The organism is Streptomyces antnestii (genome assembly GCF_004005495.1).
GTDB lineage: Bacteria > Actinomycetota > Actinomycetes > Streptomycetales > Streptomycetaceae > Streptomyces > Streptomyces antnestii.
The window spans coordinates 1-56770 of record NZ_RZYA01000005.1 but is presented as its reverse complement, the minus strand read 5'-3'; the positions used below and the strand labels follow the sequence as shown (position 1 = coordinate 56770).

Below are 56770 nucleotides of genomic sequence, written 5' to 3'. Positions count from 1 at the left end.
CGTCATCACAAACCGAGTGATTCGGCCGGGTTCGGGACTCACTCGCTGTAGCGTCGATTGAGTGCGTACCGAACCAAACCTCACCCGTGTCGAGCGGGTCTTCGCCCGCCTCGACCGGGAGCCGGAACGGCCGGCCAACCTGAATGTCCCCAGGATGAGCAGGCACAGGGTCGTGCTCTTCGGCGCCACCCTGGCCTTCTACCTGGCGATCGTGGTGGCCGTGGTGACCACGTCCCGGCTGGTGGCCTTCGACTGGGAGGTCATGTTCTTCCGGCCGTACCAGCAGTGGCCCCAGATCCACGCGTTCCTCGACTACTGGGTCGTGCTCGGCCAGCGCGGACCGACCGCCGTCATGGTCATGGCGTGGCTCGGCTGGCGCTCCTGGCGTCAGCACACGCTGCGGCCGCTGCTCACGTTCGGCGCCGCGCTGCTGCTCCTGAACATCACCGTCGGCGCCGCCAAGCTCGGCATGGGCCGCCTCGGCCCCCACTACGCGACCACCATCGGCTCCAACGAGATGTGGGGAGGCGGCGATATATTTCCTTCGGGCCACACCGCCAACGCCGTGGTGACCTGGGGAATCCTCGCCTATCTGGCCTCGACGCCGCGCGCCAGGCGCTGGCTGTCGGCCGCCTCCGCCGTGATCTCGCTGAGCGTCGGTCTGACCACCGTCTACCTCGGTACGCACTGGCTCAGCGACGTCTTCCTCGGCTGGACCGCGGGGCTGCTCATCCTGCTCGCGCTGCCCTGGGTCGAGCCGCTGATCACCCTCGTCGAGGCGCGGATCTTCGCCGTGCGCGACCTGTGGCGCTCCCGCCGCACCGGCGCCGCCCCCGAGCCCGCCCCGGCCGGTGCCCCGGCGATGGTCAAGGGCCCGTCCGCGGCGGAGGAGCCCGCGACACGGGAACCCGTCGGCGCCGCACGCGTCGTACGGGCCCCCGGACTGCTCGCCCCCGGCCCGCACACCACGCGCTCGGAGCGCACCCCGGTCACCCCGGCCGGCAGCCGCAGGCCCCCGCACGCGGACCGGGTGCCGCGCGGCGCCACGTCGGCCCGCCCGGTCGCGGGCGGCTGACCGCCCGCATCGGCGCGGGGCCGGTACGCACAGCCTGACCCCGCGACACCGAAGGCCCCCGGCTCCGTCATGGAGCCGGGGGCCTTCGCGCCGCTCGTCGGCCTGTCGGCCCTGTCAGCCCTTCCAGCAGCGGGTCACGGTGCCGTCGGACACCTCGAAGTTCAGCCGGCCCACGCGGTACTCCATGGTGATGATCGCGCCCGGGGGCAGCGACCTGACCGTGGACCAGCCGCGCTCACGGGCCCGCCGCTCGGCGCCCGCCGCGTCGAGGCCGACGTAGGCGTCGAGGGTGTCCTGGGGTTCTGCGGGAGGGGTCGGAATGGGTGCCATGACCGCCACGTTAGGCGGCCGGGCCGCCGGACACCAGGGCCGGCCCGGCCGCGGCCCCACTGGTCACCGGTCCCTCTCCGGTCACGCTTCTGTCACAGGATCACGACACGCGTTTCACTCGAACTCCGTCACACGTACGAGCGATTCGATGCTCCTTCTGCGCATCCCCCGAGCGCGCCACGGCATAATTCCGCGGCTTCCCCGAAAGCCTCCCGATAACCTGCCCGGAAATACGGCCACGACCGCGTCCGGGCACCGCCCAATTCCGATTCCCGGACGCTCTTCACCAGTTGACGCCCCATCGGAATTGCGGATACGCGGCACAGAGCTCCCGTACGCCCCTGTCGGAGTCGGCGGGGACGCGAGCATCATGGCCTGTGCTCGAGGCAGGCCCGGGGCGCGAGAAGCGAGGGGGCAAGCGATGGGTACGACAGGTGTCGCGCCGGAGACGCCGGGGGTACGGCCGAAGCGGGCGAGGAAGCCGGGCGCGGTCGTCGTGGACTGGCTGACGACGACCGACCACAAACGGATCGGCCACCTCTACCTCATCACCTCGTTCCTGTTCTTCCTCGCCGGCGGCGTCATGGCGCTGCTGATGCGCGCCGAGCTCGCCCGGCCGGGCCTCCAGCTGCTGACCAACGAGGAGTACAACCAGCTCTTCACGCTGCACGGCACGATCATGCTGCTGCTCTTCGCGACGCCGACGTTCGCGGGCTTCGCCAACGAGATCATGCCGCTGCAGATCGGCGCCCCCGACGTGGCGTTCCCGCGGCTCAACATGTTCTCGTACTGGCTGTTCCTGTTCGGCGGCCTGATCGTGCTCGGCTCGCTGATGGTGCCGGGCGGGGCGGCGGACTTCGGCTGGTTCGCGTACGCGCCGCTCAACAGCCTGACGCGGTCGCCCGGTGTCGGCGCCGACATGTGGATCATGGGTCTCGCGCTCGCGGGCTTCGGCACGATCCTGGGCGCGGTGAACTTCCTGACGACGATCATCGGGATGCGCGCGCCCGGCATGACGATGTTCCGGATGCCGATCTTCACGTGGAACACGCTGTTCACGTCGATCCTCGTGCTGATGGCCTTCCCGGTGCTCGCCGCGGCGCTGCTCGTCCTGGAGGCGGACCGGCGCTTCGGGGCGGTGGTCTTCGAGGCCCAGTTCGGGGGCGCGCTGCTGTGGCAGCACCTCTTCTGGTTCTTCGGCCACCCGGAGGTCTACATCATCGCGCTGCCGTTCTTCGGTATCGTCTCCGAGATCCTCCCGGTCTTCAGCCGCAAGCCGATCTGGGGCTACACGATGCTGGTGGGCGCCACGATGGCGATCACCGGGCTCTCCGTCGTCGTGTGGGCGCACCACATGTTCGTGACGGGCGGGGTGCTGCTGCCGTTCTTCTCGTTCCTGACGTTCCTGATCGCGGTGCCCACGGGCGTGAAGTTCTTCAACTGGATCGGGACGATGATCAACGGGTCCCTGTCCTTCGAGACGCCGATGCTGTGGTCCATCGGCTTCCTGGTCACGTTCCTGTTCGGCGGTCTGACGGGCGTCATCCTCGCGGCGCCACCGCTGGACTTCCATGTGACGGACTCGTACTTCGTCGTCGCGCACTTCCACTACGTGGTGTTCGGCACGGTCGCCTTCGCGACGTTCGGCGGCTTCTACTTCTGGTGGCCCAAGTTCACCGGGAAGATGCTCGACGAACGCCTGGGCAAGATGCACTTCTGGACGCTGTTCGTCGGCTTCCACACCACGTTCCTGGTGCAGCACTGGCTCGGCGCCGAGGGCATGCCGAGGCGGTACGCGGACTATCTGGCGGCCGACGGCTTCACGGCGCTCAACACCGTGTCGTCCATCGGCTCGTTCCTGGTCGGCATCTCCACGCTGCCGTTCCTCTACAACGTCTGGAAGACGGCCAGGTACGGCGAGAAGGTCGGCATGGACGACCCGTGGGGCTACGGGCGTTCGCTCGAGTGGGCGACGGCGTGCCCGGCGCCGCGGCACAACTTCGTGACGCTGCCCCGGATCCGCTCCGAGTCCCCGGCCTTCGACCTGCACCATCCGGCGTTCGCGTCGTCCCAGCCGCTGAGCCGTCCCCTTCCGGTGCGCGGGACGGACGGTCCCGTGCTGCCCGGATCGCAGGAGTGAGCCCGGCGGCCCCGCGCGCGGGCTACCCGGCCGCCGCCGGCGTCACGAGGACCGCCAGGTCGTTGTCGCTCGTGTAGTACGGCTCCACCGCGATCCGGCCCCGCCCGGTGTCCAGGCGCGCGGTCGGATAGGTGAAGATCGGCTTCTTGTCGGCGATGTCGTCCAGGAGCCGGGCGACCCGCACCGCGAGCCCGTCCTCCCCCTCCGGCCGCACCCACAGGTCCCAGCGTCCCGCGTCCAGCTCCTCGTAGGCGACCCGGAACGTGAACTCGTCGCCGTGCGCGGTCAGTTCGGTGCGCAGGGCGGGGCCCGCGTCCGAGCGGGAACGTATCTCCGCGTGGGCCTTGGGTGTGATCGCGGTGCCGTAGACCCGGCCGCTGACGGTCATCTCACGGTCGGAGACGAGCAGTTCGCCCGCCTCGGCGTGCGGGGCGCGCAGCCAGCTGCGCACGCTGAGGTTGCCGTGCTTGGTGGCGTACGGGATGCGGACGGCGACGAAGCCGCGGGAGCCGCTGGGCACGCGGTCGAGGAGGGACCGCAGGTCGTTGAGGCCGGGGGTCAGGCGCCGCGGCTCCTCGCCGGCCACCTGCGCGAAGGCGTCCCAGCGGCCCTCGGGCAGCAGGACGCTGCTGGGCAGCGCCGCCCGCAGACTGCCGTCGCCCGCCGGGGTCAGCGGCAGCCGCACGTCCTCACCGGTGTCGCGGTGGGTGAGGACCAGGTGGGCGGGGTCGGGACCGCCGTGGTCGGTGACGTCGAAGGTGAGGCCGCCCGCGGAGTCCGCGATGCAGTCGGCGCGGGGCGCCGAGAGCCCGTCCTCCCCCATGGACGGCTCTGCCCCCATGGACGGCTCGGACGGCTCTGACGAGGCCGAGAAGTCTGCCGAAGCTGCCAGCGGCGTCATGCGGTGCGCCCCTTTCTCTGTCCCGTGAAGGCGGAACGTCCCGCGTCCCGCACGGCGTACGCGCCCCCGAGCAGCGCGCCGCGCGCCCGGTGCAGGAGGCCCCCGCCGTGGCGGGCCGTCAGCGAGCCGAACAGTGATTCGTAGCGCTCGGCGATGCGTGCCGGGTCGAAGCGCTCGGAGTCCTTGAGCGCTGCGCTCGCCATCCGGGCCCGCAGCGCGTCGTTGTTGATCAGTTCGAGGAGGCCGCCGGAGATCGCCTCGACGTTGCCCACCTCCACCAGGCGCCCGTCGACACCGTTGTCGATGATTTCGCCGGGGCCGTGCGGACAGTCCGTGGCGACCACCGGAAGGCCGCAGCGCATCGCCTCGACGATCGTCATGCCGAACGACTCCAGGCTGGAGGTGACGGCGGCGATGGAGCCCTTCGCCCACTCGGGCTCGATGGGATGGGCGGGGCCCATGAGGAACACGTGGTTGTAGAGGCCGAGTTCGTCGATCAGGGCGCGGAGCTTGTCCTTCTGCTTGCCGCTGCCGTAGATCCGCAGCCGCCAGTCGGGCCGCTCGGCACGGACCTGGTCGAAGGCTCTGACCAGCAGGTCGTAGCGCTTGACCGGGGCGAGCCTGCCCGCCGCGACGACCCACTTGCCCGAGCCGTCCGCCGGTTCGAGCCCAGGGGCGGGCACGGGGTTCGGCACGGCCTCGATCCGCACGCCGGGCAGCCGCATCTTCGCGCGGTACGCCCGGGCGTCGGCCTCCGTGGTCGTGGTGAGCGCGTCGAGCCGCGGGTAGACCGCGCGCAGCTGACGGCGCAGCGCGGGCGTATGGCTGTCGAGCGTGAGGTGTTCCTGACCGACGCGGATCGGGCCGCGCCGCGTCTGGCGTGCCAGGTGCACATTGAGGCCGGGGCGGGTTCCGACGACGACGTCGGCGTCGACGCTGCCCAGGTGCTCGGCGATCCGCCGGTCGGTGAGCGCGTTGTACTGGTCGTAGCGGCCCTCGGAGCGCGGGAACGCGGTGGCCGGCGTCCGGTACTCGGGGCTGTCGCCCTCGTACCCCGGGGCGCCCTTGCGGATGTCGACGAGGTGCCGGACCCGGACCCTCGGGTCGGGCCGGAAGACCGGCTGGTCACGGTGGCGCAGGACGGAGACCACCTCGACGTCGTGCTGCTCGGCCAGCGTGTTCGCGAGGTTGTACGTCGTCCGGATCGTCCCCCCGATTCCGTACGCGTTGTGAATCAGGAAAGAAATCTGCATGCGTCCCCGTATTCGACTGTTCCTCGCGGACAGTCCGGCTCGTCCGCCTACCGCAGGGTTAGACAGGGGTGCGGGGGCAGAGGTTGGGCGTCATCATCATCTTGTTCCAGAACAGATACGTGATTGAGAGGCGATTCCTGGAACCTTTTGACGTTTCCTGACATCAAGGCAGGTAGGAGAGCTGAGGGAGCACAAAACAGTTCGTGGTCATGTCACCCGCTTGAGTGACCCACCCCGTGCCGTCCCTCCAGCGCGCCACCGACAGACAGGTCCTGCGCGTCTTCGGGGGCTGCGGCAGCCGCTCGAAGGAGACGGGCAGCAGCAGCCCGCCGGCGGTGTACGGCCTGCCGCTGTTCATGAAGCCGTCCACGCACGCGCGCGTGATGCCGTCGCCCCGCGCCACGCAGGACTTCGCCGCGTCGGTGAACCACCTCGCGGCCGCCCAGCCCTCCAACTGCCACTGGGAATGCGTCTTCAGCCCCTTCGTCGCCTCGCGGAACGCGCGCACGGCGGGGTGGTTCACGTCCTCGTAGTTGCGGCTCGACCCGGTGGCCCACAGGGCGTTGCGGCAGTGGGGCGCGTCCTTGTAGTCGGCGGCCACCGTCGATGTCCAGTTCTGCACGTTGGTGACCTTCGCGACGACGTGCGCGCCGACCTCGTCCATCGCCTTGCACAGCTGCGCGTTGCCGTGGCTGTCGATCGCGTCGAAGACCAGGTCGACGTGCTGGTCCTTCAGATCGGCGGCCACGGCGCGGAAGTTGGGCAGCGCGAAGTCGACCTGCTCCGTGATCACCTTGTAGCCCTCGGTCTGCAGGCCGCGGGTCACGAGGCTCGCGTACGCGGCCGACGCCGACTGGTTGTACGAGACCACGGCGGCCGTCCGGGCGCCCTTCTCCCGCTTGAAGAAGCGGTAGACCTCGGTCCCGCCGTACAGCTTTCCGCCCCAGCCCGGTGTCCCGTCGCGCGGCGCGAGGCTGCCGTAGATCCCGTACAGGTGCGGGTACGTGTCGTAGGCGGCGCCGACCGGCTGGCCGCCGATGTCGGGCACGCGCGCGTGGGACACGTGCGACGCACCCGCGTACTCCAGGGACGTCGTCGCGACGAGGGCGACCACCTTCTGTTCGTCGACGAGCTTGCGGACGCACTCGTTGTTGCCCACACCGCTGCCGCCGTCGTCGCAGGTGTGCACCTCGACGGGGCGGCCGCCGATGCCGCCGTGCGCGTCCAGGTCGCGGAACCAGGCCTGGGCGCCGTCGCGGGGGCCGGTGAAGGCGGCGCCGCCGACCGGGCTCGTGGCGCTCGTGATGACGCCGACCCGGACCGGCTCGCGCGGTGCGCCCGTGCTGTGCCCGCCCTGCTCGAAGTCGCGCTCCGGGAGCCGGCTGCCGCAGGCCGCGCTCAGCACGAGCAGCAGCCCGGCGGCGACGGCCTCAGCAGCCCGGGACCTGCGACGCATTCGAGTTCAGCTGCACCAGGGCGCAGAGGGTCTTCATGGACACCTTCCATGTACCGCCCTGCTCGACCGAGGTCCCGGCGGCACCGGGCAGCACGGCCGAACCGTTCAGGCTGAGCGTGTAGGTGACGTCCGCGCCGGTCGGCGAGGTGAACACGATCTTGTCGACCTTCGCCGACACCCCCTGGCCCCGCTTGTCGCCGTTGAAGCCCTCCAGGAGCGGCCGCAGCCGCGAGCCGTTCTCCAGCAGGGCCAGTTTGTCCTTGACCGGGGTGGACGGGTCGAAGAAGGCGACCCAGTGCTCCGTGATCTCCTTCTTGGCCGCCGCGGGGTCGGCGGGGGCCGTGGCGTTGGACTGCGTGGGCGTGGGCGTGGGTGTCGCCTTCCCAACGCCCCCGCCGCCCCCGCCACAGGCCGCGGCGGCGGGTACGAGGAAGAGGACCGCGACGGCCGCGAGAGCCGCGCCCTTCCTGCGGGTGCCGTCCCGCCTTCGGGTGCCGTCCCGCCTTCGAATGCTCCCGAGAACCATCTGGCTCACCACCGGGTGTCGGACCGGGCAAGGTGCGCCCGGTGCTTTCAGGGTCAGCTTCCGGGCGGCACAGTGCAAGCGGTCCGATGCCGTGGAAAGGTGTCGGAACAGGGGGTGTCCGGCCGTGATCCGCCGGACACCGGCCAAGGACCGCACGACGTGGAGGCCCCCGATGCGGACCGCTCGCCCGCGTACCGTGCACCCCGTGCTGTGGGCGGGGCTCGCCGCCCTGGCGGCCGGGGCGGTGCTCTGCGTCATCGGCTGGTACGGGGTGTCGGGCGAGCGCTTCGCCGCGCGCCAGCTGCCCTATCTCGCGTCGTGCACGGTGCCCGGGGCCGCGCTGATCGTCGCGGGCGCGGTGCTGCTCACGTACGGCAGGGGCGCGTCGGCCGCCGCCCGGATGGAGGAGCTGTACGCGCTCCTGGTGTCCGTCGCCCCCGACGACGCCGCGGAACGCGGCGACGAGAGCGCCCACGAGCGGCTCGCGACCAGCGGCACGCTCCTCATGGTCCCGGGCGGAACGCTGTGGCACCGCGCGGACTGTCCGCTCGTCGCGGGGAAGCCGGAGGCCGTGCCCGCCGACCTGGAGGCCGCGGCCCGCGGTGACCTGAGCCCCTGTCCCGTCTGCGCGCCGCCCGCCGTCGGCGCCGAGCGGGCCGAGTGAGCCCGTGGCGTCGCTGACCTACGACCTCACCCTGGCCGGCCTGTCGGTCGGCGCCGCCGCCGCTCTCACGGCATCGGCCTGATCGTCACCTACCGGGCGACCGGGGTCCTGAACTTCGCGCACGGCGCCGTCGCCATGGTGTGCGCGTATCTGCTGCGCCAGTGCGTGACCGTGTGGGGGTGGCCGCTGTGGCTGGGGGCGCTGGTGACGCTCGGCCTTGTCGCGCCGGGGATCGGACTCGCCCTGGAGCGGTTCGTCTTCCGCCCGCCGGCGGTCGTCGGCGGTGATCCGGCGCGCACCCTTGTGGCGTCGATCGGCGTGTTCGTGCTGCTGGTGGGCGGCGCGGCCCTGGTGTGGGGTACAGGTGCCCGGGCGGATGCCCCGACGCTCGTGCCGGGCGACCCGTGGGGCCAGCTCGCCTCGGTCGCGGCGCTGGCCGTCGCCGTGTGGGCGGTGACGCGCTGGACCCGCCTCGGCGACGAGCTGCGGGCTGTCGTCGACGACCGCCGCCTGGCCGTCCTCACCGGCATCGACGCGGACCGGGTCGCCGCCGCGGGCTGGGCGTTCGGCACGTTCACCGCGGGCCTGACGGGTGTACTCCTCGCCCCGTACGTGCGCCTCGACCCGTACGGTCTGCCCCTCCTCGTGATGGAGGTGGTGGCCGTGGCCGTCGCCGCGCGGATGCGGAGTCTGCCGGTGGCCGTCGCCGTGGCGCTCGCCGTCGGGGTCGCCCAGAGCCAGCTGACCCGCCTGCACCCTTCGGGATGGACCGCGCCCCTCCTCCAGGCCGTGGGCGCCAACCTGTTCGTGGTGGCGCTCCTCGTCGCGGCCCTCGTCATGCCGGGCATCGGGGGCAGGACCGGGCTGCCGCGCACCGTCACCGCGCCGGTGCCCGCGCCGCCGGGCGCCTGGCTGGTGGCCGTCGTCCTCTTCCTGCTCCCGCTCGGTCTCGCGGGCTCCGACCTCCATACGGCGGTGCAGGTGCCCGCGCTCGGGGTCATCCTGCTGTCGCTCGTCGTGGTCACCGGCAGGGGCGGCCAGATCTCCCTGGGACAGGCCGCGTACGCGGGACTCGGCGCCCTCTTCACGGCGCTGCTCGCCGCCGGGCGCTTCCCCGTGCTGCCGCGGCTTCCCCTGCTCGCCGCGCTCGTCGTGGCCGTCCTGCTGGTCGCGCCCCTCGGCGTCCTGACGGGCCGGCCCGCGATCAGCCGGCACGGGCTCGCTCTCGCGCTCGCCACGTTCGCGGTGGGCGTCGGCGTCAGCCGCTTCGTGTTCGACCAGCCGTACGCGACGTCCGGCCTCACCATCGGCCGCCCGGCGGGCTTCGAGGGCGACCATGCGTTCTACGCCCTCGAACTCGTGCTGCTCACCGGCGCCCTGCTGGCCGTCGCCGCGCTGCGCCGGGGGCGTACGGGACGTGCGCTGGCCGCGCTGCGGGACGACGAGGCGGGCGCGGCCGCCGCCGGGGTGCCGGTACCCGCGATGAAACTCGGCGCGTTCGTCACCGGTGCGGCACTCGCCGCGCTCGGCGGCGGATTGCTCGCCACGGGGGTACGGGCCTTCGACGCGTCCGCGTTCGACCCCGTGCGGAGCCTGTTGTGGTTCGCCGCGGTCGTCGTGCTCGGCGCGGACAGTCCCCTCGGCGCGCTCGCCGGGGCGGCGCTCCTGGTGGGCCTGGACGCGGGCACCAAGGGCGGTGTCGCCGCGGCCCTCATCGGCGTACTCGCGGTCCTCGTCGGCCGTTTCCCGGCGGGCCCTTACGAGGCCCTGCGGGCGGCCGTCGCCCGGATGCGGCGCCCGAGAAGAGTGACGCTGACGCCTCGGGGGGCGGCGCTTCGGGCGGTGTTGGGGGGTGGGGCGGGGGCGAGTGAGCTCCGTACGGAGACGACGCGTACGAAGACGACGCCTACGAAGACGCCGCGTACGGACACTGCTGTCGGCACGCGAGCACCCGGGGCCGCGGCCGGCCCCGTACCCGCACTCGGCCCCGTACCCGCACCCGGCCCCGCACCCGCACCCGCAGAAGGCTCCGGTGTCCTGGAAGCCCGGCATCTCACCGTCACCTACGGCGGGTACGCCGCGCTGAGTGATGTCAGTCTCCGTGCGGAGCCCGGGAGCGTGACCGCCGTCGTGGGGCCCAACGGGGCGGGCAAGAGCACCCTGTTCCACTGTCTGGCCGGGACGCTGCGGCCCGGTGCGGGGCGCGTCGTGTTCGGGGGGCGGGACATCACGCGGCTGCCGGCGCACGCCCGCGCCCGGCTCGGTGTGGCCATGACCTTCCAGCAGCTGGCCGTCTTCCCCTCGCTGACGGTCGGCGACAACGTCCGCGTCGGGGCCGAACAGGGCCGGGTCCGCGACGCGAGCGCCACCGCGCGCGTCCTCGCCCTGCTCGGGCTCGGCGGCTCAGGGCCCACCACGGACCTGCCCACCGGAACACTGCGCCGGGTCGAACTGGGCCGCGCCCTCGCCGGCGCCCCCCGCGTCCTCCTGCTCGACGAACCCGCGGCGGGGCTCGACGCCGCCGAAGTGGCCGCGCTCGCCCGGGTCCTGCGGGCCCTCGCGGCGGACGGCACGGCGCTGCTCGTCGTCGAGCACGACCTGGACCTGGTCGCGGGGCTCGCCGACACGGTGCACGTGATGGCGGCGGGGCGGATCGTCTCCTCGGGTCCGGCGGGCGAGGTCCTCGGCGGCGCGGCGGCACGGACGTGACCGGCACGGGCGGGTCTGGCACGGGCGGGGGCGGCACGGGCAGGGGCGGCACGGGCGGGGACGGCACGGGCAGGGGCGGCACGGGCAGGGGCGGCACGGGCGGGGGCGGCACGGGCGGGGGCGTACAGGGCGGGGACGGCACGGGCGGGGGTGGCCTCGCCCTGTGGCACGCGCGCGTGCGGTACGGCCCGTTGGAGGCGCTGCACGGGGTGACCCTCGTGGCGCCCGGCCCGGGCCTGACCGTGCTCCTCGGCCGCAACGGCTCAGGCCGTACGACCGCGCTGCGCGCCCTCGCCGGGACCGTGCCGCTCACCGCCGGATCCGTGCTCTGGGACGGCGCCGACGTCACGCGCGTGCCCGCGCAGGAGCGGGTCGCCCGGGGCCTGTGCTTCGTACCGGAGCGGCAGGCGGTGTTCGGTTCACTGACCGTGGCCGAGAACCTCGAACTGGCCGCCCGGAGCCACGGTTTCACCCCCGCCCTGGAGGCGTACCCCGAGCTGCGTCCCCTGCTGCCCCGCCGCGCGGGCACCCTGTCGGGCGGCGAGCAGCGCATGCTGGCCCTGTCCCGGTCCCTCGTGTCGCACGCGCGCGTGGTCCTCGTCGACGAACCGGCGCAGGGCATGGCGCCGGCCGTGGCGTCGCGGACGTACGCGCTGCTCGGGGGGCTCGACGCGTGCGTGGTCGTCGCCGAGCAGCGGCTCCCGGCCGACCTGCGCACGCGCGCTGGCGTGGTGGTGTACGAACTGCTCCGTGGCGGCGTCGTGTTCGCCGGGGAGGCCGCCGAACTCGGTTCCGGTCCTCGGCCTACGCCTTCGGGATGACCAGCATGGTGCCGGGGTTGAGGCGGTCGGGAGAGGGCCCGATCATCTTCTTGTTGGCCCGGTAGAGCGCCTGCCAGCCGCCCTTGACGTGGCTGCGCACGGCGATCGCGCTGAGGGTGTCCCCCGGTTTCACGATGTGCATACGGCCGGCGAGCTTGTAGGCCTTGGAACAGGCGGGCCAGGCCTCCCAGCCCTGGGTGCGCAGCACCTCCTCGGCGACCGTGATCTGCTGGGCGCGGGTCGCGAGGTCGGCGCGCGGGGCGTACGCGAGGCCGCCGTTCGCCTTCCAGGTGGACTGCCGGAACTGCAGCCCGCCGTAGTAGGAATTGCCGCTGTTGATGTGCCAGCGTCCGCTGCTCTCACAGTCGGCGAGACAGCCCCACGGCCACTGGTCCTTGGCTTCCCTGGCACAGTCGTACGGCTTCTGGATCAGGTGTCCGGGGCCCGGGGCCGGTGGTGGCGGGGCGGCCGACGCGGCGGTGGGGGTGAGCAGGGCGGCGGCGAGGAGCACGGCCGGGAGGGCCGCCGGAAGGAAGGGCCGCGTGGGTGTCTCGGGCATGGGGCGCATCGCGTCACGCTAGGCAGCCGGGGCGGCGCCTCCACCGTGCCGCGCCCTGCGCGCACCCGGCCCCACCCGGTCGGCCGCCTCCTCGGTCGCCTCCTCGGTCGCCTCCTCGGTCGCCTCCTCGGTCGCCTCCTCGGTCGCCTCCTCGGTCGCCGGAGTTTCCGCCCACTCCCCCGACGATTTTTTTCAGCCACCTTCTTCATGACGCGATTTCGTGATTTGTCGACCTGTTGGCATGGCGACCCGCGGCTCACCTCGCGGGATCAATCCCCGTACGGATCCGGTGAGTTGGCGACGACCGGCCACTTCAGGCCACGGGCCCCCGCCACGCGCCGGATGGGTCGATTCCGTCCTCTTCCGGGGCGTGACCCCCGGGACAGATCATCCGTTGTCTCCTTTATGAGCCGGGGACCGCCCGGCCGCATTCGACGCAGCAACACACCGAATCCGAGGAGCCACCGTGCCGCGCATGCTCGACGTCAGCGACGACGTACGCGCCGAGATCGGCGACGCAGAAGCCGACCGGCTGCTCGCCGGAGAGAACGCCCCGGGTACGTACGACTGCACGTCCTGCCGTACCCCGGGCGACTCGGAACAGGAGCGCACCAGCACCGTCCTGTTCATCGGCGACGAGACCGCCGTCCTCGCCTTCGCCCACTCCACCTGCCTGCCCTCACAGGTCGTCCAGGTGTCCGAGGAGCAGCTCCAGGGCGCCGTGCGTTCCATCACCGGCGACGGGGGCGCCCCGGCCGCCGCCCCCTCCCCCGCGGCGCCCGCCGCCCCGCAGCAGGCCGTGCTCGGCGTGACCAGCGGGCTCGTCCTGATCGCCGGCGAGCTGCACCCCGCGCTCGTGGTCGAGCCCACCGGGCCGATCGCCCGTCCCGGCGCGACGGGCGGCTTCGACGAGTTCCTGACGCTCCTCGTGGAGCAGGGCTTCACGCCGACCGCCCAGGTCGCGGAAGTGCCGCCGGTGCTGCACGGCTGGTCCGTGCTCCTCGCCGCAGGCCAGCTGCACGCCGTCCTTCAGCCCGGTGCGGGCGGGGCGGGGCAGGTGGCCTGGTGGCAGGCCCACCAGCCGCTGCAGGTCACCGACGGCTGGCGCGCCGCCGCCAACAAGACGAACTCCGTGCTCGTCCTCGCCGCCCCGTCCGGCACGATCGGCCGCCAGCCGCGCGAGGACCTCCTCCGGGACGCCCTCGACAAGGCCGCGGCGAACGGTCTGCTCGTCGGCGCGACAATGCCGCTGGCAGGTACGTGACCGCGCCGGGCGAGGTGCTGTGACTGTGGGCCGGGCGCACGCCCGGCCCACAGTCGTGCCGGGCGCCGGCCGGTGTGCCCGAAGACCTCCCGTGCACCGCCCATACCCCCCTCGGCCTGCGAAAGCGCGGCTTCGGCCGCATCCGCGAGGGTGTGCGGGTCGTTGGCACCTACGTGCACTCATACGACCCCACTCGCCGCCCGCAGTACCCGAACCCGATCCCCGCCATGCGCGGGACGCACGAATCAGCGGGTGGCCGCTCGGCCACGCCGATCTACGACGCCCTGTACTCGGAGTACCGCAGGTCCTTCCGGGCCCTGCCGGGTGACCGCAGCGGCGAGGAGAACATCGCGTTCGCCTCGTTCGGCGTGGGCCCGTACGGGATGCACCTCAGCGGCGGCCGGCCCGGCGCGTCGCACCACGAACCGCAGTACGTCCACAGCTCACCGCCGCCCGGCGCCTGGCACGCGAACGGGCGGCAGCACAGCACCGGGAGCAACGTCCCGGCCGCGCTGCCGCCCGGCCCCCGCAGGGAGCACTAGGGCGTGTTTCGAAAGTCCCGCCTGCCCCGCGACGCCTGGCACGCACTCCCCCACTCTCGGCTTCGCTCGAGCGGGGGGACCCCCATGCGGCGTTGCCGAAACGTCCGAGTGGCTCCGCCACTAGGACGCTCCGGCGCCTTGCGATCGCACGCACCAGACGCCGCGGGGCCCGCCCTCCGGGCGGACGACGCTACTTTCGAAACACGCCCTAGGACACGCCCTGGCTCACTTCTTGCGGCCGCGCTTCTCGCGCACCCGCACCGAGATGTGGATCGGCGTCCCCTCGAAACCGAACTCCTCACGGAGGCGCCGCTCCACGAAGCGCCGGTAACCGGCCTCGATGAAGCCGGAGGCGAAGAGCACGAACCGCGGCGGCTTCGTACCGGCCTGCGTACCGAAGAGGATGCGGGGCTGCTTGCCGCCGCGGACCGGGTGCGGGTGCGAGGCCACCAGCTCACCCAGGAACGCGTTGAGGCGGCCGGTCGGCACGCGCGTCTCCCAGCCGTCCAGGGCCGTCTCGATCGCGGGGACGAGCTTCTCCATGTGGCGGCCGGTCGTCGCCGACACGTTCACCCGGGGCGCCCACGCGATCTGCGCGAGCTCCGTGTCGATCTCGCGCTCCAGGTAGTAGCGCCGCTCCTCGTCGAGCGTGTCCCACTTGTTGTAGGCGACGACGATCGCGCGGCCCGCCTCGACGGCCATGGTGACGATGCGCTGGTCCTGGACGGAGATCGACTCGGACGCGTCGATCAGGATGACCGCGACCTCCGCCTTCTCCACGGCGGCCGCCGTACGCAGCGACGCGTAGTAGTCCGCGCCCTGCTGGAGGTGGACGCGCTTGCGGATGCCCGCCGTGTCGACGAACTTCCAGGTGATCCCGCCGAGCTCGATCAGCTCGTCGACGGGGTCACGGGTGGTGCCCGCCAGCTCGTTCACGACGACGCGGTCCTCGCCCGCCACCTTGTTCAGGAGGGAGGACTTGCCGACGTTCGGGCGGCCGATGAGGGCGATGCGGCGGGGGCCGCCGATCGCGGTGCCGAAGGTCTGCGCCGGGGCGTCGGGCAGCGCCTCCAGGACGGCGTCCAGCATGTCGCCGGTGCCGCGGCCGTGCAGGGCGGACACGGGGTACGGCTCGCCGAGGCCGAGGGACCACAGGGCGGTGGCGTCGGCCTCGCCGCTGGGGCCGTCCACCTTGTTGGCGCACAGCACGACCGGCTTGCCGGCCTTGCGCAGCAGCCGCACGACCGCCAGGTCGGTGTCGGTGGGGCCGACCGTCGCGTCGACGACGAAGACGACGGCGTCGGCGGTCTCGATCGCGTACTCGGCCTGCGCGGCGACGGACGCGTCGATGCCGAGGACGTCCTGCTCCCAGCCGCCCGTGTCGACGAGCCGGAAGCGACGGCCCGCCCACTCGGCGTCGTACGACACGCGGTCGCGCGTGACGCCCGGCTTGTCCTCGACGACGGCCTCGCGGCGGCCGATGATGCGGTTCACCAGGGTCGACTTGCCGACGTTGGGGCGGCCGACGACGGCGAGGACGGGCAGCGGGCCGTGGCCCGCCTCCTCGATCGCGCCTTCGACGTCCTCGATGTCGAAGCCCTCTACCGCGGCGAGCTCCATGAACTCCGCGTACTCCGCGTCGCCGAGGGCACCGTGCTCGTGCTCGGCCGAGCCCTCGGGCTGGATCTGGTCGTTCATGAAGTCCGTACCTCGTCGTTCATCGTGGTGATCGGTGCGTCCGCGCTCATGGGCAGGCGCACTACTGAAAGTCTCGCTCAGCGCCCGGTCAGGCGCCTGGCGTTTTCCAGGTGTGCGGTGAGCCGCTCCTGGATGCGCACGGTCGCCTCGTCCAGCGCCTTGCGCGTACGCCGCCCGCTGCCGTCGCCCGCCGGGAACGGGTCCCCGAAGACGACGTCGACGCGGCTGCGCAGCGGCGGCAGCGCCTTGATGAGCCGGCCGCGCTTCTCCGTGCTGCCGAGTACCGCCACCGGCACGATCGGTGCCCCGCTGCGCACGGCGAAGTAGGCGAGCCCCGCGCGCAGGGAGGCGAAGTCGCCGCCCCCTCGGGTGCCCTCCGGGAAGATGCCGAGGACTCCCCCCTCGTCGAGCACGCTCAGCGCACGCGTGATCGCCGTACGGTCCGCCGTCGCCCGGTCCACCTCGACCTGGCCGATGGCGCCCAGGAACCTGCCGAGGGGGCCGACGAACGCTTCCTTCTTGATGAGGAAGTGCGTCGGCCGGGGCGCGACGCCCATGACCATCGGCCCGTCCACGTTGTGCGCGTGGTTGACGGCGAGTATCACCGGGCCGGTCGCGGGGACCTTCCAGGCGCCGAGGACGCGGGGCTTGAACAGCCCGTACATGAGGCCGACGCCGATCCGGCGGCCGACCTCCGCGCCTCTTTCGGAGGGAGGAGCCGCACTCACTTCGCGGCCCGCTTCTCCCCGATGAGGGTGACGACGCACTCGATGACCTGCTGGAGCGTGAGCTCGGAGGTGTCCACCTCGACGGCGTCGTCGGCCTTGGCCAGCGGGGACGTCTTGCGGCTGGAGTCGGCCGTGTCCCGCTTGATCAGGGCTTCCTGGGTCGCCTTCACGTCGGCGCCCTTGAGCTCACCGCTGCGGCGGGCCGCGCGGGCCTCCGGCGAGGCGGTGAGGAAGATCTTCAGGTCGGCGTCGGGCAGGACGGTCGTGCCGATGTCACGGCCCTCGACGACGATGCCCTTCTCCGCGGAGGCGGCGATGGAGCGCTGCAGCTCGGTGATGAGGGCGCGCACCTCGGGGACGGCGCTGACGGCGCTGACCTTCGAGGTGACGTCGGTGGTGCGGATGGGACCGGCCACGTCGACGCCGTCGACGGTGATCGTCGGCGCGTTCGGGTCGGTGCCGGAGATGATCTCGGCCTTGGCGGCGACGGCGGCGATGGCTGACGGGTCGGTCAGGTCTATGCCGTTGTTCACCATCCACCAGGTGATCGCCCGGTACTGGGCACCGGTGTCCAGGTAGCTGAGGCCGAGCTGGGAGGCGACGGCCTTCGAGGTGCTCGACTTGCCCGTGCCGGAGGGTCCGTCGATGGCGACGATCACTGCTGCCGGGGCGGCGCTTGCGGCGGTTGCGGCGGTTTCCACGGGGCTGCGGACACCTTTCTCAGTGCACGGGACAGGGAGGCGGGGCGCAAAGGCGCCCCGCACAAGGTTACTGGCTCAGGCACCCTGCCCTTACAGCCCCTGAGGACAGGGCTTACTGCCGCATCGCCCAGCCCCACGCCGACCCCCGACGCACCGCCCGGCGGTGCGGGCCGCCCCACCCGACCACCGTCTATCTACTGCCGCATCGCCCAGCCGCGCTCGCGCAGCGCCGCCGTCAGTTTCGGGGCCGCGGCCGGCTGGACCATCAGCTGGACGAAGCCGGCCTGCTGACCGGTCGCGTGCTCGATGCGGACGTCCTCGACGTTGACGCCCGCGGCGCCCGCGTCCGCGAAGATCCGGGCCAGCTCGCCGGGCTGGTCGGAGATGAGGACGGCCACGGTCTCGTACGTCGCGGGGGCCGCGCCGTGCTTGCCGGGGACGCGGACCTGGCCCGCGTTGCCGCGGCGCAGGACGTCCTCGACGCCGAGGGCTCCCTCACGCCGCTTCTCGTCGTCGGAGGACTGGAGGGAGCGCAGCGCCCGCACGGTCTCGTCCAGGTCGGCGGAGACCGCGGAGAGCAGGTCGGCGACCGGGCCCGGGTTGGCGGAGAGGATGTCGATCCACATGCGGGGGTCGGAGCCCGCGATGCGCGTCACGTCGCGGATGCCCTGGCCGCACAGGCGTACGGCCGACTCCTCGGCGTGCTCCAGGCGGGCCGCGACCATGCTGGAGAGCAGGTGCGGCATGTGCGAGACGAGGGCGACGGCGCGGTCGTGGGCGTCCGCGTCCATGACGACGGGGACGGCCCGGCACAGCGCGACCAGTTCGAGGGCGAGGTTCAGGACCTCGGTGTCGGTGTCGCGGGTGGGCGTCAGGACCCAGGGGCGGCCCTCGAAGAGATCCGCGGTGGCCGCCAGGGGCCCGCTGCGCTCGCGGCCCGACATGGGGTGCGTGCCGATGTAGGGGCTGAGGTCGAGGCCGAGCGCCTCCAGCTCGCGTCGGGGGCCGCCCTTGACGCTGGCCACGTCGAGGTAGCCGCGGGCCACCCCGCGGCGCATCGCGTCGGCCAGGGTCGTCGCGACGTGCGCGGGCGGCACGGCCACCAGGCACAGGTCGACGGGGCCCTCGGGCGCCTCGTCGGTGCCGGCGCCGAGCGCGGCGGCGGTGCGGGCCTGCGCCGGGTCGTGGTCGGCGAGGTGTACGCGCACGCCGCGTGAGGCGAGGGCCTGGGCGGCGGAGGTGCCGATGAGGCCGGTGCCGATGACGAGGGCGGTCCTCACTGGGCGATGTCCTTGCGCAGGGCTGCCGCGGCGCCGAGGTACACGTGCGCGATCCCCGACTTCGGGAGCTCGGACTCGATGTGCGCGAGGACGCGGACGACGCGGGGCAGCGCGCCCTCGATGTCGAGTTCCTGGGCGCAGATCAGCGGCACGTCGACGATGCCCAGCTTGCGCGCGGCGGCGGCCGGGAAGTCGGAGTGCAGGTCGGGGGTGGCCGTGAACCAGATGGAGATCAGGTCGTCGGAGGTCAGCCCGTTCCGCTCAAGGATGGCGGTCAGCAGCTCGCTGACCTGCTGGTCCATGTGTCCGGCCTCGTCCCGTTCGAGTTGGACGGCGCCCCGGACCGCTCGTACCGCCACGGTGTCGCTCCTTGCTTGCGTACGTACAGGCTGATGAGGTGCCAAGCCTAGTCAGCCCCGCCCGCACCGTCGCGCCGCGCCCGCCTGCCGAGACGGCCGGCGCCCGCGGAGGAGCGCGGCGGGCGGAAATTCGGGCGCTCCGGCGGGCCGGCGCCCGTACGCTCCGTCCATGACGGAGGCCCTGGACCTGGTGCGCGACCACACGATCTACTCCTGCGTGATGGGATCGCGGGCGTTCGGCCTGGCCACGGACGGCAGCGACACCGACCGCCGGGGTGTCTACGTGGCTCCGACGCCGATGTTCTGGCGCTTCGAGAAGCCGCCGACGCATCTCGACGGCCCCGCCGAGGAGCAGTTCTCCTGGGAGCTGGAACGCTTCTGCGAGCTCGCGCTGCGGGCCAATCCGAACATCCTGGAGTGCCTGCACTCACCGCTCGTGGAACACGTCACGGACACGGGCCGTGAGCTCCTCGCGCTGCGCGGCGCGTTTCTGTCCCGGCAGGTCCACGCCACGTTCACCGGCTACGCGATGGGCCAGCGCCGGAAGCTCGACGCGGACGTCCGGCTGCACGGCGCCCCGCGCTGGAAGCACGCGATGCACCTGCTGCGGCTGCTCACCTCCTGCCGCGACCTGCTCCGCACCGGCCGGCTGACCCTCGACGTCGGCGAGGACCGCGAGGGACTTCTCGCGGTCAAGCGGGGCGAGGTGGCGTGGGCGGAGGTGGAGATCCGGATGGCGCGCCTGGGCGCCGAGGCGGAGGAGGCGGCCGCCCGGACCCCGCTCCCGGCCGCCCCGGACCGCGCGCGGGTCGAGGACTTCCTGGTCGGGGTGCGCCGCGCGTCGGCCGGCGCACCCGCCTCAGGCGTCCCAGAGCGCCCCGAGTGACAGCAGGTCGCTCCGGTACTCGATCCGGTCCGACCAGTCCGCCGGCCACACCTCGTCGCCCAGGTACGCGCCCGCGAAGGCTCCCGTCAGACAGGCGATGGAGTCCGAGTCGCCGGAGGTGCAGGCGGCGCGGCGCAGGGCGGTGACGGGTTCGTCCACGAAGAGCAGGAAGCAGAGCAGGCCCGTGGCGAGCGCCTCCTCGGCGATCCAGCCTGCCCCGGTGGCCAGGCAGGGGTCGGTCTCGGGCGACGGCGAGCGCAGGGCCTCCTGGAGCCGTTCGAGAGCGGCGAGGCAGTCGTCCCAGCCGCGCGCGATGAAGTGCTCGGGGCTCGGGTCCTGGGAATGGGTCCACAGGTCGCCCAGCCACCGCTCGCGGTACCGCTGCCGGTTCTCGTACGCGTACGACCGCAGCTGTCCGACGAGTCCGGTCGGTTCGGTGCCCCGGGCCAGGAGGTGGACGGCGTGCGCGGTGAGGTCGGAGGCGGCGAGCGCGGTGGGGTGGCCGTGGGTGAGGGCGGACTGCAACTGGGCGGCGCCCGCGCGCTGTTCGTCGCTGAGTCCGGGGATCAGGCCGACGGGGGCGACGCGCATGTTGGCGCCGCAGCCCTTGGACCCGATGCGGCTCGCCTCGCGCCACGGCTTGCCCTGGGCGAGGAGGTCGCAGGCCTGGAGGCAGGTGTTGCCCGGGGCGCGGTTGTTCTCCGGTGACCGGTACCAGGCGGTGAACTCCTCGCGCAGGGGCGCCTCCATGCGCTGCGGTGCGAGCAGTCCGCTGTCCGTCGCGGTGCGCAGCGCGTTCCCCACGGCCAGCGTCATCTGGGTGTCGTCGGTGACGATCGCCGGGGTGGGCAGGGCCATCTGCCGCCAGGGCCCGCACTTGGCGAGGATCGACGGTACGTCGTTGAACTCGGTCGGGAAGCCGAGGGCGTCCCCGAGGGCGAGCCCTATGAGGGAGCCGGTCGCCGCACGCTTCTTCATGAGGGTCGTCCTTCCGCGGTGGGCCTGAGCAGGGGCGGGTGGAGGGCGGTGGCGGGCCCGGCCTTGTAGAGGGCGGCGGGTTTGCCGCGGCCGCCGGTGAGCCGGGCGGCGCCGTGCACCGGTTTGACGAAGCCGGGGGTCGCGAGGACCTTGCGCCGGAAGTTGGCGGGGTCGAGACCGGCGCCCCACACGGCCTCGTAGACCCCGCGCAGCTCGCCGAGCGTGAACTCGGGCGGGCAGAACGCCGTGGCCAGGCAGGTGTTCTCGATGCCGCTGCCGATGCGGTCGTGCGCGTCGGCGAGGATCCGGTCGTGGTCGAAGGCGAGCGGCCCGTACGCGCCCGTGCCGTACGGGAGCCAGTCCGCGCGGGCGGCGTCACCGCCCCCGCGCACCTCGGGCGGATCGGGCACGAGGGCCGCGAAGGCGACGGAGACGACCCGCATGCGGGGGTCGCGGTCCGGGTCGCTGTAGGTGCGCAGCTGTTCCAGGTGCAGTCCGGTGACGTCGGACAGGCCGGTCTCCTCGGCCAGTTCGCGCGCGGCGGCCGTCTCGGCGGACTCGTCGGGGAGCACGAAGCCGCCCGGCAGTGCGCGCTGTCCCGCGTACGGGGACTGTCCCCGCTCGACGAGGAGTACGCGCAGCGCGCCGTCCCGGATCGTGAAGACGGCCAGATCGACGGTGACGGCGAAGGGCTCGAAGGCGTACTTGTCGTAGCCCGGTGGGCGCTTGTCGTAGCCCGGCACGCACACCACCCCCCTCTCTTTATGGTCTTACCGACTATAAAGAGAGGGGGGTGGCGCACACAAGAGCGGGGCCCGAAAGGGGTGGGCCTAGAGCTCGACCTCCTGCATCAGCATGCCGACCTCGGTGTTGGACAGGCGCCGCAGCCAGCCCGACTTCTGGTCGCCGAGCGCGATCGGCCCGAAGGAGACCCGCACCAGCTTGTCGACCGGGAACCCGGCCTCCGCGAGCATGCGCCGCACGATGTGCTTGCGGCCCTCGTGCAGGGTGACCTCGACGAGGTAGTTCTTGCCGGTCTGCTCGACGACCCGGAAGTGGTCCGCCTTCGCGTACCCGTCGTCCAGCTGGATGCCGTCCTTGAGCTGCTTGCCCAGGTCACGCGGGATCGGGCCCACGATGTGCGCGAGGTAGGTCTTCTTCACGCCGTACTTGGGGTGCGTGAGGCGGTGGGCCAGCTCTCCGTGGTTGGTGAGCAGGATGATGCCCTCGGTCTCGGTGTCGAGCCGGCCGACGTGGAAGAGCCGCGTCTCGCGGTTGTTCGTGTAGTCCCCGAGGCACTGGCGGCCGTCGGGGTCCTCCATGGTGGAGACGACACCGGCGGGCTTGTTCAGCGCGAAGAACTGGTACGTCTGCGTGGCCACGGTCAGACCGTCGACCTTGATCTCGTCCTTCTCGGGGTCGACTCGCAGGCCCTGCTCCAGCACGATCTGGCCGTTGACCTCGACCCTGGCCTGCTCGACGAGCTCCTCGCAGGCACGCCGGGAGCCGTAGCCGGCGCGCGCGAGCACCTTCTGCAGCCGCTCGCCCTCCTGCTCGGCGCCCGGGAACGTCTTGGGGGTCTTGATGTCCGGCTTGCCGGCGTACCGGTCCCGGTTGCGCTCCTCGGCGCGGGCGTCGAACTCGCGCGAGCGGGCCGGTGCCCAGCGGCTCCGGCCGGACTGGCCCTGCTTCGGGCCGCCCTTCGCGCCGCCGCGGGCCGCGCCGCCGCGACCGCTCTTGGCGCCGCCGCTGTCGCCGGGGCTCACGTCGTAGCGACGCTCCTCGGGACGCGGCTTGCTCGGCCGGCCCTGCTTGTCGTCACGGTCGTTGCCGGCGCCCCGGTAGTTGCCACGGCCGCCACCGCTGCTGCCACCGCTGCCGCCGCGGCCGGCGCTGCCGCCGCGACCACCGCTGCCACCTCGTCCGCCGCCACCGCTGCTGCCGCGGCCGCCGCTGTTGCCACCACGGCTCCCGCCGTTGTTTCCGCTGCTGTTCCTGCCGCTGCTGCTGCTTCGCATCAAAATTTCCGTTAGTCGTCTGCGTCCTCGTAACCCGGCGCATCGGGTGCGTCCGGGTCGAACGACGGGACCCCTTCCTGCGTCTCGGCCTCGATCGCGTCCGCCTCGGGGAGGAAGGGCGCGAGTTCCGGGAGCTCGTCCAGGCCTCGCAGGCCCATCCGCTCCAGAAAGTAGTTCGTCGTCCTGTACAGGATCGCACTTGTTTCGGGTTCCGCGCCCGCCTCCTCGACGAGGCCCCTCTGCAGCAGGGTCCGCATCACGCCGTCGCAGTTCACTCCACGCACGGCGGAGACCCGGGAACGGCTGACCGGCTGGCGGTACGCGACGACCGCGAGCGTCTCCAGGGCCGCCTGGGTGAGCCGGGCCTGCTGCCCGTCGAGCACGAACCGTTCGACCGCCGCCGCGTACTGCGGCCGCGTGTAGAACCGCCAGCCGCCCGCCACGAGCCGCAGCTCGAAGCCGCGGCCCTGGACCGTGTACTCGTCCGCCAGCTCCCGCAGCGCGTCCGCGACGGCCCTGCGCGGCCGGTCCAGGACCTTCGCGAGGTGCTCCTCGGTCGCGGGCTCGTCGACGACCATCAGTACGGCTTCCAGAGCCGGCTTCAGCTCCAGCTCGGCGACCCCGTCCGCCCCGGCGACGGCTTCCTGCGCGCTCATGCCCGTCATCCCCGCTCCTCCTGTACGGCGGTCGGCCCGGCCTGCGCCTCGTCCCCGGTCCCGGCTTCCCCAGTCCCGGCAGTCCCGGCATTCCCGTTCCCGGCTTTCCGGGTCTCGGCTTTTCCGGTCGCGTCCGTCTCCGGTGGCCGGTCGAACTCATCCGTGACCGTCGGCTCCCCCTCGCCCTCCCCGCCCGTCCAGCGCACCAGGAGCTCACCCAGGGCCTCCTCCTGCTCCAGGCTGACCGCCTTCTCGCGGTACAGCTCCAGGAGCGCCAGGAAGCGGGCCACGACGGTCAGGGTGTCGTCGGTGTCCGCCACCAGCGCCCGGAAACTCGCCTCGCCGAGCTCCCGCAGCCGCGCCACGACAAGCCCGGCCTGCTCACGCACGCTGACCAGCGGGGCGTGGATGTGGTCGACGTACACCTGCGGCTTGGCCTTCGGCTGCATCGCCTTCACGGCGAGCCGGGCGAAGCCCTCCGCCCCGATGCTGATGACGACCTCGGGCAGCAGCTCCGCGTGGTGCGGCTCCAGGCCGACGGTGCGCGGGTAGCGCCGCGCCTCCTGGTCGAGCCGCTCGCTGAAGATGTCGGCGATCTTCTTGTACGCGCGGTACTGGAGCAGCCGGGCGAACAGCAGGTCACGCGCTTCGAGGAGCGCGAGGTCGGCCTCGTCCTCGACCTCGGCGGTGGGCAGCAGCCGGGCGGCCTTGAGATCGAGCAGGGTGGCGGCGACCACGAGGAACTCGGTGGTCTGGTCGAGGTCCCACTCGGGTCCCATGGCGCGGATGTGCACCATGAACTCGTCGGTGACCTTGGAGAGCGCGACCTCGGTGACGTCCATCTTGTGCTTGGAGATCAGCTGGAGGAGCAGGTCGAAGGGCCCCTCGAAGTTGGCAAGCCGCACCTTGAAACGGCCGTCTTCGGGCACGTCGGCCGACACGGCGGGCTCAGCCGACTCAGCGGGCTCAGCCGACTCGGCGGGCTCGGCGGACCCGGCGGACCCGGCGGGCTCAGCGGGCACGTCGGCCTCAGCCGACACGGCGGGCTCGGCGGACCCGGCGGGCTCAGCCGACACGACAGGTTCAGCAAGCTCGGCGCGCTCAGCCGACTCGGCAGGTTCAGCGAACTCGGCGGACTCAGCAAGCTCGGCGGGCTCAGAAGGCACGGCGGCCGACTCGGCAGGTTCAGCGGCCTCGGCGGACCCGTGCGCGTCGGCCGCTTCCGGAGCTTCGGCCACACCGGCCGACTCCGGCCCGGGCACGGCCCCCGGCGACGGCTCCGGCCCGGCCTCTGGCGATGGCACCGGCTCCGGCCGGGAGCCGCACCCCGGCTCGCCGGAATCCCGTTCCGCCGGAGGCAGCGGCGGCGGCGCCGCCCCCGGTCCCCGGCCCAGCACGCGTCGCCGCGTGACCCGGCCGGGCGGGGAGGTGTCGTCGTCGTGTCCGGGCATCAGCGGGACGCTACCGCTACCGCCCGCGAAGTCGGCGTACGAGAATGCTCGCGTCTCCCCGCGATTCGAGGTCGGCGAGGACCACGGCGACCGCCTCGCGCACGATGCGGCCGCGGTCCACGGCGAGCCCGTGCTCACCGCGGAGCACGAGGCGGGCGTGCTCGAGGTCCATCAGCTCCTCGGCGGAGACGTACACCGTGATCTTCTCGTCGTGGCGCTCACGCCCGCTGGGCCGCCGGTTGGCGGCGGCCCGGGAGCGCTTGCGCGACGACCCCGCGGAGGCAGAACCTTCCTGCGCCTGCGGCGGGCGGCGCCCCGCGGACTTGTCGCCCTCGGCGGCGCGGCTGCGGGACTCGCCCGACTCGTCGTCCGCCGTCGCGTGCTCGGCGCTCTCGCCGCCCTCGTTCTGCGGCTTGCCCCCGGCGGCGACGGCGTCACTCTCGCCCGCCGGCGCCGGCACCCGCGCCTCGCCGTTGGCCGGGCGCCTCGGGGAGGAGGCCTGCAGCCCCATCCCCCCGGTCGTACGGAACAGTTCGTCGGCCCCCGGCAGACTCACTCGGCGTGACACCGGGCGAGCACCTCCCTGGCGAGCTGGCGATAGGCGGCCGCACCGACCGAGTTGGAGGCGTACGTGGTGATGGGCTCACCGGCGACCGTGGTCTCCGGGAAGCGCACGGTCCGGCCGATCACCGTGTGGTAGACGTGATCGTCGAACGCCTCGACGACGCGCGCGAGCACCTCACGGCTGTGGACCGTCCGGGAGTCGTACATCGTGGCGAGGATGCCGTCGAGCTCCAGGTCGGGGTTGAGCCGCTCCTGGACCTTCTCGATGGTCTCCGTGAGCAGCGCGACACCGCGCAGCGCGAAGAACTCGCACTCGAGGGGCACGATCACCTTGTGAGCCGCCGTCAGGGCGTTCACGGTGAGCAGGCCGAGCGAGGGCTGACAGTCGATCACGATGTAGTCGTAGTCGGCCATCAGCGGCTTGAGCGCCCGCTGCAGCGTGGACTCGCGCGCGACCTCGCTGACCAGCTGCACCTCGGCAGCCGACAGGTCGATATTGCTGGGCAGCAGGTCCATGTTGGGCACTGCCGTCTTGAGAAGGACCTCGTCGGCGGCCATCCCCCGCTCCATGAGCAGGTTGTAGACCGTCAGGTCGAGTTCCATCGGGTTCACGCCGAGACCGACCGAGAGCGCGCCCTGCGGGTCGAAGTCGACGAGCAGGACCCGGCGTCCGTACTCCGCGAGCGCGGCACCCAGGTTGATGGTCGACGTGGTCTTGCCCACGCCGCCCTTCTGGTTGCACATCGCGATGATCTTCGCGGGGCCGTGGTCGGTCAGCGGGCCTGGGATCGGGAAGTACGGGAGCGGGCGCCCGGTCGGGCCGACGCGCTCGCGGCGCTGGCGGGCAGCGTCGGGCGCGAGCGTGGCCGCGTACTCCGGGTCAGGCTCGTACTCGGCGTCGGGGTCGTAGAAGTGCCCCTCGGGCAGTTCGTCGTAGTCGGCGAAGTGGGAGCGTTCGCCACTTCGGTCGCCGGCCATGGCGTTCACGTGATGGCCATCCATGCTCTGGGGTGCTGTCTGCGTCTGCAGGGGGCTGCTCTGACGGGCGGCAAAGGTACGGACCGCGACGGAGCCGACAGCCTCGAGCCCCGCGGGACCTTGCCCCCTCGCAACCGTTCCTGGTTGACCACCCCCGGGAGTAAATGTCGACTCATTCACAAGTCGTCTTACCTCCTTGGTGACCAGGAAACTTCTAGATAGGTCAGCGTGGCACCATGCCGACGGTTGGCGACTCTATGGCGTGTCACCGGTCCGCAGCAACACAATCCGCCGGACCCGGCCCGATGTGTCGGCAACGGAACACCCTTGTGTCAAGGGTGCGCAGCGCCGGTTCGAAGCGTTTCGCGGGTGCGCGAATCGGTTAAAGGGTTACGTTCGAGGCGAGTTGACCAAGTCCGTATTGATGCGCAAGTGATACGCATACGGCCGGACCCCTCACAAGGTCCGGCCGCAGGCGTGAGATTGACGACTTCCGTTGACGAAAGTGGTCGGTGAGGCGTCAGAGGTCAGCCGAGCAGGGACTCCAGCTCGACGTGCTCGAGGCCGTGGGCCTCGGCGACCTCGCGGTAAACGACCTGGCCGTCATGGGTGTTGAGACCCAGGGCGAGCGCGGCGTCGCGGCGCAGCGCCTCGGCCCAGCCGTTGTTCGCCAGCGACACGATGTAGGGCAGCGTGGCGTTGGTGAGGGCGTAGGTGGAGGTGTTCGGGACCGCGCCCGGCATGTTGGCGACACAGTAGAAGACCGAGTTGTGGACCTGGAAGGTCGGCTCGGCGTGCGTGGTCGGGTGCGAGTCCTCGAAGCAGCCGCCCTGGTCGATCGCGATGTCGACAAGGACACTTCCGGGCTTCATCTTGGCGACGAGCTCGTTGGTGACCAGCTTCGGGGCCTTGGCGCCCGGGATGAGGACGGCGCCGATGACGAGGTCGGCCTCGACGACGGCCTTCTCCAGCTCGTAGGCGTTGGAGACGATCGTCTGCACCTTGGTGCCGAAGATCTTGTCGGCCTCGCGGAGCTTGTTGATGTCCTTGTCGAGCAGGGTCACGTGGAAGCCCATGCCGACGGCGATCTGCGTGGCGTTCCAGCCGGACACGCCGCCGCCGATGACGACGGCCTTGCCGGCCTGGGTGCCGGGGACGCCGCCGGGGAGCACGCCACGGCCGCCGACCGAGCGCATCAGGTGGTACGCGCCGACCTGCGGGGCCAGGCGGCCCGCGACCTCGGACATCGGGGCGAGCAGCGGGAGCGCGCGGCCCGCGGTCTCGACCGTCTCGTAGGCGATGGCGGTGGTGCCGGACTCGAGGAGCGCATCCGTGCACTCCCTGGAGGCGGCGAGGTGCAGGTAGGTGAAGAGCGTCTGGTCCTTGCGGAGGCGGTGGTACTCCTCCGCGATGGGCTCCTTGACCTTCAGGAGCAGGTCAGCGGTGGCCCAGACCTCGTCGGCGGTGCCGAGGATCTGCGCACCGGCCGAGACGTACTCGTCGTCCGTGATCGAGGAGCCGACGCCGGCGTTCTGCTCGATGAAGACCTGGTGGCCGTGGCGCACAAGCTCGTGCACGCCTGCGGGGGTGATGGCCACCCGGAACTCGTTGTTCTTGACCTCGCGGGGGATGCCGACCTTCATCGTCGATCACGGTCCTTGGCTCAGGGATTTCACGGGCATTGCTGTACATATCCATGCGCTTGGGGGCGCATCGGAGACACCACGGGAAGTACGCGGCAGAGCCAGTCTAATGAAGGATTTCTAGCTGTCTAGCCTTTCAAAGCATCAATCTTCAGAGGATGTACTACGGATTTCGTAGGGCTTCGACCTCGTCTCCCTGGGACTTCCCTTCGTTCGGGAGCTCATCTCCCAGCATGCGCTCGGCCGCACCGCGGTGCAGCTTGGCCGCGGCGGGGTCACCAAGGCGGTCGAGGGTGTCGGCCAGGCGGAGCTGCAGCGCGGCCTGCAGCCGGACGTCCTTCGCCTGGCGCGCCCACTCGACCGCCTCCTGGCACGTCTGCAGCGATTCCTCGGGCCGGCCGGCGTACTCCTGGACACGCGCCACCTCGCTCAACGCCCGTGCCTGCGCGGCCACATCGCCCTCCTTGCGGTACCCGGCGGCGGCGGAGCGCCAGCTGCGCAGGGCGTCGCCGTAGCGGCCCGCGTAGGTGCTCACCGATCCGATGCGGCCGTGCAGCCGCGCGGCGTCGGCGCGCTCGCCCCGGGTGAGCCGCTGGGCGAGGGCACGCCCGTACCAGTCGGCGGCCCGGTGCCAGTCCCCCAGCTCCTGGTACGCGCCGCCTACGGATTCCATCGCGCGACCGGTCGCGTACGGGTCTTTTGCCTCGCGTCCGGCGTCCAGAGCGGCCCGGTAGCGGGTCAGCGCCTCCCGGGTACGGCCGGTCCTCGCGTCGAGGTCGGCCAGGTTCAGGAGGGCCGCGGCCTTCTCGCGGGGCAGGTTCCGGCGCTCGGCGACGTCGAGGACCAGGCGGTGGATGCCGTAGAGGTCGGGGGCGGCGGCCTCGGTGCCGACGTGCGCGACCAGGGCCCGGGTGAGGGCCGCCATCAGGCGCCTGGCCAGGGTGTCCAGGTCACCGTCGGCCACGGCGAGGCGGGCGGACGCGAGGAGGGCGGGCCGCCGGACCCGCAGCCACTCGGCGCCCGCGGCGGGGCCCGGGAAGCGCAGGGCGCGCGGCAGTCCCGCGAGCTTCTTGCGGGCGGGCGAGCCGTCGGGCTCGGTGACCGCGTGGCAGGACTGGAGCAGGCGCACGGTCCGCTCCAGCATCCTGGCGCGGGCGAGCTGCACCTCGCCGGGCCGGTCGTGGGTCTCGGTGAGGCCGCGCAGGAGCGGCATCAGGCAGCCGGGCACCTCGTACTGCGGCAGCTCCGAGCCGACCCGCCGGACGAGGCCGAGGAGGGTGAAGTCGTCGAGGGTGGTCTGCGCGGCGGAGACGGAGCAGCCGGCCAGGGCGGACGCGGTGTGCGGGTCGACATGGCCCTCGGGGGCGAGGGACAGGTAGCGCAGTATCCGCGCGGCGGGCACCGGCAGGGACGCGTGGGCGAGCTGGAAGACCCGGGCGAGGGCGGGCCCGTCGTCGGCCTGCGCCTGCAGCTGTTTGGCCAGGTCGGCGACGGCTTCCTTGGGCCGTACGGCGAGCCAGCCGCCGGCCAGCGTCAGGGCGGCGGGCTGGGACCCGCACACCTCGACCAGGGACTCGGCGGAGCGCGGGTCGACGGTGATGCGCACCGACCCGGTGTACCGGCCGAGCAGCTCGAGGGCGGATTTCGTGTCGAGGCCGCCCAGGGTGCAGGGCCGCACGTCCGGGATGCCGGTGAGGGGCCCCTCGGACACGGCGACGACCAGGCAGTCGGGGGTTTCGGGGAGCAGCGGGTCGACCTGCTCGGCGTCCGCCGCGTCGTCGAGGAACAGCACGGCTCTGCGTACGGAGAGCCCTTCGCGCAGCCGCTCGGCGAGGTCGTCCTCGCTCTCGCCGGGGGGCGCCGGCAGGCTGAGCGCGTCCAGGAGTTCGCGCGCGGTGCGCCCGGTGGGGACGCGGGTGCCGTCCGGGGCGGTGAGGCGGGTGCGCAGGATGCCGTCCGGGTAGTCGGCGGCGACCTTGCCGAGGAGTTCCTCGGCGAGTGCGGTGCGTCCGGATCCGGGGCGTCCCGCGATGAGCAGCACGCGTGCGCGGGGGGCCTTGCGGCCGGCGATCGTATCGAGTCCCGCGCGCTCGATGTCGGCGCGCAGTTCCTTCAACTCACGGCTGCGGCCCAGGAACTGACTGTCTTTCAGTCCGTCCTTCGGTTCGACCGCCTGATCCGTCACGGGCCACGCTCCGTCCACCTGCGCCGAACCCCGCCGGGGGTTCGGGCGGGACGCTGTCAGAGCCTAGTTCAGGGCGAACGGGGTTCCGGGGCGGGCGGCGCGGGGATGTCCCCTGATCGGATCAACGGATGGTAGGACCGGAGAGGCTGAGCCTTTTCAGCCCCTCCGGCCATTTCAGCCCCTGGGGGTCCCCCCGGACGGAGTCTGGGGGAGTTTGAGGAGCGGGGTCCGGGGCGGAGCCCCGGCAGGTACCCGCGCCTACACCTCGAACGGCCGCGCAGGCCACGGCGCTTCGGCTGGCCGCAGCGCCTCAAGGCCGTCCCCGGCCTGCGCGGCGGTCAACGCGAGCACGCCGACGACCAGGCAGTTGTTGTGCAACTCCCCGGCAAGCACACCACGTACGAGATCCCGGAGGGGTACGCGGGCCAGTTCCATGTCGGCCTCCTCGTCCTCCACCTCGAAGCGCTCGCCCTCCGCCTCGGACAGGTCGCGGGCCAGGAAGATGCGCACGGCCTCGGAGCAGCCGCCGGGAGTCGTGTAGACGTCGGTGAGGACGCGCCAGTCCTCGGCCTTGACGTGCGCCTCCTCATAGAGCTCGCGCTGCGCGGCGTGCAGCGGGTTCTCGCCGGGGATGTCGAGCAGGCCGGCCGGGATCTCCCAGAGCTTGTGGCGCACCGGGTGGCGGTACTGCTTGAGGACCAGGACGCGGCCCTGGTCGTCGAGGGCCAGGACGGCGACGGAGCCGGGGTGGACCTGGTAGTCGCGGCGGACGACCGAGCCGCCGGGCATGACCACGTCGTCGGTGCGCACAGAGGTCTTGTTGCCGACGAAGGGGGTCTCGGTCGCGCGGACCTCCCACTCCTCGGCGGTGTCCTTGATCGTCGTCATGTCGACACGTCCTCCTACGCACGTAAATAACACGTTGGGCAACAGAAACCGGGGGCAAACAGAAACCGGGGCACGCACCCCAAAAGGCACGCACCCCGGCAACCGTACAACCCTTGTCCTACACGGCTTACTTGGCCTTCTTGCCGTTCGCCGCGGCGCCCGTCTTCCGCTCGACGGCCGCCTTCACCAGGCCCGCGAAGAGCGGGTGCGGGCGGGTCGGACGGGAGCGCAGCTCGGGGTGCGCCTGGGTGGCGACGAGGTAAGGGTGCACCTCGCGCGGGTACTCCACGTACTCCACGAGCTTGCCGTCGGGCGACGTGCCGGAGAACTGCAGACCGGCCTTCTTCTCCAGCTCGGCGCGGTAGGAGTTGTTCACCTCGTAGCGGTGACGGTGGCGCTCCTCGACGTACTCCTTGCCGTCGTACACCTCGCGCACGATGGAGCCCTCGGCGAGCTTCGCCGGGTACATGCCCAGGCGCATGGTGCCGCCCATGTCGCCCTCGCCGGCGACGATGTCGAGCTGCTCGGCCATCGTGGAGATGACCGGGTGGGCGGTCGCCGAGTCGAACTCGGTGGAGTTGGCGTCGGGGATGTCGGCCAGGTGGCGCGCGGCCTCGATCACGATGCACTGCAGGCCGAGGCAGAGGCCGAGCAGCGGGGTCTTGTTCTCGCGGGCGTACTGGATCGCGCCGACCTTGCCGGACACGCCGCGGTCGCCGAAGCCACCGGGGATACAGATCGCGTCCACGTCGGCGAGCTGCTTCTTGGCGCCGGCCGGCGTCTTGCAGTCGTCGGACGTGACCCACTTGATCTTGACGCGGGCCTTGTTGGCGAAGCCGCCGGCGCGCAGCGCCTCGGTCACCGACAGGTAGGCGTCGGGCAGGTCGATGTACTTGCCGACCAGGGCCATGACGATCTCGTGGTCGGGGTTGTGGACGCGGTCGAGCAGGTCGTCCCAGGTGGACCAGTCCACGTCACGGAACGGCAGGTCGAGCTTGCGGACCACGTACGCGTCCAGGCCCTCGGTGTGCAGGACCTTCGGGATGTCGTAGATCGACGGGGCGTCGATGGCCGCGACCACGGCCGCCTCGTCGACGTCGCACATGAGGGAGATCTTGCGCTTGATCGCCGTGGGCACCTCGCGGTCGGCGCGCAGGACGATCGCGTCCGGCTGGATACCGATGTTGCGCAGGGCGGCGACGGAGTGCTGGGTCGGCTTGGTCTTCAGCTCGCCGGAGGGGCCGATGTAGGGCAGCAGCGAGATGTGCACGACGAAGACGTTGTCGCGACCGACCTCGTGGCGGACCTGGCGGACGGTCTCCAGGAACGGCAGGGACTCGATGTCGCCGACCGTGCCGCCGACCTCGGTGATCACGACGTCGACGTCGTCGGTCGCCATGCGGCGGATGCGGTGCTTGATCTCGTTCGTGATGTGCGGGATGACCTGGACGGTGTCGCCCAGGTACTCGCCGCGTCGCTCCTTGGCGATGACCTGCGAGTAGACCTGGCCGGTGGTGACGTTGGCCGAGCCGTCGAGGTCCACGTCGAGGAAGCGCTCGTAGTGACCGATGTCCAGGTCGGTCTCGGCGCCGTCGTTGGTGACGAACACCTCACCGTGCTGGAACGGGTTCATCGTGCCGGGGTCGACGTTCAGGTACGGGTCGAGCTTCTGCATCGTGACCCGAAGACCGCGCGCCTTGAGCAGCGCACCCAGGCTGGAGGCCGTCAGTCCCTTGCCGAGGGAGGAGGCGACACCCCCGGTGACGAAGATGTGCTTGGTCGTCGTGGCTGTGCTGTTTCGAAAAGCACCGGGCGTCATGGCCAAGAGGGGGCTCCCGTGGTCGCGGTCTGGATTGCGTACCGGCGTGCCTGGTCCGGAGAATTCCGGGGGTGCCGTCGCTGCGGGTTCGGGGGCTTCGACTTGTCGGCAGAAGCGCACCGGTCCACGGGCTACCAGGGTAACAGCGAGTGGGCGAGGCCGCTTCCGGCCACGCTCCGCACATGCCTCGCCACGGCCTCACGCGGGCCTCACCCATCGCTCACTCTTTCGGCTTATCTTCGTTGCCAGGAGAGGAACACAGAACTCCGCCTTGCGTCGTATCCTGCTCGGACACTCGCTGCCGAGCCCCGCCGGCGAACGGCACCACCCCCGCCCGTTACTCCCGGAACAAGAGCTCGTCAGTTCGTTCTCACGACGACGCAGCAGCATGAACCCCTGACCCCAGAGACAGCTAAGACCGCAGAGCGATCGCCCTTCCGGGGGCGTACGTGGCCGTTCGACTGGAGATGCACGTGGCCGGGCGCATCGAGGACTACGCACTTATCGGAGACATGCAGACCGCCGCCCTGGTCTGCCGGGACGGCACGGTCGACTGGCTGTGCCTGCCCCGCTTCGACTCGCACGCCATTTTCGCCGGCCTGCTGGGCACGGAGGAGCACGGATTCTGGCGGCTCGGACCGGCGCACGCCGCCGGGGCCCAGCCGCCGTCGGCGGCACGCCGGACGTACCGCGGCGACTCGCTGATCCTGGAATCCGAGTGGGACACCCCGCGCGGCACGGTCCGCGTGACCGATTTCATGCCGCCCCGTGACGGCGCACCGCAGCTGATCCGGATCGTGGAGGGCATCAGCGGCCGCGTCCCGATGCGCTCGGCGCTGCGGATGCGTTTCTCGTACGGGCGCATCGTGCCGTGGGTGCACAAGGTCGACGGCCGTACGGTCGCGGTGGCCGGCCCCGACTCGGTGTGGCTGGACACGGAGGCGGAGACGTACGGCAAGGACCTCACCACGTACTCGGACTTCACGGTGGCGCCCGGTGACCGGATCGCGTTCACCATCTCGTGGCAGGCCTCGCACCAGAAGCCGCCGGCCTTCCCCGACCCCGAGGGGTCCCTCGAGGCGACGGAGGAGTTCTGGGGCGAGTGGGTCGAGCACTGTACGTACCACGGGCCCTACCGCGAGGCCGTGGTCCGCTCGCTGATCACGCTGAAGGCGCTGACGTACGCGCCGACGGGCGGCATCGTCGCCGCGCCGACGACGTCGCTGCCGGAGGAGATCGGCGGCGTACGCAACTGGGACTACCGCTACACGTGGCTGCGCGACGCGGCGATCACCCTGTCGTCGCTGCTGCGCACCGGCTACCGCGAGGAGGCCCGCGCCTGGCGCGAGTGGCTGCTGCGCGCGGTGGCGGGCGACCCCGAGAACCTGCAGATCATGTACGGCATCGCGGGCGAGCGCGAGCTGGGCGAGGCCGAGCTCGACTGGCTGCCCGGCTACGAGAACTCGGCGCCGGTCCGCGTCGGCAACGGCGCGGCGCACCAGCTCCAGCTCGACGTCTACGGCGAGGTCACCGAGGCGCTGCACCTGGCGCACATGACGGGCCTGACCCGCAACGACTACGCGTCCCTGCTCCAGCTGAAGCTGATCCGCTACCTGGAGAAGCACTGGGACGAGCCGGACGAGGGCATCTGGGAGGTGCGGGGGCCGCGCCGGCACTTCGTTCACTCGAAGGTGATGGCGTGGGTCGCGGTCGACCGCACGATCAAGCTCATCGAGTCGGGTGACGCGGACGGCCCGCTGGAGCAGTGGCGCGAGCTGCGCGACGACATCCACCGGGACGTGTGCGAGCGGGGCTACGACAAGGAGCGCAACACGTTCACGCAGTCGTACGGCTCCAAGGAGCTGGACGCCTCGCTGCTCCTGATCCCGCAGATGGGCTTCCTGCCGCCGGACGACAAGCGCGTCATCGGCACGATCGAGGCGATCCAGCGCGAGCTGTCCACGCCCGACGGGTTCATCCTGCGCTACCCGACCTCGGGCGAGGACGCGGGCGTGGACGGTCTGGAGGGGGACGAGGGCGCGTTCCTCGCGTGCTCGTTCTGGATGGCCGACGACCTCGCGATGATCGGCCGCGTGGACGAGGCCCGCAAGCTCTTCGAGAAGCTGCTGTCGCTGCGGAACGACCTGGGGCTGCTCGCGGAGGAGTGGGACTCCCGTCTGCAGCGCCAGGTCGGCAACTTCCCGCAGGCGTTCAGCCACGTGCCGCTGATCGACACGGCACTGCGGCTGACGGCCTCGGGGGCGTACGGCGGCTAGAAGACCTACGAGCCGGAGCTAGAGCAGCTTCTTGACGATCTCCCCGGCGGCGCGTTCCCCTTCGGTCGCGCCGCCGTTCATATAGCCCTGGAAGTCGTAGCTGCAGTGCTCTCCGCCGATGTGGACGTTGCCCTGCGCGGTGCCTTCGTAGCCGGCGTACCGGTGGAGGTAGCCCACCGGCCAGTACGAGTAGGCGCCCAGGGAGTACGGGGTCTCGTGCCAGGCGGAGAGCTGGGCGCGGCCGGTCCAGGCGACTCGGGTGCCGGGGTAGACGCGGTCGATCCTGGCGAGGTACCGGGTGGCGAGGTCGCGCACGTAGGGGTCCGTCTCGACGTCGAACGGGCCTGTGGGGGTCAGGGACTTGGCGAGGGTGCCGCCGCCGTACTGGATGAGGATGCCGCCGGTGCCGGGCTGCACCTTCGTGGTGTCCCAGGTCTGCTGGAAGTCCTCGTCGGTGAAGCAGTCGCCCGCCGAGACGCCCGGCCAGGGGCCCGTGCCGCGCCAGGGGCGGCTGGTGAACTGCATGTTGAGCTTGGTGCAGTGGCCCATGCGGGCGTCGCGCAGCAGATTGGTCATACGGGTGTCGAACCCGGCCCTGGACAGGTCGAGTTGCTGGAGGACGGGCAGGGGCACGCACAGGATCGTGTGGTCGGCGGTGACGGTGCGGGCGGCGCCCGCCTCGGTGAAGGTGAGGGTCTGGGTGCCGTCGGCGTTGGCCTTCACCGCGTTCAGGGACCAGCCGGGGCGCAGGGTGCCGTCGGGGAGGAAGTCGGCGATGGCGTGCGGGAGTTGGTCGTTGCCGCCGATGATGTGGTAGCGCTCGTCGGACAGGCCCCAGATGTTGAAGTGGCCCGGGTTGGTCTGAAAGCCCATCAGCTCGACGAGGGCGAGGGACGACTGGTCCTGGGCGTCGGCGCCGTACTCGACGTTGTACGCGACGTCGAACCAGCGGCCGAGCGGCGAGGTGTGGCCGCCCGGCACGCGGGAGTCGATCCATTCGTACAGCGACATGTTGTCGAGCGCGGTGCCGGTGGGTGTGGTCTGGTTCCAGAAGACCTCGCCCGCGTCGGACAGGTCGCGGCGCAGCGCCTGGTAGACCGCCTTGAAGTCCTCGTCGGCCTGTGCGCGCGGGTAGTAGGCGCCGTTGAACCAGAGGGTGTCCTCGGCGCCGTTCGGCCCGCCGCCGGCGAAGTCCTCGACGGCGAGCCCGAAGCGGCGGCACAGTTCGAGGATCTTCTTGTGGCCCGTGTCGATCAGCTCGCCGCCGATCTCGGACGTCTGCCCGTACGCCCAGTGGTCGCGCTGTGTGTACATACGGCCGCCGACCCGGTCCGGGTTGGCCTCGTAGAGCGTGCAGGCCAGGCCGGCGTCGTGGAGGGTGAGGGCGGCGGTGAGGCCGGCGATGCCCGCGCCGACGACGGCGATCCGGGGTGCGCCGGCCGCCGCGGCGACGGGGGCCGTGCGCAGTCCGGCCGTGACGGCGAGGCCCGCCGCCGCGGCGCCCTTGAGGACGGTGCGGCGGTCCGGGGCGCGGCCGCGGACCTCGGCGGCGGGGATCCCGTGACGTTCGGCCGCCCTGTGTACGGCCGTGAGCTGTCGCAGCGCGTGCATCGGGTTCGTACGAGCCATGGCGTAACTCCTCAGACGATTGCGGAGGGTTGTGGCTGTTCGTCCGTGCGCTCGGCCGCGTCTTCGAGCACGATGCGGCCGATGATCTCGTAGCGGTGCGGGTGACGGTTCTTCAGGTACAGGCCGAGTCCGAGTCCTCCGAAGAAGACCAGGCCGACCGTCCAGGGGATCGCCTTGAAGAACAGGGAGTCGGCGGCCGTGCCCGCCGCCGTGTCCATGTTGATCACGAGCAGGACCACGACGGCGATCATGCCGACGCCGCCGAGGAGCGGCGCGAGGAAGGTCCTGAACCAGTGCCGGTCCTCGGGGTGGTTCTTGCGGAAGTAGCCGATGACGGCGAAGGAGCAGAGAGTCTGCACGATGAGGATCGCCATCGTGCCGAGGATCGCGAGCAGCGTGTACAGGTGGATGTACGGGTCCTGGCCGGTCGCCCAGAACGCGCCGACGAGGACGACGGCGATGACGGACTGGACGAACGAGGCGATGTACGGGGAGCCGTGGTCCTTGTGCGTGCGGCCGAGCGCCGGGTGCAGGAAGCCCTCGCGGCCGACGGAGTACAGGTAGCGCGAGGCGCACTGGTGGAAGGCCATGCCGCAGGCGAACGAGCCGGTGATCAGGAGCCATTGGAAGGCGCTGACCGCCCAGGCGCCGATGAAGGTGTGGGCCGGGTCGAAGAACAGGTCGAGGGGGCTGACGGAGGCGGAGACCTTGACCGAGCCCTTGAGGCCGTTGCCCGCGATCGTCATCCAGGAGACGTAGATGTAGAAGAGCCCGACGCCGACGACCGAGATGAGGGTGGCGCGCGGGATGACGCGCTTGGGATCGCGGGACTCCTCGCCGTACATGGCGGTCGACTCGAAGCCGACCCAGGACCAGAAGGCGAAGAACAGGCCGAGTCCGGCGGAGGCGCCGGTGAAGGCGTTCTTGGGGTTGACCGGTTCCAGCGGGATGCCGTCGGGGCCGCCGCCGTGCACCAGGACGGCCGTGGCCACCGCGAACAGGACGGCGATCTCGGCGACCAGCATCACGCCGAGCGCCTTCGCGGTGAGGTTGATGTCGAAGTACGACAGGACGGCCGTGACGGCGAGCATCACCGCCGCGTACAGCACCCAGGGCAGATCGACGCCGAGCTGGTCGTGGACGGTCGTCCGCGCGAAGTACGAGAACACGCCGACGATCGACGCCTCGAAGACGACGTACGCGAGGACGGCGAGCATCCCGGACGCCATGCCGGCGATGCGACCGAGGCCGTGCGAGATGTAGCCGTAGAAGGCGCCGGCGGCGGTGATCCGCTTGGCCATGGCGACGTAGCCGACGGAGAACACCGTCAGGACGAGGGTGGCGAAGAGGTAGCCCGCCGGCGCGCCGGTGCCGTTGCCGAAGCCGACGGCGATGGGCAGGTTCCCGGTCATCGCGGTGATGGGGGCGGCCGTGGCGACCGCCATGAAGACGACACCGGTCAGGCCGACGGAGTTCGCCTTGAGGCGGTGGACCTCGCGTGCGCCCTGATCTGTTGTCTCTGGCATTTCCGACCCTCTCTGGGGGCTTTTGCTGCGAAATTCGTAGATCAACAAGGGGTTCGCTTTCGGATGCGTCAGTTTGGTGCGCAGTGATGTACGCCACAACCGACACGAGGTCGTGCAATCGGCGCGCCGGGACGACGAGTTGTCGCCCCCGGGGGCGGAGCGGCCCCCTCCGTAACCGGCCGGAGATGTTCCCGGAACCTGCGCGCCGGTAGCGTCCGCACCATGGACATTCAGGCCCCCCACAGCAGCGCGCCCGGCACCCAGGGCGGCATCACCGTGCAGCGGGCCCTCGAACTGCCGGGACTGCGCAGCGGACTCCCGGAAGTGGTGGCGGGCGGGGACAGACTGCAGCGCACCGTGCGCTGGGTGCACGCGGGCGAGGTGCCCAACATCGCCTCGCTCCTCAAGGGCGGCGAACTGCTCCTGACCACGGGCTTCGGCATCGGCACCCGCCCCGCCGAACAACGGGCCTTCGTCCGCAAGCTCGCCGAGCGCGGCATCTCCGCCCTGGTCATCGAGCTGGGCCAGCGCTTCGCCCGGCTGCCGGCCGCACTGGTGGAGACGGCGCGCGCGGCCGGCCTCCCCCTGGTGCAGCTGCACCGCGAGGTGCCGTTCGTGACGGTCACGGAGGAGGTCCACACCGAGATCGTCAACGGGCACTACGCGCTCCTCCAGCGCGCCGAGGAGGTGCACCGGCGCTGCACCGAAGCCCTGCTCGGCGGCGGCGGAGTGCCCCAAGTGCTGCGCATCCTCGCCGAGTTCAGCGGCAACCCGGTGTTCCTGGAGACGGCCGACGGCCAGCTCCTGTACGCCGCCGGGGGCGAGCCCGAGGTCGCCGACCCGCTCCAGGTGTGGGAGGGGATGCGCGGGCGGCCCGCCGACCGGGACGAGCCGCCGGCGGGCGCCGTGATCGTCGACGTGCCGGGCGGCGGCCCCGGCGCGGGGTCCGTGCGGGCGCGGCTCGTCCTGCTGCCGGTCGCGGCCCCGCCGGCCCCGGTGCACCGGATCGCGGCGGAACGCGCGGCGAGCAGCATCGCCGTCGTGCTCATGCAGGCCCGCCAGGAGGAGGAGCTCGCGGCGCGCGGCCGCGGCGACTTCCTCACGGACCTCGCGGAGGGCCGCATCACGCCCGACGACGCGCCGGCGCAGGCCCGCGTCCTCGGCTTCAAGCCCGGCGGCCAGGGGCCGCTGCTGCCGGTGGTGATGCGCCTCCCGGAGGCGTCGGTGGGGTCGGGTGGCCTCTCCCCCGGCGGCGGCTGGGCGGTCCTGGCACGGGCGGTCGCGGAGGAACTGGCCGCGGTCGGGGTGCCCGTCCTGCTCGGCGTGCGGCCCGTCGAGGGGCGCGTGCCGCTGCTCCTCGGCCTGCGCTCCGAGTCGGAGCGGACGGCGGTCGCGGACCGGGTGGCGGCCGCGCTGCGGGCCGGGGTCGAGCGGGCGGGCATGCAGCGCGCCGGGTCGCAGCCGCCGGTCGTCGTGGTGGGCGGCGCGGGCGGCTGGGCGGCGGCCGCGGCCGGCCTGCGGCACGCGGCCGAGACGGCCACGGCGGCGCAGGGCCTGACGGACCGGCCCTGGTACGACGCGCGGCGCCTCGACATCGACCTGCTGCTGTGGCGGCTGCGGGACCACCCGGACCTGGCGGCGTTCGTGGAACGCGCGATCGGCCCCCTCCAGGCCCACGACCGCCGCGCCAAGCCCCCGCTCCTGCCCACGCTCCAGACCTACCTGGCCCACGCGGGCCGCAAGGCGGAGACAGCCCGCGAACTCCACCTGAACCGCCAGACGCTGTACAACCGCCTGGCTCGCATAGGCGAACTCCTCGGCACGGACCTGGACGACCCCCAGACGGTCCTGGCCCTCAGCCTGGCCCTGCGGGCACGGAGGCATGTGGGGTGACAGAGGGCGGGCGCGAGGCCTGCCGGACACCGGTCAGCCGAGCGGGCCCGTGCTCGTCAACTCGTCGTAGACGCTGAGGACTTGGGCCACCGTCTCGTCCTCCGTCGGCCAGGTCGCCGCCTGTGTGGCGCCGCGCTCCTTGAGGTGGTCGCGGCGTACGGGGTCGGACAGGAGGTGGGTGACGGCGTCCGCGAGGGCGTGGGCGTCGCCGCAGGGGACGAGTTCCGCCGCGTCGCCCACGAGTTCGCGGATGCCGCCGACGTCCGTCGCGACGAGCGGTACGCGCGCGTGGAGCGCTTCCTGCGCGAGGATCGAGCGGGACTCCCCACTGCTGGTCAGCAGGGCCACGTCGGCGGCCGCGAGCAGCTCGGGGACGTCGTCACGCCGCCCCACGAGCCGTACGGGCAGCTGCTCGCTCTCGATCCGGCGCTGGAGCGCACCCCGCTCCGGCCCCTCGCCCGCGATGACGACCAGCGGTACGGGGGTGAGGTGGCGCCAGGTCCTCGCGGCGTCGAGCAGTGTGTCGTACCCGCGGTGTTTCACGAGGCTGCCGACGGCCATCAGCAACGGCCGGTCCACCGCGCCGAGTTCGGCCAGCGCCTTGTGCCGCAGGCGCTCCGGGTCCTCGGGTCCCTCATGCCCTTCGTCCCCCTCGAAACCGGGGGTGGGCGTGGGCTCCGGTGTGTCGGGGCGGCGCGGCGCGGGGAAGGCGACGGCGGCGAGCCGGGCGTCGCGCGCGCCGCGGACGCGGGCCCGCTCGACGAGGTCCGACGAGGTGCCGAGGACCACGGAGGCGGCCCTGGCCACGCGCCGTTCGAGCAGACGCAGCAGGTGGGCGCGGGCGCCCTCCGCGTGGGAGCGGGTGTGCCAGGTGACGACGAGGGGCGTGGTCCTGCCGCTCAGCGCGAGGGAGGCCCGCAGCGCGGCGTGCAGCCCGTGCGCGTGTACGAGGTCGGCGTCGGCGCAGGCGAGCCGCAGCGCCGCGACGGACCCGGGGTCGCTGCTGCGGGGCACCGTGACGTGCTGGGCGCCGACGTCCGCGAAGCCGTAGACGTGCGCGACCTCGGTGGGGGCGCACACGGTGACGCGGACCCCCCGGGCGACGAGTCCGGCGGCCAGCGACCTGACGTGCGCGCTGCTGCCGGCGCTGCCGCCGCCCAGCACTTGCACGGTGCGCAGCGGCGACTGGCCGTGCGCTGGCTGGCTGCTCACGTGGCTCACGCGGGCGGGACTCCTGGGTCGGTCGGTGCGGGACGCGCGGGATGTCGCGCCGTGACGGTCTGGGCCAAGGATGCCAGCCCGTCCGGACGTTCCGGCACCGGCCCGGAGTCCCGACCGTGTCGGAGTGGGCAACACGTCGTACGGGATCACTCACACGCGTGAATTCGACCCGGTCAGACTGACGCCGCTCCCCGTGCCACCGCGCTCACCCTGCCCCCGAACACAGCCGCCGCAACGAACCCCAGCGCATGCGCAAGAACCCCCGCACGCCCGTTCCCCACCACGACGGCAACACCCAACCCGGCCCCCATAGCATGCGCCCCGGCGTCGCCGATCATCGTGCGTCCGCCGACGCCGCTCCCCGTGCCACCGCGCTCACCCCGTCCCCGAACACAGCCGCCGCAACGAACCCCACCGCATGCGCAAGAACCCCCGCACGCCCGTTCCCCACCACGACGGCAACACCCAACCCGGCCCCCAGCGCATGCGCCCCGGCGTCGCCGATCATCGTGCGTCCGCCGAGGTCCTCCGGCAGGACGGCGGCCGCCGCACCCATCGGGGCCGCGGCGAGCGCCCCCTTGAGCAGCCCGGGCGCCCCGAGCGCGAGCACGGCCGCGGCGGCCCGCCCGGGGCGTACGTCCACCAGGTTCACGAAGTGCGCCGCCCCGGCGATCACCACACCGGCGAGCACCTTGTCCACTGCTCGCTCTTCGAGCAGCGCGCCCGCGACCAGTCCCGCTCCCGAGATACCGATCAACTTGACGCCGCCACTGGTCAGTTCGCCGTCCCGCAACGCCGACAGATGCGCCCGGAAGCCCCTGCGCGGGTCGTCCGCGCCCGCCACGTCGTCGTACGCGCCGCACGCCCCGGCGGCGAGGACCGCGAGCACGGCCGCCCCGCGCTGCCGCCCCGAGGTCGCGGCGGCCGCACCGGCGACGGCCCCGGCCACGACGGCCGGCCCCGCACACAGGTCCACGGCCCGCCCCGCGAAGTTCTTCCGCTCCCACACGGCGGGCCCGCCCGGCCGGCCGCGCCGCAGGGCGACGTACCCGGCCCGCGCGACGGCGGCCCCGGCCACCAGAGCCGCGAACCGGCCGGCCCCGCGCTTCCCCGTACCGGTCACGCGTCCGCCCGCGCGGTGGCGAGCAGTTCCTCCGCATGGGCCCGCGCCGTCTCCGAGTCCTCCTGGCCCGCGAGCATCCGGGACAGCTCGCGGATCCGGTCCTCGCCTTCGAGGACCGTGACGCCGGACCGGGTCACCGTGCCGTCGTTCGTCTTCTCGACGAGGAGCTGCCGGTCGGCGAACGCGGCCACCTGCGGAAGGTGCGTGACGACCACGACCTGCGCCGACCTGGCGAGCTTGGCGAGCCGCCGGCCGATCTCGACCGCCGCCTTGCCGCCCACGCCCGCGTCGACCTCGTCGAACAGGTACGTGGGCACGGGGTCGGTCCCGGCGAAGACGACCTCCACCGCGAGCATCACGCGCGAGAGTTCACCGCCCGACGCCCCCTTGGCGATCGGCCGGGGCGGGGCGCCGGGGTGCGGGGCGAGCAGCAGCTCGACCTCGTCCACGCCGGAGGGCCCGTAGGCGACCGTGCGCCCGTCGAGCTCGACGCCGTCCGGGTCGTCGGTGTGACGGATGTCGAAGGACACGCGCGCGTGGGGCATCGCGAGGGAGGCGAGCTCCTCGGTGACGGCCTCCGCGAAGCGCGAGGCGGCCTCCGCGCGCGCGTCCGTCAACGCCTTGGCCAGGGTGCCCAGTTCACCGCGGAGCCCGTCCCGCTCGGCGGTCAGCTCATCGATCCGGTCGTCGTCGCCGTCGAGTTCGAGCAGGCGCGCGGAGCCCTGCTCGGCCCAGGCGAGCACTTCGTCGATGTCGGCACCGTACTTGCGCGTGAGCTGGGTCAGCGCGGCCCGGCGCTCCTCGACCGCGGCGAGCCGCAGCGGGTCGGCGTCGAGGTCGTCGGCGTACCCGGCGAGCTCCCCCGCCACGTCGGACAGGAGGATGCCGATCTCGCCGATCCGGTCGGCGAGCGCGGACAGGGCGGGGTCGTGCGAACGCACGGCGTCCAGCGCACGGTTCGCGCCGCCCACGAGCGTGGTCGCGTCGACGCCTTCGGGGTCCTCGGGGTTGCCCGCGAGCGCGGCGTGCGCGGCACTGGCCGCCGCGGCGAGCGCCTCCGCGTGGCCCAGCCGCTCGGCCTCCGACGACAGCTCGGCGTCCTCGCCGGCGCGCGGCTCGACGGCCGCGATCTCGTCGAGCCCGAAGCGCAGCAGATCGGCTTCCTGGGCACGTTCACGCGCGCGCGTGACGATGGTGTCGAGCTCGGTGCTGACGGCCCGCAGCCGCCGGTACGCGGCCTGGTACTTGGCGAGCGGTCCGGCCACCGCGTCGCCCGCGTACCGGTCGAGGGCGCCCCGCTGCCGGGACAGCTTGAGCAGCCCCTGCTGATCGGTCTGGCCGTGCACGGCGACGAGGTCGTCGGCGAGCTCGGTCAGCATGCCCACCGGCACCGAACGCCCGCCGAGATGCGCCCGCGAGCGCCCCTCCGCCGAGACGGTACGGCTGATGAGCAGCGCCCCGTCGTCGAGTTCGGCGCCCGCCTCCTGGGCGCGCACGACCGCGGCGGTGCCCTCGGACACGGTGATCCGGCCCTCGACGACCGCCGCCTTGGCGCCGATCCGCACGAGGGCGGGGTCCGCGCGCCCGCCGAGCAGCAGGCCGAGGCTCGTGACCACCATCGTCTTACCCGCGCCGGTCTCACCGGTCACCGCGGTGAACCCCGGCGACAGCTCGACCACCGCGTCGTCGATGACTCCGAGCGACCGTATCCGCATCTCCTCCAACACGGACACGACCTTACGAGGTCGGGGGCCATGTGTGCGACGGGCCCTGCCACGCTCGTGGTCCGGCGCGGCGAATTCGCAGGTCGTGAACGGCCGCGCGGCCCGCTTCCGTCACCCGTTGTCACCCGCGAGGGTGGGGTTGTCCCCCGGCCCGGGACGCCTGCCCGCCCCATGGTGCCCGTGCCCCGCGCGCCCGCACCCTGGACCCCATGAGTACCGGACTGGCCCGGGCCGCCCTGCGAGCACACCGCCCCGCCTTCGTCGGCACGGCGGTCGCCGCGCTGTTCGCGGCGACGGTGGTGAGCGCGTCCATGACGGTGCTGCTCGCCACGAGCACCGACGGACTGCCCGCGGGCGCGCGCCACCGCATCTCGGAGAACGGCGTCGGCGACATCGCGGCCGTCCTCCTCATCGGTTCGATCTACATGTCGATATTCGTGGTCGTCTCGACGATGGGCACGGCCGTCACCCAGCAGCATCGTGAGCTCGCCCTCGTGCGCGCCGTGGGGGCCCGCCCGCGGCAGGTGCGCCGGGCGGTGGTGGTGCAGGCCCTCGCCGCGTCCGTCCCGGCGGCCCTCGCCGGCTTCGCCGCGGGCGGGCTGCTCGCCAGGGCCTGGTTCTCCGGGATGGTCACGCACGGCCTGATCCCGGCCGGGGTGCCGTTCCGCTTCAGCTGGCTCGCGCTGCCCGTCTGCCTCGGGGTGGCGGTGGTGACGTCGACGCTCGCCGCGCTGCTGTCGTCCCTGCGGTTCTCGCTCCTGCGCCCCGCGCGCGCCCTGGCCGAGGCGGCTACGGGCAGGCGGCGCCTCGGGCCGCTGAGGGCCCCGCTCGGCCTGGTCGCGGTGGCCGGAGCGTGCTTCCTGTCGATGCTGCTGTCCCGGCAGGACGCGGAGGAGGCGGGCCAGGGCGCGTTCCTCGTGCTGATCCTGTTCTGCGTCGGAGTGGGCCTGCTCGGCCCGCGCATCGTGGGTCCCGCGGCCTGGCTGGTCTCGTCGCTCGTGGGCCGCTTCGGCGCCGCCGCCCGGCTCGCGATGCTCAACATCCGTTCGCAGCCCCGCCGCTTCTCGGCCGCCGTCGTCCCGCTCGTCCTCGTCGTCGGCTTCGGCCTCACCAAGGTCACGCTGCACACCACGGCCCAGCACCGCACCGGCTCGGCGGGCAGCCCCGGCGAAGTGTGGCTCGACTACATGGGTACGGCGCTGTACGCGGGGTTCGCCGCCATCGCCGCGGCCAACACTCTCGCCATGATCTCGTTCGAGCGGCGCCGGGACGTGGCCCTGCTGCGGATCATCGGCACCCAGCGCGGCCAGGTGCGCTCCATGGCCGCCTGGGAGGCCGTCGTCGTCGCCGGTACGGCGCTGCTGCTCGGCTCCCTGATCGCGTTCGTCACGCTGGCGCCGATCCTCGACACGGCGTTCGGATCCCCGGTGCCGTACGTCCCGTGGCCGCTCGCCGCCGGGACGGCTGCGGGCACGCTCCTGCTGACGCTGCTCGCGACGGGCGTCCCCGTGCGGGCGGCGATGCGCCGACGCGCGATCACCGTCGTAGGGACGTGACCCCGCGCAAGACGGTCAGTGGGGCGCCCCGCGCCAGCCGGAGACGGGCAGCGCGAACTTGGCGACGAGCCGGTCCGTGAACGAGGCGTGGTGCAGCCGCGCGAGGCGCACCGGTACCGCTCCCCGCCGCACCTCGACGCGCGCCCCCGACGGCAGTTCCACGGTCCGGCGCCCGTCGCACCACAGCACCCCGTGCGGCGTGTGCTGCTGCACCTCGACGGCGAGCACCGAGTCCGGCGAGGTCACCAGCGGCTTGGCGAACAGGGCGTGGGCGCTGATCGGCACCATGAGCAGCGCCTCGACCTCGGGCCACACGACGGGCCCGCCGGCCGAGAAGGCGTACGCGGTGGAGCCGGTGGGCGTGGCGCACACGATCCCGTCGCAGCCGAAGCCGGTGACGGGACGCCCGTCGATCTCCAGGACGACCTCGAGCATCCGCTCGGCCGACATCTTCTGCACGGCGGCCTCGTTGAGCGCCCAGTCGCGGTGCACGACATCACCGTTGCTGTGCACGACGACGTCGATCGTCATGCGCTCCTCGACCTCGTACGCCTTGGTGACGACCCGGTCGACCACCCGGTCGAGGTCGTCGCGCTCGGCCTCGGCGAGGAAGCCGACGCGGCCGAGGTTGACCCCGAGCATGGGCACTCCCGAGGCGCGGGCGAACTCGGCGCCGCGCAGCAGCGTCCCGTCGCCGCCGAGGACGACGAGCAGCTCACACGCGTCGAGGCACTCCGGAGTGGCCTCCTTCGCGAGCTCCACCGACGATGGGAGCGGCAGGTCCGCCGCCTCCGACTCCAGGACCCGCACGCCGATGCCGCTGCGCAGCAGCCCCTGGACGACGAGTTCGGCACTGCGGATGGCGGCGGGCCGCCCCGTGTGCGCGAGCAGGAATACAGTTCGAGCTCGGGTCTGTGTCAACGCGGCCCCTCCGCCACTGCACGGTCAACGTCCGCCGGGTCGAGTTCGGGCGCACCGGCGCGCAGCCACAGAAAGTACTCGACGTTCCCGGAGGGCCCGGGCAGCGGGCTCGCCGTCACGCCCCGTACGCCGAGGCCGAGTTCCCACGCCTGCCGGGCCACCGTCCGCACCGTCTCGGCCCGCAGATCCGGGCTGCGCACCACACCGCCGCTGCCCAGGCGATCCTTGCCGATCTCGAACTGCGGCTTCACCATCAACACCAGGTCCGCGTCGGGCGCCGCACACCGCGCGAGGGCGGGCAGCACCAGGCCGAGCGCGATGAAGGACAGGTCGCCGACGACCAGGTCCACGGGCTGCCCGTCGATCGCCTCCAGCGTCAACTCACGTACGTTCGTACGGTCCTTGACGGTGACGCGGTCGTCGCTCTGCAGCGACCAGGCGAGCTGCCCGTACCCGACGTCGACGGCCACGACGTGCCCGACGCCGGCCCGCAGCAGTACGTCGGTGAAGCCGCCCGTGGACGCCCCCGCGTCGAGCGCGCGCCGCCCCTCGACGACGAGCCCCTGCGGCACGAAGGCGGCGAGGGCCCCCGCGAGTTTGTGCCCGCCGCGCGAGACGTAGTCGGGATCGCTGTCGTCCGCCGCGACGACGATCGACACACCCTGGTCCACCTGCGTCGCGGGCTTGGTCGCGACGATCTTGCTGACGCTGACCCGCCCCGCGGCGATCAGCTGGCTGGCGTGCTCCCGCGAGCGGGCCAGCTTGCGGTTGACGAGTTCGGCGTCGAGGCGGCGACGTGCCACACCTGCCACGTTCGGTTCAGCTCCTGTGCTCATACGGCGATGACGGCTGGGGCCTCGCGTCCAGCGCGGTCAGCGCGTTCCGCAGGCCCCGGTGTACATCCTCGTACACCTCGATGTGTCCGTCGGCAGTGAGGTGGTCGACGTCCGCGAGCCGGTCGAGTCCCGCGTCCACGTCCGCGTCGCCGGTGGGGGTGCGCGGGACCCCGAGCGGGGCCGGGGCGGCCGGCTCGTACGAGGGTCCGGCCGGGTCCTGTGGGGCCTCCGCGGCGCCCGCCGCCTGCTCCGGCACCTGGTCGGGGTCCGGATGAGAGTCGTTCATGCCATGACGCTACCGCGCCGGACGCTCCCCGGGCCTGGGGTACGGTCGGTCGCGATGGCGACGACGCAGGAGTGCCGGGCCGCACTCGACAAACTCTCGGACAATCTGGCGGGCGCGGACAGCGGGGTACGCAGCGCGGCCGCGCTCGACCGATCCCTGAGCTGCCATGTCACGGACCTCGGGATCACGTTCACGGGCCGCCTTGAGAACGGCCGGATCGAGGTGGTGGACACGGTCCAGGGACCGCCGCCCGACAAGGCGCAGATCCGGCTCGCGATGACCGGCGACGACCTGGTCGCGATGGTCGGCGGCGAGCTGAACTTCGCGAAGGCCTGGGCCTCGGGCCGGATCAGGCTCGAGGCCGGCTTCCGCGACCTGCTGCGCCTCAGGACGCTGCTCTAGCCACGGCGTTTTCCGCAGGGGCCTTCCTGGCCTTGCGCGCGGCCGGCACCACCAGCGGCGTACCGGTCTCCGGATCGTCGATGACCTGGCACTTCATCCCGAAGAGCCGCTCGACGAGGTCGGCCGTGACGATGTCGGCGGGCGCCCCCTCGGCGATGACCTCGCCGCCGCGCAGGGCGATCAGGTGGGTGGCGTAACGGGCCGCGTGGTTGAGGTCGTGCAGAACCGCGACCAGCGTCCGCCCCTGCTCCTCGTGCAGCTCCGCGCACAGGTCGAGCACGTCGATCTGGTGCTGGATGTCGAGGTACGTGGTCGGCTCGTCGAGGAGGAGCAGCGGGGTCTGCTGGGCGAGCGCCATGGCGATCCACACGCGCTGGCGCTGACCGCCGGACAGTTCGTCGACAAAGCGATCGGCGAGTTCGGCGACGCCGGTCGCGGTCATCGACTCCCGCACGATCCGCTCGTCGTCGGCGGACCACTGCCGCAGCAGGCCCTGGTGGGGGTAGCGGCCGCGGGAGACGAGGTCTCCCACGGTGATGCCGTCGGGCGCGATCGACGACTGGGGCAGCAGCCCGAGCGTGCGCGCCACCTTCTTCGCCTGCATCGACCGGATGGCCTGCCCGTCGAGCAGCACCCGGCCCGCCGACGGCTTGAGCATCCGGGAGAGCGCGCGCAGCAGCGTGGACTTGCCGCAGGCGTTCGGCCCGACGATCACGGTGAAGGACCGGTCGGGGATCTCGACCGAGAGCTCCGACGCGATCACGCGCTGGTCGTAGCCCAGGGTGACGTTCTCGGCGGACAGGCGGTTCACGGGGGTGCTCCTCCGGTGGTTGCTGTGGCGGGGGTTCCTGTCGCCCGTACGCGGATCGCTCGTACGCGGGTCGCCCATACGCAGGTCGCTGGTACGCGGGTCGCTCGTACGCGGGTCGCTCATATCCGGCCGGCCTTCCGCTCGGACACCAGGAGCCACAGCAGATAGACACCGCCGACGACTCCGGTCACCACCCCCACGGGCAGCCGGTCGGCACCGAAGGCGCGCTGCGAGATCCAGTCGGCGGTGACGAGGAGGGCGGCGCCCATGCACATCGAGGCCGCGATGTTGGGGCCCGGCGAGCGGGTCAGCCGCCGGGCCAGCTGGGGTGCGGTCAGCGCGACGAATCCGACGGGGCCTGCCGCGGAGGTCGCCGCCGCCGTGAGCAGCACGGCGGCCACGAGCAGCACGAGCCGCGTCCGCTCGACCCGCACGCCGAGCGCGCTCGCCACGTCGTCGCCCATCTCCAGCATGCGCAGCGGACGCGCATACGTCAGGACGACGGGTACGAGGACGGCGCACAGAACGAGCAGGGGCCGGACCTGGTCCCAGCCGCGCCCGTCGAGGGATCCCGCCATCCAGACCGTCGCGCGGGCGGCGTCGACGATGTCGGCCTTGGTGAGCAGATAGCCGTTGACGGCGGTCATGACGGCGGACATGCCGATGCCGACCAGGACGAGGCGGTATCCGTGCACGCCGCGTCTCCAGGCGAGCAGATAGATGCCGAATCCGGTCACGAGGCCGCCGGCGAGCGCCCCGGCCGCGACCTGGACGGCGCTCCCCGAGAACAGCACGATCATCACCAGCGCACCGGCCGTGGCACCCTGCCCGAGGCCCAGGATGTCCGGACTGCCCAGCGGGTTACGGGAGATGGCCTGGAAGAGCGCCCCGCCGAGCGCGAGCGCGGCCCCCACGAGAAGGCCCACGAGGACCCTGGGCAGGCGCAGGTCGTTGACGATGAACTCCTGCCCCGGGTCGCCGTTGCCGAGCAGCGTACGGACGACGTCGGCAGCCGGGATGCGGAAGTCGCCGGTGCCGATCAGCAGGACGCTCGCGGCGAGCGCGGCGCACAGCAGTACGGCGACGACCACGGACGCGCGGATGTCGAGGCGCAACGAGAGCCCGCCGCGGGTACGGAGCGCCTTCACAGCTGGGTCACCTTCCGCCGGCGGACGAGGCAGATGAAGACGGGGCCGCCGATGACCGCGGTGACGATGCCGACCTGCACCTCGGCGGGCCGGGCGACGAGCCGGCCTGCGATGTCCGCGGCGAGCAGCAGCACGGGCGACAGGACAGCCGAGAACGGCAGGATCCAGCGCAGGTCGGGGCCGGTGAAGGAGCGCACGACGTGCGGCACCATCAGGCCGACGAACACGATGGGCCCGCAGGCGGCGGTCGCCGCGCCGCACAGCAGCGTGGCGGCGGCCATGGACAGCGCGCGGGTCCGGTTCAGCCGGGCGCCGAGGGCGCGGGCGGTGTCGTCGCCCATCGCCATCGCGTTGAGGGGCCGCGCGAGCGCGAGGGCGAGCACGGAGCCGACGGCGATGAACGGCAGCACCTGCCTGAGCGTCGTCATGTCGGCGGAGACCAGCGAACCCACCGTCCAGAAGCGCATCTTGCCGAGCGCCGCGTCGTCCATGACCATCACGGCCTGGAGATAGCCGTAGAGCGCGGCACTGATGGCCGTCCCGGCGAGGGCGAGCCGCACGGGCGTGGCGTTACGGGTGCCCCCGAGGACGTAGACGAGAACGCCCACGGCCGCGGCCCCGAGGAAGGCGAACCACACATACCCCGACAGGGAGGTGACACCGAAGAAGCTGATGGCGGTGACGACGGCGGCCGACGCGCCCATGTTGATCCCGAGGAGCCCGGGGTCGGCCAGCGGGTTGCGGGTCAGCGCCTGGAGGACCGCGCCCGAGAGCCCGAGCGCGACGCCGGCGAGGAGCCCGAGCAGGGTACGGGCGAGCCGCTCGCCGACCACGACGTCGCCGAACGTCCCGGTGTCGTCGAACAGGCCGTGCCACACCTGCCCCACGGACAGGGGTTTCGCCCCGATCGCGATACTCGCGACCAGGAGCAGGAGCAGTACGACGACGGCTCCGAGGAGCCCGGCGCCGCGTATCGCCCGGCGGTTCGGGGGCGCGACGGCGGTGACCGCGCGCTGTTCAGGAGGACTGTCGACCAACACGAGGTTAGGTTAGCCTACCCTGCCTAACTCTCTCGAGGGGTGGGCGCAGAGGTGGGCGCCCTCAGCCGCCGAGAAGCAGCCACCTTCAGGTCAGCTCCTCCTCGCCGCCCCAGCCCGCGCCTGCGCCCCCGCCCGCGTCAACCCCCTGGCCGCACCAGCACCCTCACCCGCTCAGACCCCCAGTCGCACCAGCACCCTCCCCCTCCATCCCCCAGCGCCGCTCAAACCCCCAGCCGCGCCAGCGCCTTCGCCGCGTCGAGCCCACAAGTCCCGTCCCCGGCCGCCGTCCACGCCGCCGCACACAGCGCCCGCAGTCCGTCGATCGCCTCGCCGTCCCCCTCCAGTTCGAGCCGCTCACCTCGCGCGGCCGCGACCCAGCCCCCGCACGCGAACCCGTCCCCGTCCGCCACGACCTCCGGCTGCCCCGTCAACAGCCCCCGCAGATCCACGTCCACGTACGTCGGCCGGTGATGGGGCGGCGCGGCGAGCAGCTGCGCGCCGTCGGTGACCCCGGTCAGGACGAGCAGCGAGTCCACCTCACCGTTGAACGCGCCCTCGATGTCCGTGTCGAGCCGGTCCCCGACCACCAGCGGCCGTTCCGCGCCCGTACGCAGGACCGTCTCGCGGTGCATGGGCGGCAACGGCTTCCCGGCGACCTGCGGCTGCGCACCCGTCGCGATCCGGACGACCTCGACCGCCGCACCGTTGCCCGGAGCGATGCCGCGCGCGCTCGGAATGGTCAGGTCCGTGTTGGACGCGAACCACGGCACGCCGCGCGCGATCGCGTAACAGGCCTCCGCGAACCGCCCCCACGCCAGATCGGGCCCGCCGTACCCCTGTACGACCGCCACCGGCTCGTCGTCGGCCGAGTCCACCGGCTCGAGGCCCCGCTCTCTCAGCGCGACCCGCAGCCCCTCCCCGCCGATCACCAACACCCGCGACCCGTCCGGCACTTGCTCACTGATGAGCCGCGCCACGGCCTGCGCCGAGGTGATGACATCCGCGGCGTCCGTCGGAATCCCCAGCTCCGTCAGATGCCCGGCCACGGCGTCCGGCGTCCGCAGCGCGTTGTTCGTGACGTACGCGAGCGCCATGCCCGCCTCCCGCGCCACCGCGAGCGACTCGGGGGCGTGCGCGATCGCGTCACCCCCCGCGTACACCACTCCGTCCAGATCGAGCAGCGCCGTGTCGTACGCCTCGTCCAGCGCCCGCGCACTGCCTTCGGGCCGTGTCCTGACGGTCTGGCTCATTACACATCGCTCCTCGTTCGATCCCGCTCCCCCGATCATCGCGCATGCCACTGACACACATACGATGCAGCAATGAAGACTGCAGGTCCCCCAGGTCCCACGGGCAGCGACGGCCTCGACCTGATCCCGTTCAGGGGCGTGCGCTACGTCCCCGAGCGCGTGGGCAGCCTCGCCGCCGTGACGTCACCCCCGTACGACGTGGTCGTCCGGCCCGACGGTCTGCAGCACCTGCAGTCCGCGGACCCGCACAACATCGTCCGCCTGATCCTCCCGCAGTCGCTCCCCCCGGACGCGCGCAACGCCCTGGCGGCCACCACCCTGCGCCGCTGGCTTTCGGACGGCATCCTCGCCCCCGACGAGACACCCGCGCTGTACGTGTACGAGCAGCGCGACGGCGACCACCTCCAGCGCGGCGTCATCGGCGCCCTCCGCCTGACCGAGCCCTCCGAGGCGGTCGTCCTGCCGCACGAGGACGTCATGCCGCACGTGGTCGCGGACCGCGCGGCCCTGATGCGCGCCACGGCGGCCAACCTCGAACCCCTGCTCCTCACCTACCGCAGCGAGGGCAACGCGACGGGCACCACGGCGGTCGTCGAACGCACGGTCAAGGGCGCCCCGCTCCTCTCGACCACCACGGAGGACGGCTTCAGCCACCGCCTGTGGTCGGTCACCGACCCGGCCGACCTCGCGGAGATCCGCTCGGACCTCGCCCACCACCAGGCCCTCATCGCGGACGGCCACCACCGCTGGGCGACCTACCTGCGCCTGCGCGCCGAGCACCCGTCCCCGACACCCTGGGACTACGGCCTCGTCCTCCTCGTGGACACGGCCCGCTACCCCCTGCGCGTCCGCGCCATCCACCGCCTCCTGCACCGCCTCCCGGTCCCGGACGCTTTGGCCGCGCTGACGGGCCACTTCCGCGTACGCGAGGTGCCCGGTCCGCTGTCGCACGCCCTGGAAGCCCTCGCCGACGCGGCCGCCCACGGCAACGCCTTCCTCCTCGCCGGCGACCACTCCTTCCACCTCGTGGACCGCCCGTCCCCGGACCTCCTCACCCGCACGATCCCGGCCGACCGCCCGGCGGCCTGGCGCACGCTCGACGCGACGGTCCTGCACTCCACGCTCCTGGACCACATCTGGCACATCCCCGAGGACGCGCCCGAGCACATCGCGTACATCCACGACGCGGCCGCCACGGTCGCGAAGGCGGAGCGCGACGGCGGCACGGCGGTCCTCCTGCACCCGGTCCGCGAGGAAGTGGTGCGCGACCTGGCCCGGCAGGGCGTGACGATGCCCCGCAAGTCGACGTCGTTCGGCCCGAAGCCGGCGTCGGGCCTGGTGCTCCGCACCCTCGACGACCCACCGCCGGGCACGCGCGCGTAGGCGCATACGACGAACGGGCGGGACCCCATCGCTGGGATCCCGCCCGTTCGTCACTCACATCCGCTGAGCTCAGCCCTTGTCCTTCTCCTCGGGCTCGAACTCCTCGTCATCCTCGTCGTAGAACTCCTCGACGTCCTCGGCGTCCTCGACCCAGGGCTCGTCCTCGTCGCTCGCGGAGGCCTTCGGCCCCACCTCGGCGACGGGCGCCTCGTCGGCCTCCGTCTCGTCGAACGCGTCGACGAACTCGACACCGTCCAGCTCGGCGAGCCGGTCGGACGCGTCGGTGGAACCGTCCCGGTCGGACTCGACGGCCTTCGCGAACCACTCGCGCGCCTCGTCCTCCCGCCCGGCCGCAAGCAGCGCGTCGGCGTACGCGTACCGCAGTCGAGCGGTCCACGGCTGTACGGAGTTGGAGGCGAGCTCGGGGCTCTGCAGCGTCACGATGGCCGCGTCGAGCTGGTCCATGTCACGCCGCGCACCGGCCGCCACGAGCCGCATCTCGACCTGTCCGGCCTTGTCCAGCTTGGCCACCTCGGGCGCGCCGGCCATGTCGAGCGCCTTCTCGGGCCGCCCCAGACCGCGCTCGCAGTCGGCCATGACGGGCCACAGCTCGATGTTGCCGGTCATGCGCCGGGCCGCACGGAACTCGGCGAGGGCCTCACTGAACTTCTGGTTCGCGTACGCGGCGAAGCCCGCGGCCTCACGCACGGCGGCAACACGGGACGCGAGCCGCAGCGCGACCTTCGAGTACGCGTACGCCTGCTCGGGGTCCTCGTCGATCAGCTTGGCGACCATCACCAGGTTCTTGGCGACGTCCTCGGCAAGCCCCTTCGGCAGGCTCTGAAGCTCCTGCCGCACGTCCTCGTCGATCTCGAAGCCGGTGACGTCCTCGGGGATCGGCAGACGCCGGATCGGCTCACGGTCGCGGTCCCGCTCGTCACGGAAGCGCCCGCCACCGCGTCGGTCGTCACGGCCACGGTCGTCACGCCGGTCGTCGCGGCGGTCGTCACGCCCACGGAACCCGCCGGGACGCCCACCCCGGTCGTCGCGGCGCGGCCCACGGTCGCGGTCGTCACGCGGCCGGTACCCACCACCACGGCTGTCCTCACGCCGGAAACCACCACCACGGCTGTCGTCCCGACGGTCGTCACGGCGGTCATCGCGACGGTCGTCACGGCGGAAGCCGCCACCGCGGCTGTCGTCACGGCGGTCGTCGCGGGGACGGAACCCACCACGGTCGCCGTCGCGACGGTCGTCACGGCGGAAAGCGGGACGGTCGCCACCGGGGCGGTCACCGTCACGACGGGGACCACGGTCACGGTCGTCACGACGCGGCGCGTACCCACCGCCACGGCTGTCGCCACCACGATCGTCGCGACGGAAGCCGCCACCGCGGCTGTCACCGCCACGGTCATCACGGCGGAAGCCGCCACCACGGCTGTCGCCACCACGGTCATCACGACGGTCGTCACGGCGGAAAGCGGGACGGTCGCCACCGGGTCGGTCACCGTCACGACGGGGACCACGGTCGTCACGGCGCGGCGCGTAGCCACCGCCACGGCTGTCACCACCACGATCGTCACGACGGAACCCACCACCACGGCTGTCACCACCACGGTCATCGCGACGGAACCCACCACCACGGCTGTCACCACCACGGTCGTCGCGGCGGAAGCCGCCACTGCGGCTGTCGTCACGGCGGTCGTCGCGGGGACGGAACCCACCACGGTCGCTGTCGCGACGGTCGTCACGCCGGCTGTCGTCACGGCGGTCATCGCGTCGGAAGGGGGGTCGGTCACCGTCACGACGGGGGCCACGGTCACGGTCGTCACGACGCGGCGCGTAGCCACCGCCACGATTGTCGCCACCACGGCTGTCGTCGCGGCGGAAGCCTCCGCCACGGTTGTCGCCACCGCGATCGTCGCGTCGGAAGGAGGGTCGGTCACCATCGCGACGGGGACCACGGTCACGGTCCCCGCCCCGGTCACGGTCCCCGCCCCGGTCACGGTCCCCGCCCCGGTCACGGTCCCCGCCCCGGTCGCGGTCTCCGCCCCGGTCGCGGTCGTCGCGGCGCGGCGCGTAGCCACCGCGGTCGCTGTCGCGACGCGGTCCGCCTCGGTATCCGCCCCGGTCCCGGTCACCACTGTCCCGGCGTCGCTGGTCGCGATCCGGTCGCTCATCGGGAGAGTTGGTGGACATGGGTGACTCCTGTCTTCGGTACCGCAGTCATTCTCGCGCAGCCGGGTAGCCGGCGCGCTTCGACAAAACAAAAAAGGACCCTTGGTCCCAGCGCGTGTGCTGGGACCAAGGGTCCTCTAAAAATTGTTCGGCGGCGTCCTACTCTCCCACAGGGTCCCCCCTGCAGTACCATCGGCGCTTTGAGGCTTAGCTTCCGGGTTCGGAATGTAACCGGGCGTTTCCCTCACGCTATGACCACCGAAACCCTTTGAAATATCCCGCTGAAGAGCGAGATCCCAAACAGGGTGGCGAACAAGCACACTCTTCAATTAAGTAGTGAAACTGTTCAGCCGACACAACTGTTCGTTGTTTCAGAACCAACACAGTGGACGCGAGCAACTGAGGACAAGCCCTCGGCCTATTAGTACCAGTCACCTCCACCCGTTACCGGGCTTCCAGATCTGGCCTATCAACCCAGTCGTCTACTGGGAGCCT

Annotated in this window: 48 protein-coding genes, 2 rRNA genes and 1 pseudogene; 13 read left to right on the top strand and 38 right to left on the bottom strand. The window is 72.3% G+C overall.

Annotated features, from left to right (window positions below):
* The first annotated feature begins 61 nt into the window (after positions 1 to 61).
* On the top strand, positions 62 to 1075 hold the full coding sequence (locus EOT10_RS12735; protein ID WP_127828274.1) for a phosphatase PAP2 family protein: 1014 nt from the start codon (positions 62 to 64) through the stop codon (positions 1073 to 1075).
* Positions 1076 to 1189: 114 nt separating this feature from the next.
* Here the strand turns inward: EOT10_RS12735 and EOT10_RS12730 are convergent, their stop codons facing one another.
* Entirely contained in the window at positions 1190 to 1405 is a 216-nt protein-coding gene (locus tag EOT10_RS12730; RefSeq protein WP_127828273.1) for an I78 family peptidase inhibitor, read from the bottom strand.
* A 421-nt stretch (positions 1406 to 1826) separates the two neighbouring features.
* Here EOT10_RS12730 and ctaD point away from each other — a divergent pair, with 421 nt between their 5' ends.
* Positions 1827 to 3545 carry an aa3-type cytochrome oxidase subunit I gene (ctaD, locus tag EOT10_RS12725; protein ID WP_127828272.1) on the top strand — a complete coding sequence of 573 codons (1719 nt, stop codon included), beginning with the start codon at positions 1827 to 1829 and terminating at the stop codon, positions 3543 to 3545.
* 22 nt (positions 3546 to 3567) lie between these two features.
* Here ctaD and EOT10_RS12720 read toward each other — a convergent pair whose 3' ends face one another.
* The 4 genes from EOT10_RS12720 to EOT10_RS12705 all read right to left on the bottom strand — a co-directional run bounded on the left by EOT10_RS12720 (position 3568) and on the right by EOT10_RS12705 (position 7681).
* Positions 3568 to 4386 carry a hypothetical protein gene (locus tag EOT10_RS12720; RefSeq protein WP_431313287.1) on the bottom strand — a complete coding sequence of 273 codons (819 nt, stop codon included), beginning with the start codon at positions 4384 to 4386 and terminating at the stop codon, positions 3568 to 3570.
* Positions 4387 to 4442: 56 nt separating this feature from the next.
* Positions 4443 to 5699, bottom strand: coding sequence for a glycosyltransferase family 4 protein (locus tag EOT10_RS12715; RefSeq protein ID WP_127828271.1), 1257 nt, complete (start codon positions 5697 to 5699; stop codon positions 4443 to 4445).
* A gap of 163 nt (positions 5700 to 5862) precedes the next feature.
* Complete coding sequence (locus EOT10_RS12710; RefSeq protein ID WP_127828270.1) at positions 5863 to 7155, bottom strand: ABC transporter substrate-binding protein; 1293 nt, start codon at positions 7153 to 7155, stop codon at positions 5863 to 5865.
* The gene (locus EOT10_RS12705; RefSeq protein ID WP_127828269.1) at positions 7130 to 7681 is read right to left on the bottom strand and encodes an MTB12 C-terminal domain-containing protein; all 552 of its coding nucleotides are present in this window, start codon (positions 7679 to 7681) and stop codon (positions 7130 to 7132) included. Before EOT10_RS12705 ends, EOT10_RS12710 begins: the two co-directional genes overlap by 26 nt.
* Positions 7682 to 7853: 172 nt before the next feature.
* Here EOT10_RS12705 and EOT10_RS12700 point away from each other — a divergent pair, with 172 nt between their 5' ends.
* The 3 genes and pseudogenes from EOT10_RS12700 to EOT10_RS12685 all read left to right on the top strand — a co-directional run bounded on the left by EOT10_RS12700 (position 7854) and on the right by EOT10_RS12685 (position 11875).
* A complete protein-coding gene (locus tag EOT10_RS12700; protein WP_127828268.1) occupies positions 7854 to 8345 on the top strand; it encodes a hypothetical protein in 492 nt (163 codons plus the stop codon).
* 4 nt (positions 8346 to 8349) lie between these two features.
* Positions 8350 to 11054, top strand: a pseudogene (locus tag EOT10_RS12695) (ABC transporter permease subunit).
* A gap of 161 nt (positions 11055 to 11215) precedes the next feature.
* On the top strand, positions 11216 to 11875 hold the full coding sequence (locus tag EOT10_RS12685) for an ATP-binding cassette domain-containing protein (protein WP_127828593.1): 660 nt from the start codon (positions 11216 to 11218) through the stop codon (positions 11873 to 11875).
* On the opposite strand, the gene EOT10_RS12680 is transcribed toward EOT10_RS12685, so the two are convergent.
* Positions 11859 to 12434: a LysM peptidoglycan-binding domain-containing protein gene (locus tag EOT10_RS12680; protein WP_127828267.1), complete on the bottom strand. Its 576-nt coding sequence runs from the start codon at positions 12432 to 12434 to the stop codon at positions 11859 to 11861. The genes EOT10_RS12685 and EOT10_RS12680 overlap by 17 nt on opposite strands.
* A gap of 466 nt (positions 12435 to 12900) precedes the next feature.
* Between EOT10_RS12680 and EOT10_RS12670 the strand changes: the two genes are divergently transcribed.
* Together EOT10_RS12670 and EOT10_RS12665 are read left to right on the top strand one after the other, a co-directional pair.
* Positions 12901 to 13698, top strand: coding sequence for a DUF8842 C-terminal domain-containing protein (locus EOT10_RS12670; protein ID WP_127828266.1), 798 nt, complete (start codon positions 12901 to 12903; stop codon positions 13696 to 13698).
* A 227-nt stretch (positions 13699 to 13925) separates the two neighbouring features.
* Complete coding sequence (locus EOT10_RS12665; protein ID WP_317617339.1) at positions 13926 to 14240, top strand: hypothetical protein; 315 nt, start codon at positions 13926 to 13928, stop codon at positions 14238 to 14240.
* Positions 14241 to 14465: 225 nt separating this feature from the next.
* On the opposite strand, the gene der is transcribed toward EOT10_RS12665, so the two are convergent.
* The 5 genes from der to aroH form a co-directional block, all read right to left on the bottom strand.
* Positions 14466 to 15938, bottom strand: coding sequence for a ribosome biogenesis GTPase Der (gene der, locus EOT10_RS12655; protein WP_127828265.1), 1473 nt, complete (start codon positions 15936 to 15938; stop codon positions 14466 to 14468).
* A 77-nt stretch (positions 15939 to 16015) separates the two neighbouring features.
* Complete coding sequence (locus EOT10_RS12650; protein WP_189491507.1) at positions 16016 to 16705, bottom strand: lysophospholipid acyltransferase family protein; 690 nt, start codon at positions 16703 to 16705, stop codon at positions 16016 to 16018.
* A complete protein-coding gene (gene cmk / locus EOT10_RS12645; RefSeq protein ID WP_127828263.1) occupies positions 16663 to 17367 on the bottom strand; it encodes a (d)CMP kinase in 705 nt (234 codons plus the stop codon). Before cmk ends, EOT10_RS12650 begins: the two co-directional genes overlap by 43 nt.
* A 194-nt stretch (positions 17368 to 17561) precedes the next feature.
* Positions 17562 to 18647 carry a prephenate dehydrogenase gene (locus tag EOT10_RS12640; RefSeq protein WP_127828262.1) on the bottom strand — a complete coding sequence of 362 codons (1086 nt, stop codon included), beginning with the start codon at positions 18645 to 18647 and terminating at the stop codon, positions 17562 to 17564.
* Positions 18644 to 19006 carry a chorismate mutase gene (gene aroH, locus EOT10_RS12635; protein WP_127828261.1) on the bottom strand — a complete coding sequence of 121 codons (363 nt, stop codon included), beginning with the start codon at positions 19004 to 19006 and terminating at the stop codon, positions 18644 to 18646. Before aroH ends, EOT10_RS12640 begins: the two co-directional genes overlap by 4 nt.
* A gap of 169 nt (positions 19007 to 19175) precedes the next feature.
* On the opposite strand from aroH, the gene EOT10_RS12630 reads away from it, so the two are divergent.
* The gene (locus EOT10_RS12630) at positions 19176 to 19892 is read left to right on the top strand and encodes a nucleotidyltransferase domain-containing protein (RefSeq protein WP_127828260.1); all 717 of its coding nucleotides are present in this window, start codon (positions 19176 to 19178) and stop codon (positions 19890 to 19892) included.
* Here the strand turns inward: EOT10_RS12630 and EOT10_RS12625 are convergent.
* The 11 genes from EOT10_RS12625 to pyrG all read right to left on the bottom strand — a co-directional run bounded on the left by EOT10_RS12625 (position 19866) and on the right by pyrG (position 33072).
* Positions 19866 to 20870: an ADP-ribosylglycohydrolase family protein gene (locus EOT10_RS12625; protein ID WP_127828259.1), complete on the bottom strand. Its 1005-nt coding sequence runs from the start codon at positions 20868 to 20870 to the stop codon at positions 19866 to 19868. The genes EOT10_RS12630 and EOT10_RS12625 overlap by 27 nt on opposite strands.
* Positions 20867 to 21613 carry an NUDIX hydrolase gene (locus EOT10_RS12620; protein WP_127828258.1) on the bottom strand — a complete coding sequence of 249 codons (747 nt, stop codon included), beginning with the start codon at positions 21611 to 21613 and terminating at the stop codon, positions 20867 to 20869. Before EOT10_RS12620 ends, EOT10_RS12625 begins: the two co-directional genes overlap by 4 nt.
* A gap of 87 nt (positions 21614 to 21700) precedes the next feature.
* The gene (locus tag EOT10_RS12615; protein WP_127828257.1) at positions 21701 to 22888 is read right to left on the bottom strand and encodes a pseudouridine synthase; all 1188 of its coding nucleotides are present in this window, start codon (positions 22886 to 22888) and stop codon (positions 21701 to 21703) included.
* A gap of 11 nt (positions 22889 to 22899) precedes the next feature.
* A complete protein-coding gene (gene scpB / locus EOT10_RS12610) occupies positions 22900 to 23553 on the bottom strand; it encodes an SMC-Scp complex subunit ScpB (protein ID WP_189491502.1) in 654 nt (217 codons plus the stop codon).
* Positions 23550 to 24620 (bottom strand): segregation and condensation protein A, encoded by a 1071-nt coding sequence (locus EOT10_RS12605; RefSeq protein WP_127828256.1) that lies wholly within the window; start codon positions 24618 to 24620, stop codon positions 23550 to 23552. The genes scpB and EOT10_RS12605 overlap by 4 nt, the downstream gene beginning before the upstream one ends.
* A 391-nt stretch (positions 24621 to 25011) precedes the next feature.
* On the bottom strand, positions 25012 to 25563 hold the full coding sequence (locus EOT10_RS12600; protein WP_127828255.1) for a hypothetical protein: 552 nt from the start codon (positions 25561 to 25563) through the stop codon (positions 25012 to 25014).
* Positions 25548 to 26717, bottom strand: a complete 1170-nt coding sequence (locus EOT10_RS12595) for a ParA family protein (RefSeq protein ID WP_127828254.1) — start codon at positions 26715 to 26717, stop codon at positions 25548 to 25550. Before EOT10_RS12595 ends, EOT10_RS12600 begins: the two co-directional genes overlap by 16 nt.
* A gap of 347 nt (positions 26718 to 27064) precedes the next feature.
* Positions 27065 to 28180, bottom strand: coding sequence for an alanine dehydrogenase (gene ald, locus EOT10_RS12590; protein ID WP_127828253.1), 1116 nt, complete (start codon positions 28178 to 28180; stop codon positions 27065 to 27067).
* Between the two features lie 163 nt (positions 28181 to 28343).
* Positions 28344 to 30365 (bottom strand): tetratricopeptide repeat protein, encoded by a 2022-nt coding sequence (locus EOT10_RS12585; RefSeq protein WP_189491496.1) that lies wholly within the window; start codon positions 30363 to 30365, stop codon positions 28344 to 28346.
* 258 nt (positions 30366 to 30623) lie between these two features.
* Positions 30624 to 31253 (bottom strand): NUDIX domain-containing protein, encoded by a 630-nt coding sequence (locus EOT10_RS12580; RefSeq protein WP_127828251.1) that lies wholly within the window; start codon positions 31251 to 31253, stop codon positions 30624 to 30626.
* A 127-nt stretch (positions 31254 to 31380) separates the two neighbouring features.
* Entirely contained in the window at positions 31381 to 33072 is a 1692-nt protein-coding gene (pyrG, locus tag EOT10_RS12575; protein ID WP_127828250.1) for a CTP synthase, read from the bottom strand.
* A gap of 467 nt (positions 33073 to 33539) precedes the next feature.
* Between pyrG and EOT10_RS12570 the strand changes: the two genes are divergently transcribed.
* Positions 33540 to 35348 carry a glycoside hydrolase family 15 protein gene (locus EOT10_RS12570; RefSeq protein WP_127828590.1) on the top strand — a complete coding sequence of 603 codons (1809 nt, stop codon included), beginning with the start codon at positions 33540 to 33542 and terminating at the stop codon, positions 35346 to 35348.
* Positions 35349 to 35366: 18 nt separating this feature from the next.
* On the opposite strand, the gene EOT10_RS12565 is transcribed toward EOT10_RS12570, so the two are convergent.
* Together EOT10_RS12565 and EOT10_RS12560 are read right to left on the bottom strand one after the other, a co-directional pair.
* Positions 35367 to 36977 (bottom strand): flavin monoamine oxidase family protein, encoded by a 1611-nt coding sequence (locus EOT10_RS12565; protein ID WP_127828249.1) that lies wholly within the window; start codon positions 36975 to 36977, stop codon positions 35367 to 35369.
* An 11-nt stretch (positions 36978 to 36988) separates the two neighbouring features.
* Positions 36989 to 38503 (bottom strand): APC family permease, encoded by a 1515-nt coding sequence (locus EOT10_RS12560; protein ID WP_127828248.1) that lies wholly within the window; start codon positions 38501 to 38503, stop codon positions 36989 to 36991.
* Between the two features lie 222 nt (positions 38504 to 38725).
* On the opposite strand from EOT10_RS12560, the gene EOT10_RS12555 reads away from it, so the two are divergent.
* The gene (locus EOT10_RS12555) at positions 38726 to 40396 is read left to right on the top strand and encodes a PucR family transcriptional regulator (RefSeq protein ID WP_127828247.1); all 1671 of its coding nucleotides are present in this window, start codon (positions 38726 to 38728) and stop codon (positions 40394 to 40396) included.
* A 33-nt stretch (positions 40397 to 40429) separates the two neighbouring features.
* On the opposite strand, the gene EOT10_RS12550 is transcribed toward EOT10_RS12555, so the two are convergent.
* The 3 genes from EOT10_RS12550 to recN form a co-directional block, all read right to left on the bottom strand.
* A complete protein-coding gene (locus tag EOT10_RS12550; protein ID WP_127828246.1) occupies positions 40430 to 41617 on the bottom strand; it encodes a glycosyltransferase family 4 protein in 1188 nt (395 codons plus the stop codon).
* A gap of 334 nt (positions 41618 to 41951) precedes the next feature.
* Positions 41952 to 42740 carry a hypothetical protein gene (locus EOT10_RS12540; protein ID WP_127828245.1) on the bottom strand — a complete coding sequence of 263 codons (789 nt, stop codon included), beginning with the start codon at positions 42738 to 42740 and terminating at the stop codon, positions 41952 to 41954.
* Positions 42737 to 44455 carry a DNA repair protein RecN gene (gene recN / locus EOT10_RS12535; RefSeq protein ID WP_127828589.1) on the bottom strand — a complete coding sequence of 573 codons (1719 nt, stop codon included), beginning with the start codon at positions 44453 to 44455 and terminating at the stop codon, positions 42737 to 42739. Before recN ends, EOT10_RS12540 begins: the two co-directional genes overlap by 4 nt.
* Positions 44456 to 44673: 218 nt before the next feature.
* On the opposite strand from recN, the gene EOT10_RS12530 reads away from it, so the two are divergent.
* The gene (locus EOT10_RS12530) at positions 44674 to 46020 is read left to right on the top strand and encodes an FtsX-like permease family protein (protein WP_127828244.1); all 1347 of its coding nucleotides are present in this window, start codon (positions 44674 to 44676) and stop codon (positions 46018 to 46020) included.
* A gap of 15 nt (positions 46021 to 46035) precedes the next feature.
* Here EOT10_RS12530 and EOT10_RS12525 read toward each other — a convergent pair whose 3' ends face one another.
* Genes EOT10_RS12525 through EOT10_RS12515 form a run of 3 tightly spaced genes read right to left on the bottom strand, consistent with a single transcriptional unit; the run spans position 46036 to position 48063 of the window.
* Entirely contained in the window at positions 46036 to 46941 is a 906-nt protein-coding gene (locus EOT10_RS12525; RefSeq protein ID WP_127828243.1) for an NAD kinase, read from the bottom strand.
* Entirely contained in the window at positions 46938 to 47753 is an 816-nt protein-coding gene (locus EOT10_RS12520; RefSeq protein ID WP_127828242.1) for a TlyA family RNA methyltransferase, read from the bottom strand. The genes EOT10_RS12525 and EOT10_RS12520 overlap by 4 nt, the downstream gene beginning before the upstream one ends.
* Before the next feature lie 7 nt (positions 47754 to 47760).
* The gene (locus EOT10_RS12515; RefSeq protein ID WP_127828241.1) at positions 47761 to 48063 is read right to left on the bottom strand and encodes a hypothetical protein; all 303 of its coding nucleotides are present in this window, start codon (positions 48061 to 48063) and stop codon (positions 47761 to 47763) included.
* A 54-nt stretch (positions 48064 to 48117) separates the two neighbouring features.
* On the opposite strand from EOT10_RS12515, the gene EOT10_RS12510 reads away from it, so the two are divergent.
* Positions 48118 to 48465, top strand: coding sequence for an SCP2 sterol-binding domain-containing protein (locus EOT10_RS12510; protein WP_127828240.1), 348 nt, complete (start codon positions 48118 to 48120; stop codon positions 48463 to 48465).
* Here EOT10_RS12510 and EOT10_RS12505 read toward each other — a convergent pair.
* From EOT10_RS12505 to EOT10_RS12490, 4 genes are all read right to left on the bottom strand, one after another.
* Positions 48449 to 49354 (bottom strand): ABC transporter ATP-binding protein, encoded by a 906-nt coding sequence (locus EOT10_RS12505; protein WP_431313286.1) that lies wholly within the window; start codon positions 49352 to 49354, stop codon positions 48449 to 48451. The genes EOT10_RS12510 and EOT10_RS12505 overlap by 17 nt on opposite strands.
* 41 nt (positions 49355 to 49395) lie before the next feature.
* Positions 49396 to 50424, bottom strand: coding sequence for a FecCD family ABC transporter permease (locus tag EOT10_RS12500; RefSeq protein WP_189491493.1), 1029 nt, complete (start codon positions 50422 to 50424; stop codon positions 49396 to 49398).
* The gene (locus EOT10_RS12495) at positions 50421 to 51464 is read right to left on the bottom strand and encodes a FecCD family ABC transporter permease (RefSeq protein WP_127828238.1); all 1044 of its coding nucleotides are present in this window, start codon (positions 51462 to 51464) and stop codon (positions 50421 to 50423) included. The genes EOT10_RS12500 and EOT10_RS12495 overlap by 4 nt, the downstream gene beginning before the upstream one ends.
* 221 nt (positions 51465 to 51685) lie before the next feature.
* Entirely contained in the window at positions 51686 to 52714 is a 1029-nt protein-coding gene (locus EOT10_RS12490) for an HAD hydrolase-like protein (protein ID WP_127828237.1), read from the bottom strand.
* Between the two features lie 72 nt (positions 52715 to 52786).
* Between EOT10_RS12490 and EOT10_RS12485 the strand changes: the two genes are divergently transcribed.
* Positions 52787 to 54097: a DUF1015 domain-containing protein gene (locus EOT10_RS12485; protein ID WP_127828236.1), complete on the top strand. Its 1311-nt coding sequence runs from the start codon at positions 52787 to 52789 to the stop codon at positions 54095 to 54097.
* 69 nt (positions 54098 to 54166) lie between these two features.
* Here the strand turns inward: EOT10_RS12485 and EOT10_RS41920 are convergent, their stop codons facing one another.
* The 4 genes from EOT10_RS41920 to EOT10_RS12470 form a co-directional block, all read right to left on the bottom strand.
* Entirely contained in the window at positions 54167 to 54955 is a 789-nt protein-coding gene (locus tag EOT10_RS41920) for a tetratricopeptide repeat protein (protein WP_223280952.1), read from the bottom strand.
* Positions 54892 to 56277 (bottom strand): hypothetical protein, encoded by a 1386-nt coding sequence (locus EOT10_RS41915; RefSeq protein ID WP_223280951.1) that lies wholly within the window; start codon positions 56275 to 56277, stop codon positions 54892 to 54894. The genes EOT10_RS41920 and EOT10_RS41915 overlap by 64 nt, the downstream gene beginning before the upstream one ends.
* 144 nt (positions 56278 to 56421) lie before the next feature.
* Positions 56422 to 56538 (bottom strand): 5S ribosomal RNA (rrf, locus tag EOT10_RS12475).
* Positions 56539 to 56676: 138 nt separating this feature from the next.
* Positions 56677 to 56770 (bottom strand): 23S ribosomal RNA (locus EOT10_RS12470); the annotation flags it as partial.

What these genes read in the sequence shown, in the direction of transcription:
- EOT10_RS12730 (WP_127828273.1), bottom strand. Translation starts at nt 1,405, where the DNA reads ATGGCACCCATTCCGACCCCTCCCGCAGAACCCCAGGACACCCTCGAC.
- ctaD (WP_127828272.1), top strand. Translation starts at nt 1,827, where the DNA reads ATGGGTACGACAGGTGTCGCGCCGGAGACGCCGGGGGTACGGCCGAAG.
- EOT10_RS12720 (WP_431313287.1), bottom strand. Translation starts at nt 4,386, where the DNA reads ATGGGGGCAGAGCCGTCCATGGGGGAGGACGGGCTCTCGGCGCCCCGC.
- EOT10_RS12715 (WP_127828271.1), bottom strand. Translation starts at nt 5,699, where the DNA reads ATGCAGATTTCTTTCCTGATTCACAACGCGTACGGAATCGGGGGGACG.
- EOT10_RS12710 (WP_127828270.1), bottom strand. Translation starts at nt 7,155, where the DNA reads ATGCGTCGCAGGTCCCGGGCTGCTGAGGCCGTCGCCGCCGGGCTGCTG.
- EOT10_RS12705 (WP_127828269.1), bottom strand. Translation starts at nt 7,681, where the DNA reads ATGGTTCTCGGGAGCATTCGAAGGCGGGACGGCACCCGAAGGCGGGAC.
- EOT10_RS12700 (WP_127828268.1), top strand. Translation starts at nt 7,854, where the DNA reads ATGCGGACCGCTCGCCCGCGTACCGTGCACCCCGTGCTGTGGGCGGGG.
- EOT10_RS12680 (WP_127828267.1), bottom strand. Translation starts at nt 12,434, where the DNA reads ATGCCCGAGACACCCACGCGGCCCTTCCTTCCGGCGGCCCTCCCGGCC.
- EOT10_RS12665 (WP_317617339.1), top strand. Translation starts at nt 13,926, where the DNA reads ATGCGCGGGACGCACGAATCAGCGGGTGGCCGCTCGGCCACGCCGATC.
- der (WP_127828265.1), bottom strand. Translation starts at nt 15,938, where the DNA reads ATGAACGACCAGATCCAGCCCGAGGGCTCGGCCGAGCACGAGCACGGT.
- EOT10_RS12630 (WP_127828260.1), top strand. Translation starts at nt 19,176, where the DNA reads ATGACGGAGGCCCTGGACCTGGTGCGCGACCACACGATCTACTCCTGC.
- EOT10_RS12625 (WP_127828259.1), bottom strand. Translation starts at nt 20,870, where the DNA reads ATGAAGAAGCGTGCGGCGACCGGCTCCCTCATAGGGCTCGCCCTCGGG.
- EOT10_RS12615 (WP_127828257.1), bottom strand. Translation starts at nt 22,888, where the DNA reads ATGCGAAGCAGCAGCAGCGGCAGGAACAGCAGCGGAAACAACGGCGGG.
- scpB (WP_189491502.1), bottom strand. Translation starts at nt 23,553, where the DNA reads ATGACGGGCATGAGCGCGCAGGAAGCCGTCGCCGGGGCGGACGGGGTC.
- ald (WP_127828253.1), bottom strand. Translation starts at nt 28,180, where the DNA reads ATGAAGGTCGGCATCCCCCGCGAGGTCAAGAACAACGAGTTCCGGGTG.
- EOT10_RS12580 (WP_127828251.1), bottom strand. Translation starts at nt 31,253, where the DNA reads ATGACGACGATCAAGGACACCGCCGAGGAGTGGGAGGTCCGCGCGACC.
- pyrG (WP_127828250.1), bottom strand. Translation starts at nt 33,072, where the DNA reads ATGACGCCCGGTGCTTTTCGAAACAGCACAGCCACGACGACCAAGCAC.
- EOT10_RS12570 (WP_127828590.1), top strand. Translation starts at nt 33,540, where the DNA reads ATGCACGTGGCCGGGCGCATCGAGGACTACGCACTTATCGGAGACATG.
- EOT10_RS12565 (WP_127828249.1), bottom strand. Translation starts at nt 36,977, where the DNA reads ATGGCTCGTACGAACCCGATGCACGCGCTGCGACAGCTCACGGCCGTA.
- EOT10_RS12560 (WP_127828248.1), bottom strand. Translation starts at nt 38,503, where the DNA reads ATGCCAGAGACAACAGATCAGGGCGCACGCGAGGTCCACCGCCTCAAG.
- EOT10_RS12555 (WP_127828247.1), top strand. Translation starts at nt 38,726, where the DNA reads ATGGACATTCAGGCCCCCCACAGCAGCGCGCCCGGCACCCAGGGCGGC.
- recN (WP_127828589.1), bottom strand. Translation starts at nt 44,455, where the DNA reads ATGCGGATACGGTCGCTCGGAGTCATCGACGACGCGGTGGTCGAGCTG.
- EOT10_RS12530 (WP_127828244.1), top strand. Translation starts at nt 44,674, where the DNA reads ATGAGTACCGGACTGGCCCGGGCCGCCCTGCGAGCACACCGCCCCGCC.
- EOT10_RS12515 (WP_127828241.1), bottom strand. Translation starts at nt 48,063, where the DNA reads ATGAACGACTCTCATCCGGACCCCGACCAGGTGCCGGAGCAGGCGGCG.
- EOT10_RS12510 (WP_127828240.1), top strand. Translation starts at nt 48,118, where the DNA reads ATGGCGACGACGCAGGAGTGCCGGGCCGCACTCGACAAACTCTCGGAC.
- EOT10_RS12505 (WP_431313286.1), bottom strand. Translation starts at nt 49,354, where the DNA reads ATGGGCGACCCGCGTACGAGCGATCCGCGTACGGGCGACAGGAACCCC.
- EOT10_RS12490 (WP_127828237.1), bottom strand. Translation starts at nt 52,714, where the DNA reads ATGAGCCAGACCGTCAGGACACGGCCCGAAGGCAGTGCGCGGGCGCTG.
- EOT10_RS12485 (WP_127828236.1), top strand. Translation starts at nt 52,787, where the DNA reads ATGAAGACTGCAGGTCCCCCAGGTCCCACGGGCAGCGACGGCCTCGAC.
- EOT10_RS41915 (WP_223280951.1), bottom strand. Translation starts at nt 56,277, where the DNA reads ATGAGCGACCGGATCGCGACCAGCGACGCCGGGACAGTGGTGACCGGG.